Below are 57671 nucleotides of genomic sequence, written 5' to 3'. Positions count from 1 at the left end.
CAGGCGAACAGGTCGCTCGCGGGCCCGACGTCGCCGCCGGAGATCTGCTCGGGCGCCATGTAGGCGGGGCTGCCGATGGCCTGGCTGCTGACGACCGACTGGCTGAGGTCCAGCGCCCGGGCGATGCCGAAGTCGATGACGACCGGTCCCTCGGGCCCGAGCAGCACGTTGCCGGGCTTGAAGTCGCGGTGCACCACGCCGGCCTCGTGGATGGCCATCAGGGCGGTCGCGGTGTTGATCGCCAGCCGCTGCAGGGCGGCCGCCCCGCGCGGCCCGTTGTCGCGTACGGCGTCATGCAGCGACGGCCCGTCCACGAACTCGCTGACGATGTACGGCCTGCCCCCGAGAAACCCGCAGTCGAGGATCTGGGCCGTGCAGAAGGGCGCCACCCGCCTGGCGGTCTCCACCTCGTGCAGGAACCGTTTCCGCTCCCGGTGGTCGGCCATCAGGTGCGGGTGCAGGAGCTTGACCGCCACCGGGCCGCCGTCGCCGCCGCGCCCCAGGTAGACGGTGCCCTGCCCGCCCACCCCGAGTCGCCCTTCCAGGCGGTAGGGTCCCACCGTCCTGGGATCCTCGGCCAACAGGGCCAACACTTCGGCCACCAAGCCTCCAGCCCGTCAGTGGGCCAAGATCGTATCAGAGCAACGCCAAGGTCAGTTAAGTGACGAGTCAGACACTCAGCGCAAAATTTGTTCCACGCGCGAGGCCGGGGTTGCCCATGATTCGGTACAAGGTCCAGATATGCCCGTTGACCAGGCATATCGTCCGGGTCATCGGCGCCCGTCCTGGGCATATGTTGGTTATATCGGCTCTTGGTCGCGTACGGTGACCCACTCGGTGGAGCCGATGCGAGGCATCGATGACCATTGCCACGTTGCGCGCCTCGGCGCAGACGTACGCCGGCGGTCTGCCCGCTGAGGTGACCAGTTTCATCGGGCGTCGGCACGAAGTAGCGGCGATCAAGCGCTTGCTCTCCGAGGCCCGGATGGTCACCCTCACCGGTCCGGGCGGCGTCGGCAAGACCCGGCTGGCCCTGCGCGTCGCCACCGACCTGCGGCGGGCCTTCCCCGACGGAGTCTGGCTGGTCGAACTCGCCGAACTCGACAACCCGGCCCTGCTGCCCCAGGCCACGATCGCCGCGCTGAAGATCCAGAGTCACACCGCCCGGCCACCCCTCCAGGTGCTCACCGAGCACCTGTGCGGGCGGCGGACGCTGGTCGTCCTCGACAACTGCGAGCACGTCCTCGACGAGTCCACCATGATGGCCCAGGCGCTGCTGCGTTGCGCCCCGGACCTGCGCATCCTGGCCACCAGCCGGCAGCCGCTGGGAGCCGTCGGCGAGCAGGCGTTCCCCGTGCCGACGTTGCCGCTGCCGGGCTGCGACTCCCAGCCTGACACGGCGTCCGCCATGTCCGACGCGGTACGGCTCTTCGCCGAGCGAGCCACGGCCGTTCTGCCCGATTTCACCGTCACGAGCGAGAACCAGGACCTGATCGAGCAGATCTGCCGCCGCCTGGACGGTCTGCCGCTCGGCATCGAGCTCGCCGTCGTACGGCTGCGCGTGCTCTCGCTCCACCAGCTGCTCGACCGGCTGGACGATCTGTTCGGGCTGCTCAACACGGGGCCGAGCGCCACGGTGTCCCGCCACCGGACGCTCCGCGCCCTGATCGACTGGAGTCACGGGCTCTGCACCGAGGACGAGCGCCGGCTGTGGGCAAGCCTGTCGGTGTTCACCGGCAGCCTGGATCTGGAGGGGGTCGAAGCGGTCTGCGCCGGGGCCGGCATCGCCCATGACGAGATCCTCGATCTGATGATCGGCCTGGTGGAGAAGTCCGTCCTGATCCGCGAGGAACATCCGTACGGAGTGCGATTCCGGCTGCTGGACACGATCCGGCAGTACGGGCGTGAGCGTCTCGTGGCCTCCGGGCAGGAGCAGGAGCTGAAACGCCGGTATCGCGACTACTACCGGCGGCTCTCGCGTGAGGCGCAGGCGCAGCTGTTCGGCCCGGCGCAGGCGCAACTGCTGACCCGGCTGCGCGTCGAGCACCCCAACCTGCGCACCGCCCTGGAGTACTGCCAGGCCGAGCGCGCCGGGCTCTGCATCGACATGGCGAGCGACCTGCTCGACCACTGGATCACCAGCAGCCACCTGGGCGAAGGCCGCGACTGGCTCGAACAGGGACTCGCGCAGCCCGCCGCCCGGTCCGAGGTCAGGGCCCGGGCGCTGTGGGCATGCGGCTCGCTCGCCATCATCCAGGGCGATCAGGCCTCGGCCGTCGGGTTGCTGGCCAAGAGCAGGACGCTCGGCGAGAAACTCGGGCTGGAACCGGTGCTCGGCTACGTCGCGCTCTACTCCGGAATGGTCGCCATGCACGCGGGAGACACCGAGTCGGCCGTCAAGTCCTTCGAGGAGGCGGTGACCCATCATCGCGCCGGTGGAGACCCGGCGGGCCAGGTCCAGGCGCTGACCTGGCTCTGCCTGGCGCACTCGTTCCTCGGCGGCTCGGACAGCGCCGTCGCCGCCGCCGAGGAGGGCATCGCCATCTGCGACGCCCACGGCGAGGGCTGGCACCGGGCGTACACGATGACGGCGCTCGGCATCGAACGCTGGCGCCAGGGCGACGTGCGGCGCGCGACCGCCTTGGAGCAGGAGAGCCTGCGCGTCTTCCACGCCCTGGACGACTCGGTCGGGGTCGGGCTCACGATCGAGGTGCTGGCCTGGATCGCCGCCGCGCAAGAGGAGTACCCGCGGGCCGGCGCGTTGCTGGGCGTTCTGCGCAACGTCTGGGAGGCGATCGGCACGCCCCTGCTGGGATTCGGCCACCTCGTCCGGTACCACGACGAATGCGAGGACCGTACCCGCCGGGCCCTTGGCGAACCGGCCTTCCAGGCGGCCGTCAAGCGCGGGGCCAGGCGCTCCGCCGACCAGGCGCTCGCGTACGCCCTCATGGAGGAGGCGCCCTCGCGCGGCCCGTCCGGTGAGGAGGACCAGTACACGCCGCTCACCCCGCGGGAGACCGAGATCGCCCAGCTCATCGCCCGGGGGATGCGGAACAAGGAGATCGCGGCGGCGCTGGTGATCGCTCAGCGCACCGTCGAGGGCCACATCGAGCACATTCTGTGCAAACTCGGCTTCAATTCCAGGACCCAGATCGTCGGCTGGGTCGCGGAGCAGGCCCGCCGCACCGGCGAGAGGCCGCCCGGCGGCGAGTGATCATGTCTGTGAAAGACACGATCTGGAGCCCTCCGGACGCCGAGGAGCCGGCGGCGGACCGGCGGCAGGCCGACGCTCCCGGCTTCGTCGGACGACGGCATGAGATCGCCCAGGTCAGGCGGCTCCTGGCCAAGACCCGCCTGCTGACTCTGACCGGCGTGGGCGGGGTCGGCAAGACCCGGCTGGCGCGCCGCGTCAGCGAGATCCTGCCCCGGAGGTACCGGGAGGGCGTCCGGCTGGTGGAGCTGGCCACCATCGACGACGAGGACCTGCTGGCCCCCGCCGTGGCCGCCTCCTTGGGCATCCACGACCGCACGCCGGACCTCGAGGCCCAGCTGATCGAGCACCTGGCGGACAAACAGCTGCTGCTGGTGCTGGACAACTGCGAACATCTGCTCGGAGCGTGCGCCCGGCTGGTGGAGCAGCTGCTGTACGGCACCTCGCGGCTGCAGATCCTGGCCACCAGCCGGCAGTCGCTCGGAGTGTATGGCGAGCGGGTGCTGCCGGTGCCGTCCCTGCCGATCCCGCGGCCCGGCGACCGTACCCGCGACATCGCCCGGCGCGACGCCGTGCGCCTCTTCACGGAGCGGGCGGCGACGATCCGGCCGGGCTTCCACGTCGACGCGGCCAACGCCCGGGCGGTCGCCCGGCTGGCCCGGCGCCTGGACGGGATCCCGCTGGCCATCGAGCTGGCGGCGGTACGGTTGCGGACGACCTCCGTGGAAGACCTCGTGAACGAGCTCGACGAGCGCCTGGACGCGCTGGCCGAGGCCGGCCCCGGCAGGCTGGCACGCCACCAGACCCTGCGGGCGACCATGGAGTGGAGCTTCGGGCTGTGCTCGGCCGGCGAGCGGCGGCTGTGGGAACGGCTGTCGATGTTCCCGGGGGGAGTGGACGTGGAGACCGCCGAAGCGGTCTGCCCCGGGCAGGGACTGGCCCGCGAGGACGTGCTGGATCTGATGATGGGGCTGGTGGACAAGTCCATCCTGGGCGTCGCGGAGCCGCACGGCGCCGGGGCCCGCCACCGCATGCTGGAGACCATCCGCGCGTACGGCCGCGAACAGCTGCCCGCCGCGCACGCGGAGGCGCTGCGCGAGCGGTACATCGAGCACTATCGCCAACTGGTCGAGCAGGTGCGCGTGGACCGGGTGGAGCCGGGCCAGATCGATCGCATGCGGAAGCTGGAGCCGGAGCTGCCCAACGTACGCGTCGCCCTCGACCTCTGCTTCGGCCGGCCCGGCGACGCCGCCGCCGGTCTGGAGATCGCCGCCGAGCTGTGGGCCAACTGGCTCGTCGCCGGTGGTCTCAGCGAAGGCCGGTACTGGCTGAAGCGCGGCCTCGCGCTCGTACCCCGATCGAGCGTCGCCAGAGCGATGGGCCTGTGGGCCGACGGGCTGCTCGCCCACTACCAGGGCGATGCGGCGGCGGCCGACGCGCGGGAGTGCCTGGCGCTCGCTCGTCAGTTGAGCGATGAGAGAGCGCTCGCGTTCGCCGTCCAGCTCGCCGGCGTCGCGGCGTTGTCCGAGGGCGACGTCGAGGGCGGGCTCGCGCTCCTGGAGGAGGCCCGTGCCCGGCACTGGGCGAGAGGCGACGTCCACGCGGTGGGGGTCACCCTGTATGTCGCCGGCCTCTTCGCCGCCACGATGCGTCCGGACCGGGCCGCCGAGTACGGCGAGGAACTCGTGACGTTGTGCGAGAGGCGTAACGCTACGCTCTTCCGCGCGTACGCATTGTACGCGGTCGGCATGGCCCGCTGGGAGCAGGGCGACTTGCAGCAGACCGAGGCCAGGATGCGGGAGGTGGCCGCGTTCTGGGGCGCCGCGAACGACCGGTGGGGCCTTCCGCAGTCCCTGGAGGTGCTGGCCTGGACGGCCGCGGCACGTGGCCGGTACGAGCGGGCCGCCCGGCTGCTGGGAGCCGCCCATGTCCTGTGGGAGGCGGTGGCCGCCTCTCCGGCGCGGATGCGGTACCAGGCGAGATCGCACCAGGAGTGTGCCGAGCGGGCGCGCCGGGAGTTGGGGGCTCAGGCGTTCACGGCGGCCTTCCGGGACGGCACGCGGCTCGGGCTCTCCCGGGCGATCGCGTACGCACTGGAAGAGCCGTGACAAGCCGCTGCCCGCGGCACGCGTGCCCGGGTGATCAGCGGCTGCGTGATCAACGGCTGGGGGATCAACGGCTGGGGGATCAACGGTGCAGGCGAGGCTCAGGGCAGCCGCAGGAGCCGCGGGTGACGAGCGTGGCGGAGAAGATCTTGGTCACCGGCTCCACACCCTCCGACTCGATGGCGCCGACCAGCGTCTCCGTAGCGTGGCGAGCCATCTCGTCTATCGGCTGGCTGATCGTCGAAAGCCCGGGCACCGTGTACGCCGCCTCCCGCGCCCCGTCGAACCCCACCACCGCCACATCCCCGGGCACCCGCAGCCCGAGATCGGCAGCGGCGCGCATCGCGCCGATGGCCTGGCCGTCGATGGAGGCGAACAGGGCCGTGGGACGCGAGGGCGACGACAGCAACCGGAGCGCGGCCTCGTAGCCACCCTCCAGACTCAACTCCCCCTCCTCAACGAGCCCCGCCCCTTTGACAAGCTCGGCCTCCTCGACCAGCCCCGCCTCCGACCCGGCGGCGGCCGCGGCCTCCTGGAGCGCGCGGCGCCAGCCCGCGGCCCTGAGCCGCACGGGGGTGATGTCCAGCGGGCCGCCGACGAAACCGATGCGGCGATGGCCGTGCTCCAGGAGATGTCGGGTGGCCTGATAGCCGCCCTCCTCGTCGTCCACCGCGAGCCGGGAGAAGAACGGCGGCGCCGCGTGGTCGATGGTGACCACCGGAACGCGTCCCCGCATCTCCTCGGCCTGATCGGCCGAGACCGGCACCCTCATCAGCACCAGCCCGTCGACCTGCCGCTCCAGGAACCCCCTGACATAGCCCTCCGCCCGCGCCGGATCCTCGGCGGAGTTGCCGAACAGCACCGAGTAGCCCCGCTGCCAGGCCACCTCCTCGCAGGCCCGGGTGAACTGGCCGAAGAACGGGCTCTTCCCGCCGGCGCTGTCGGAGGCGATCACCCCGATGGTCCATGAGCGCCGCGAGCGCAGCGACCTGGCCACCGCATTGGGGCGGTAACCGAGCTGCTTGATGGCGTCCAGCACACGCTGCCGGGCCGCAGCCGAGACCGGCCGGGGCCCGTTGTTGATCACGTAGCTGACCACGGCGGGCGAGGTGCCCGCCAGCCGCGCCACGTCGTTGCGCGTCACCACTCGCGTCTCACTCCGGCATTCACGAACCCAGCTTATGGGCCGGAACACCCCATACAGGTCTGCGGGTAGGCGGGCGATACCGGCGGCGACCGGCTGAGCGCGAAGGCCACAAGCCGCCGAGCATGGTGATCAAGATGGACCGGCGTTTGCGACGCAGCCGCAGCTCTTCCGGATAGCGCAGCGGGCGGCCTCGGCCATGTCCGCCGAACGGAGAGGTCGGCCTAGGGAGACCGGGTCAGCGAGAGCCCTCCGGGGCGCGGGAGGCGAAGCGCCTGTGGCACGACCACCTCGAAGGGGACGCGGGGCAGCGTTTCCGCGGACGAAACGGGCGGGTGGCGTTCCAGGGGAAGGCCGTCCTGGCGATCGCGCTTGACCGTGCTTGGTCACTCAGTGCGAACAGTCGATAACTTCTAGTTATGACGAGCCGTCGTACGGTGGCGACTGTGTCACCGTACGAGGTTGTGGCAGGTGACACGGCAGGGTTGGAGGAGGCCCTGGCGCGGGTGGTGCGACTGGCCGGCGATCACGTCGGCGCGCTCGACTCCAGCATGCGTTACATGGCGGCCCACGCCTGGGTCGGCGGTGGCGCCGGCCCCTTCACCCAGGCCATGGGTGACCAGCGGGCCCGGCTGCAGCGTGCCTTCGAGGTGGCGGCCGCGCAGGTCGCCGACCGCATCCGAGCCCTCGGCGGGCACGCCGCCCCGCCGTCGCTGTCCACCCCGCTCCCCGCCGCTCCATCTACGCGCGGCGGCTACTCCGGGATGAACGTGGAGGCGATGACCCGCATGGTGGCGGATCTGGAGCGGGTTGGGCACGAACTCCCCGCCGCGGGAGGTGTTCTCTCTGCGGCGCTGGGCTCCGCGGGCGTCAGCGCCGCGCCCGCCCAGCAGGTCGGGGGCGTGGGCGCCTGGGCCGCCGGACAGGTCGTCGACCTGCGCAGACGGCTGACCCTGCTCCAGAGTCGCCCCGATGGAGAGGCGGCCACTGCGGCCGTGCTCGGCTTCGGGCTGTTCGGCGGGTCCGCCCCGGCCCCGGGCACCATCGGCGACGTGATGGCCGCCGCCGCGGCTGGCGACACCTCTGCGCTGGAGAAGATGGTGGCGGCCCAGAACACCGGCAAGGACTCCACCCTCGCCGCCCGGGTCAGCGCCTGGTGGCAGCTGCTCGACCCGGCCGCCCGCCAGCGGCTCATCGAGGCCGCGCCGCAACTGGTCAGCTCGCTCAACGGCGTGCCCGCCGCCACCCGCGACAGCGCGAACCGCGCCTACCTCGCCATACGTAAGGACGCCATCGCCAAGCGGCTGGCGGAGCTCCGGGCCCTGGACGAGTCCCTGGCGAAGGGGATCATCATGGCGGACGCGTGGCGGAGGATGAGCACGCGCCGCGAGATCGAGGAACTGGAGAAGCAGCAGCGGCAGATCGAAGCCGTCACCAAGAGCCTGGCCCTGGGCGGGGTCAACGGCCGCCCGCCCGCGCTCCTGCTCGCCCTCGAACTGGGCGGACTCGGCAAGGCCGCCATCTCCTTCGGCGACCCTGACAAGGCCGACCCGGTGGTCACCTCCGTGCCGGGCACGGGCAGCACCCTGGAGGGGATCGGCGCCGACGTGGCCCGCGCCGGAACCCTCTGGGACCAGGCGAGCCGTTCGGCCCCCCACACGAAGACCGCCTCGATCCTCTGGCTCGGCTACACGGCCCCGCAACTCGACGCCGGGATCCTCCGAGCTGACACCTCCGTCGCCTCACACCATCTCGCCCAGGCCGGAGCCGGTCCGCTGGCCAGCTTCCTGGACGGCCTGCACGCCACCCACCAGGCGGCCGGCACACCCCGGTTCACCGTCCTGGGCCACAGCTACGGCAGCGTGGTAACCGGCATCGCCGCCCAGACGAGGAAGGGGACGTTCGCCGATCAGCTCATCCTCGTGGGCAGCCCGGGGACGATGGCGATGCAGGCGGGCGATCTGGGAGTCAAACAGGTGTGGGTAGGGGAGTCCCCGCAGGACCCGGTAGCCGACCTGGGGCACCTTCCGGTGAGCGGTGGGCGGCACCCCATCTCGGGCGTGCTGCAACCCGCCCTCCCGAATGGCCCAGGCCCCTTCGGCGCCGACCCCAGCAACATCGCCTTCGGCGCTCGGCGTTTCGTTGTCAGCCCTACGCCAGTCTCGGGCTTCCTGGCTTTTACTGGGTATGACATCGGGACGCACTCCGGTTACTGGAACGATGAGTCGGTCTCGCTGAGGAACATGGGATTCATCATCGCTGGTCGATATGACCAGGTGACGAAGCTGCCGACGCCGAAGCAGGTGCCGACTCCGACACCCTTGCCGACACCGTCGCCACCTCCGGCACGTCCTTCTCCTGAGCCCGTGTCCCCGCCGTCGCCCAGTCCGCAGCCGTCGCCGACCCCGCCAGGAGACTAGATGTTCCGCTCCGCCAGGTTGATCATCGCAGCCGCGGTTCTCGTCGCAGGATGCGCGCCCGGTGGAGCTCTAGGAGGAGCGATGAACGAATCGGCCGACAAGCCGACGATCACCAAGGCACAGGCACTGGCCCGCATTGAGCAGCTCATCAACGGCACCGTCGCCATCATGCATCCCAAGCCCGAACTGGAGCTGCACCAGCCCAGTCTCAACGACAGCCTGTGCCTCGACCCGGTCGACGGAGGCTCCGAAGATCGGCTCATCATCAATCGCACGTACTACCTGCGCGGGCTGCCCAAGGGCTCGCTCAAGAAGGTGATCGTCGAGGTGAAGGCGTATTGGCAGAGCCAAGGCCACTACATCGAGGCCCAGTCCGACAACGGCCTGCAACTCTATGGGCGCTCCCGCCCCGACGACTTCTTCATCACCATCGGTTGGACGGAGGGCGACGTGCTTTCCCTGAGCTCCACCTCTACCTGCCTGTGGCCCAACGGCACCCCCGAGCCCTCCTCCACGCCCTGACCCCCCTCAACCCAGGTTCAGGCCGGCCTCGACGTACGGGACGAGCCGGACCGGGCCGAGGAGGCCGTAGGGCTGGCGGGTCAGGCCGCCGTAGACCGTCGGGTCTGCCACCCTGAGTCGGTTGCCGAGGGGGGTGGCTACTTCCACCTGCACTGTGCGGACGCCCCGTCCCAGGTCCACGACCGGGTTGAGCTGGTTCACGGGGTCCAGGCGGCGGCCGTCGGCGAGGATGCGGCAGGTGTCGGTCACCGCGCCGAGATCCAGGTACGCCCCGCCCTCCAGCCGCACATCGGTGGTGTAGACGCCGATGCCGGACGTGTCGGTCAGGTCGGGAATGTCTGACCAGGGGGTGAGCTGGTCGAGAGTCAGTCGGTGCGTGGTCGTGCCCTCCGGACGCCAGTCCTCGACCTCCAGCCGCCACGACGGCAGGGGCACCGGCTCGGGCACCGGACCGAGCACGGTGGTGACGGTGCGGCCGTCGGAGAGCGTGGTGGTGTAGATCCCGGCGCGGGAGGCGCGCACGACCAGTGTGCCCAGGTCGTACCTCACCAGGTCGGCGTCCGTGGCCACGGCGTGAGGTCCCTGCACCGGGCCTGTTCCGAAGAGGCCGGGGCGACCGATGGCCAGCACCGTCGACTCGCCCGGGCGCAGCTTCACCCGTAGCCGGATCCCGTCGGTGTCAGCCGTGTAGAGCGCCAGGCGCTCGGCGCGGCCGGTCCACGGGTTCAGGAGGTACGGGACGCCGTCGCGGGCCGTGCGCGCCAGCGTGACGTCGTGGTCGATGGGCGCCACCGGTGGCTTCGGGTTCTCGGTGTGCTTGCCGTTGCAGAGGTAGTAGTAGTCCACGTCGCCGGCCACCCGGCGGGCTGCGAGGAGGGTGGATGCGGTGGCGTAGCGCATGTCGGGACGCACGCCGAGGGTGGCGAGCGCGACCGGGATCTCCGACTGGTCCGCGACAAGCCGGACGGACGGCTCGGCCAGCAGGTCGGTCAGAACCGCTCGAAGCCGCTCGTTCTCCCCCTCCGCGGCCACCCCCGGCACCGAGGCGGACCGCCACGCGCCGAGGAGTACGACGGGCAGCCCGGCCCGCGCGTACGACAGCAGCCGCCGCGCCACCGCGACCGTCATCGTGCACTCGGAGGCGTAGAAGCGGTCGCCCTCCACGAACAGCGCCTTGTAGGCGGGCCCGGAAGGCGCCAGCCGGCGGCCCGAGACGCGGGCGGACGGCAGGTCGAGCAGGGGTGCGCTGATGAACTGGTGGGTCCACCCGGTGGGGACGCCGCTCGCGGTGAACCAGGCGGCGCCGATGCCGGTCTTGGTGTAGCCGGTCTGGCGTAGGACCGCCACGTCCGCACGTGGCGTACCTTCTCGCAGAATCTGGTGGATTCGAGCGAAATATCCGGAAATATCGCCGATATGCCGCCAGGTGGGCTGGCGCGGACCCCACGACTCGGCATAGCCGACCGTCCCCGAATAGGGGGTGAAGGCGGCGAACCCGGGCCAGGCCGCACCCGGCGCCGTGGCGTAGGAGAAACCGTGCAGGACGGTCTGGTTGAGCCCCGCCGCGTACGCGCCCCCCACCGTGCGCAGCAGCTTCGTCCAGGTCGTCGTGTACGCCCCGCCCGCGTACGCCCCCGCCTCGCACGACAGCACCTCGCGCCCCGCCAGGTCCCGGCCCCCGGCCAGGCAGCGGTAGTCGTCGAGGTTCTTGAAGCCGAGCGACTCACCCTCGGCCACGTCGAGAATGGCCGCGGCGGCGATGGCGTCGGTCTGCAGCCCGTACGGCTGCGCCCGCAGCTCCAGGCCGATCGAATGCGCCCAGTCGCGCAGCATCCCGAAGTGGTGCTCGTTGAACAGCTCGGAGACCGTGTCCCAGTAGTCCTTGCGGGCATGCCTGGTCAGCACGGCGTCGTACGCGAAGACCGGATCCTCCTCCGCCAGCACCACCACCGGCAGGTACGGCGCCAGCGAGTACCCCCGCCGCCGCTCGAACTCCGCGAGCAACCCCGGCGTCCACGGCAGCGCGTCGCTCTCGATCTCGATGGAGTCCTCGAACAGCGCACCGCCCGCCCGCTTCAGCAGCCGCCGCACGGCGGGCGTGAGCAGCGTGGACTCCCAGTAGTCGATCACCGCCCGGGTGCCCGCCCGGCTGAAGTGGTCCACCACGTACGCCTCGGGCACGGTGTGCGGGCCGGACTCGGGACGCTGGCCCGAGCCCCGTTCCCAGTACGCGATCAGCATCCACTCGCCCCCGGCGGGCGCCGTCCAGTCGACGCGCCCGTCGTTCACGGGCACCCGAACCACCGAGGCGGGGTCGAGGCCGGTCTCCTTGCGGGTGGAGTTCGCGGGGTCAAGCCGGGCCGCCTGGACCAGCAGCGGCGTACGCGCGGGATGCCCGGCGACGGCGGGCGGCGGCACCTCGCCCGCGTACGTGGCGCCCCCGGCCACGGCGACCGAGCCGTGCGCCAGCTCCTTGACCGCGGCCGGGTGCTCCGGCGTGATCGTGGGGACGGCGGCCGGCCAGGACGGGCCGATGGTGAGGTCGATGGTCAGGCCGCGCCGGGCCGCCTGGTCGAGCGCGGCCTCGACGGCGGCGTTCCAGGCGGGGGTGCCCCAGCCGTGCCGGGCCGGGTCCAGCACGGACTTGTCGCGGATGCTGTGGTGCACCGCCGCGATCTCCGCCCCGCCGAACCCGGCGTCCGCGAGCACGTCCACCTCCCGCCGGATCTCGGCGGGGTCGACGTGGGCGTCGGGCCACCACCAGCGCACCATCGGCCGCACGGCCCGGCGCGGCCGCGCGAACCACCCAGCGCCCGGATGACCTGAGGCGGAGGCGGGGGAGACGGGGAGGGTGACGGCGAGGGTCGCGGTGGTCGCGGTGAAGAGGAAGCCGCGGCGCGAGAGGTCGTCCATGATGCGTGCGCTCCAGGGGGTGCGGCGCCCGCGCGACGGACGCGGGACGCAGGCTGCTCGGAGGCCCGGGGCGAGGGCCCGGCCGGGCCGGACCCTCGCGATGGCGTCTAGCTCGGGATCGGGTACGGGAACGCGCTCGTCACACCGATCTTGTCGTACTCCATCTTCGAGGTGTCGAAGCCGTCCGCCCAGTTGGCGTTCTTGACCTCGTTGCACTTGTAGGCCTGGTACTTGTCGTCGCTGACCTTGCCCACCTCGACGTTCTCGATCGAGAACCCGCAGCCGCCCGCGTCCATGTGGACGCCGCGCGTGCCGGAGTCCGGCATCTGCCCGGCGGGGTCGTTGATGACGTCGCCGATCACCATCTGCGAGACGTAGTTGTCGATCGGGTGCGGTTCGACGTTGTGCACGCCGTAGGTGTAGAAGGCGCCCATGTCGCCGCTGTCGAGGCCGGTCTCCTCCAGGCGGATGTAGGAGAACCGGTTGTTGCGGGCGTAGTTGTCCTCGTTCTTGATCTCGGGACGGACCTCCAGGCTGATGCCGTAGCGGGCGCTGTGCTTGACGACGATGTTGCTGACCACGTTGTTGCCGGTGCTCATCATCTCGATGCCGGCCGCGTCGCCGGGCACCAGCTCGCCGACGTGGTAGATGTAGTTGTTGGCGAACGTGTGGTGCCCGGTGATGTCGCCCTCGCCGGGATAGCCGCCCTCCACCTTGATGCCGTCGCCGCCGATGTTGTCCAGCAGGCTGTCGGTCACCTTGACGCGCTCGTTGGCGAAGAGCAGGAAGACGCCCGTGTAACCGCTGTCGGACAGGTGCAGCCTGGTCAGGTCGATGTCGCGGGAGTTCGTCACGGTGATCATGCCGAACCGGTTGCGCGGCAGCTCGATCTGCCGGTCGTAGATCGGGTACTTGTGCTCGTATCCCGAGTCGCCGGCGGCGTTCCACCCGTAGCGGTACCAGTCGACGAAGTCGGAGTACTGCAGCGCCAGCCCGTCGAAGGCGAGGTTCTGCACCCGCCGCTCGGGCGAGGACCCGGCCAGCGAGATGAGCGTCTTGACGGTGGGCGCCACGACCTTGTCGATCGAGCCCTTCGGCCAGTAGTAGACCTCGCTGTTGGCGAAGTCGAAGTAGTACTCGCCCGGCTGGTCGAGGAAGCGCAGCGTGTTCTGCAGGAAGTAACGGGAGCCGCTGCGGCTGTTGACGAGGCTGAAGCGGGTGTCGTGGTTGAACGTGAAGAAGTTCTTGCGGAAGTCGGCCCCGCCGAGCGGCACGGTGTCGCTGAACCAGCTCCACGACCCGCCCGACCAGACGACCATCTGGGCGTTCTTGTCGAAGTCGGCGTCCCACTCCTTCGGGACGTCCTTGGGGTCGAAGAAGAGCCAGTTGTGCACGGCCTGGTACTCCGCCTCGGGCAGCACCGAGAACAGGTACGGCGACCAGAGGTCGTCGCTGGTCCTGTTGGGGTAGCGGGCGGTGGTGGCGCGCTTGCCGTCCTCGAAGAGGGTGTAGAAGTTCCGGTCGACCTTGGTCTTGTAGATGTTGTCGTCGTACTTCTGCCAGCCGGTCAGCGGCCTGGCCCCGAGCAGCCTGGCCTTGCCGGGGCCGTCGGCGCTGCGGTAGATGATCTTGTGGCCGTTCTCGCCTGAGTCAGCCTCGGTGAAGGTGATCGTCTTGTCGACCACGTAGTCACCGGTCTTGAGGTTGACCACGATGTCGCAGTTCTGGTGGTACTTCTTCTTGGCCCGGAGCTGGTCGCGGGCCTGCTCGATGGACTTCCACGGGCGCTGGGCGCTGCCGTCGCCGCGGTCGCCGCCTGAGGGGGAGACGAAATAGTCACACGTCTTGGCGGCAGCCGCCGGGGTCGGGGTCGTCAGTCCGCCCAGGAGTAAGACGACCGCGCCCAGGGACCTGAGGATCACTGGCTCTCCTTAACTTCCCGCCACCGCTCGTACTCGGCGCGGGTCTCGGGGGTGAGTGGGTAGTAGTCAGAAAGCGCCCCGCCCTCCTCGATGCGGGCGCGGCTGTAGCGCTCCCACTGCTCGTGGTCGGCGGCGGCTTCGAGCACCGACGTGGCGCGCCGGCGCGGCACGACCACGGCGCCGTCGTCGTCGGCCACGCACAGGTCGCCGGGCAGCGCGAGCGCCCCGCCCACGGCCACCGGCACGTCGTACGCCCACGGGAACAGCTCCGCCTGCGAGGCGTAATGGGGGGTCGCGCCCGTCGTCCAGAGCGGCAGCCCGATGCCGCTCACCCGGGGCAGGTCCCGGATCCGGCCGTCCACGACGATGCCCGCGCCGCCCTTGCGCTTGAAGTAGCGCACCAGCATGTCGCCGAAGCAGCCGGTGTACGCGCTGCCGTACGCCTGCACGAGCAGCACGTCGCCGGGCTCGATCGTCTCCAGCACGGCCCACAGCGCGGTGTGCCGCTCGACGTACTCCTGGCCGAGTCCGGAGGCGATGTCCTCGCGCTGTGGCATGAACTGCAGCGTGCGGACCCGGCCGGCGATCTGCTGCCCCTGCGCGATAGGACGCGGTCCCTCGATGAAGGTCCGCCGGATGCCCTGGGCGTGCAGCTTGGCGCAGGCGGTGGCCGAGCTGATCCGCTTCAGCCCCTCCACGAGGACGGGGTCGGGTCCGGCGGGCAGCTGCCCGCGAACAGGCAGATCCCAGATGGCGTCGTCCATGTAGCTCCTCAGTAGTACTGGTGTGACGGCGTGCGGACGCGCGCGGTCGTGTGCAGGTCGAGCCGGATGCGGCGGCCGGGCGGCAGTTCGACGACGAGGCGCGGCCCGTCCACCGTCACCTCCCGCTCCGACTCGGTGATCGGGGGAGTGGTGTAGGAGCGCGGGTCACCGGGGTAGTCCTCATCCCCCCGGGTGATGACCGCGCGGTCGATGCGGTGCTCGCCGAACGCGCCCGCCTGGAGCACGACTCTTCGGGTGTGGGTGAGGCCGAGGTTGACCAGCTCGACGCGGGTGCCGTCGGGGCGTACCGAGTCGACCAGCGCGGCCACGTCCCGGGGCAGCCCCGGGCGGTGACGGTCGGCGTCGAAGTAGGCCAGCCGGGTGGGCAGCAGCCCGCCGTTGTAGAGCACCTGCGGGGTGCCGGTGACGAGCTGCAGCAGCGCCTCGGTGAGCACGGGGTTGAGCCGCTGCCAGTGGTGCACGTGGATGGCGGACAGGTCCTCGTGGTCGGCGTCGATGAGCGCCATCCGGCGCTGCACCTGCCCGAGCGCGGTGGACAGCATGGCCTCGGGGAAGCCGGGGTTGGCGCCGCGCAGGAACTCCAGCCAGGGCGCCTCGTGCCCGGCCTCCTCCTTGTTCCGGAACGGGCGCACCGTGGCCCAGTCGTATCCGGAGGCGGCTCTCAGCCGGTCGAGCCGCTCGGCGTCCTGCCGTCCGAGCGAGGTGTACCAGAGCCAGACGGGCAGGCCGAGCTGCGGCGGCTGGAAGTCGAACCAGCCCCCGTCGTCGTGCCGGTTCGGCACCAGCATGGTGGGCTTGCCGGCCTCGTCGCCCAGCTCGGCCAGCCAGCGGTCGCTGGTGCTCATCTCCGTCTCGGTCACGCCGGCCTGGACGGCCTTTTCGTACACGATCTCCAGGGGGTCGCGGCCGATGGCGAGCGCGGCTTCGTCGCCGGTCAGCAGGTGGGCGTTGACGGCGGCGATCGCGGCGGCGGCGCCGACGCTGTAGAGGCCGTGCGGCCACTGCCAGCCGTAGGTGCCGCCGTACCAGCGGCCGCCGTGCAACTCGCCGACCTCGCCGGACAGGCCCACGTTGTCGGGCAGGATCCCGCCGTTGGCCGCGGCCCGGCGCTCCCAGGCGCCGATGTAGCGCAGGGCCCAGTCGCGGTAGCGGTCGTCGCCGTCGTACAGCCAGGCGTTGACGGCCAGGCTGGTCGCGGCCAGGTTGACGGCCACGTCGCCGCGGCCGAGGCGCTCGTTCATGGCGGCGCCCATGCGGGCGGCGTTGCTCGGGTCGCCCAGGTCCGCCCACTCCGCGATGCCCGGCAGGTCGCGCAGCGGCAGGCCGTACGGCCGCATGCTGATCAGGTCGGTGTGGTAGGAGGCCCACTCCCACTGCAGGCCGTAGCGGGGGCCGCCGGCGCCGTTGTGCGGGGCGCGGATGATGTCGTGCTCGGCGTCGTAGTTGGCCGAGCCGGGCAGATAGAGATCGGCGAAGCGGCGGGCGCGCTCGCGGAATTGCTCGTCGCGCGGGTCGGCGGCGCAGATGCCGTAGAACAGCAGCAGCGACTCGCCCTGGTGAAACCAGTCATAGCCGCGCTCGAACTCGTCCACCAGGTAGCCCAGCTCGGTGAGCTGCGCGGTCACGCCCTCCCAGTGGTGCTTCGAGGCGTCCAGCAGGTCGTCGGCCCCGCCCAGCTGGTAGAGCGTGGGCCAGTTGAAGAACGCCTCGTAGAAGTCGTCGGCGCCGTCCCGGTCGGCGGCCGGTCCGTGGTAGACGAGCCGGCCGTCGGGGCCGCAGTAGCGGGCGGCGAAGGCCCGCCAGGCCTCGTCGAGGGCGTCGAACAGCCTGCGCTCGAGCACCGCCCAGACCGGTGGCACGCCGAGCGGGACGGTCGCCGTGACAGAGGGACCGTTCGCGGGTCCCGGAGATACTGTCCGCATCTTCACCCTTTCGTTGCTCCGGCGGTCAGGCCGCTGATGATGTGCCGTTGCATGAAGACGAAGAAGACCAGCAGCGGGGCGATGGCCAGCAGCAGTGTCGGGAAGACCACCGTGTAGTCGGTGGAGTACTGGCTGACGGCCGCGTAGACGCCGGTGGTCACGGTGTAGAGGCCGCTGCCGGGGCCCAGGATGATCTGCGGGTTCACGAAGTCGTTCCACACCGAGAAGGTGTTGAGGATGACCATCGTGGCGACCGCGGGCCTCATCAGCGGGAAGACGATCTGCCAGAACGTACGCAGCCTGCCGGCCCCGTCCACGGCCGCCGCCTGGTCGAGCACGGCCGGGATGGTGGCGATGTAGCCGGCGTACAGGAAGATCGAGAACGGTAGCGTTAACACGGTCTCGAACAGCACGAACCCCCGGATGGTGCCCATCAGGCCGAGGGTCTTGAGCACGTACACGACGGGGATGACCAGCACCTGGCCCGGGATGAACGTCCCGGCCAGGAAGAACAGCATCAGCACCCGGAAGCGGCGCTTCGGGCTGCGCGCGATCACGTACGCGGCCGGCGCGGCCAGCACCACCGACAGCACGTTGACCGCCACCACGAACAGCAGCGTGACCGCGTAGCCCTTGACCACGTTGAACTGCGGGTTCGTCAGCGCCCTGCCCAGCGGCTCCAGCGTGAGACCCCCCAGGCCGAACGGATTGGCCAGGATGTCCTGCTGGCCCTTGAACGCGTTGACGGTCAGCACGTACAGGGGGATGAGCATGAAGGCGACGGTCGCCCAGAGGAACGTCCTTCTCACTGGTGGACCGCCAGTTCCCCGCGCCTGCGCAGCCTGGTCACCACGAACGCCAGCGCCGCCGTCACCAGCATGAGCAGCACCGACTGCGCGGAGCCGAAGCCGAGGCGGGCGTCGTGGAAGGAGTTCCACAGGATGAGGTAGGCGACGGTCTGCGTCTGCCCGGCCGGGCCGCCCGCCGTCAGCGACACCACCAGGTCGTACGTCTTGAGCAGCGTCACCAGCGACAGCACGATGTTGACCGTCACGGACGGGCCGAGCGCCGGGAGCGTCACGTTCCTGAACACCTGCCAGCGCGTCGCGCCGTCGATGCGCGCCGCCTCGATCAGGGAGTGCGGCACGGCCTGCAGCCCCGCCAGGTAGAGCACCACGTTGACCCCGAACCCGGCCCACACCAGCACCCCGATCATGGTGACCGTGGCCCACGCCGGGTCCGACAGGAACGGCAGCACCTCGCCGCCCCACTTCGTCACCAGGTTGTTGACCGCGCCGTTGGTGCCGAGGATCGCCGACCAGAGGAAGCCGACCACGAGGGCGCTGAGCACGTGCGGATAGAACAGGACGATCCGGAAGAACGTGTTCGCCTTCGAGGCGCCGTTCACCAGAAGGGCGAAGCCGAGGCCGAGCAGGTTGAGCCCGGCCGTGCCCGCGGCGGCGACCAGCAGGGTGACGAGGGCGGCGCGGCGCAGCTCGGGGTCGTCGAGGAGGTCGAGGTAGTTGGCGGCGCCGACGAAGGCGGGGTCGGCGCTGAAGCCGTCCCAGTCGGTGAGGCTCAGGTAGAGCGCCAGGCCGACCGGGACGATCAGCATCACGGTGTAGAGGACGGTGGCGGGGGCGACCATGATCGTGGTGGCCCACCCGTCACCGCGCCTGGTCTTCGGAAGGGCGGGAGCTTCGGGGATGGCTGGGGGTGCTTCCCGGGTGAGCGTCATTTGCGGCCGGCCAGCCAGCGGTCCACGCCCTCGGCCACTTCCTTGGGCGACTTGCCCACGTACAGGCCCTGGACCTCGGTGTTCCACGCGGCGTTGAAGCCCTTGGGGAGGGTCGCGTCGCCGTACCCCTCGCCCTGCGGGACGCCGGAGGGGGCGCTGTCGAGGATCTGCTGCACCTGCTTCTCCAGCGGGGTGAACTCGCGCTCCACGCCGGCGCGGAAGTTGCCGTCCTGCTTGAGCTGGCTCTTGACCGCCGCCTGGTCGGTGACGAGCCACTGCACGAGCTTGAGGGCCGCGTCCTTGTTCGGGGTGGACTTGAGGATCATGTACGGGGCCGCCATCGTGGCGCCCTGCGGACCCGGGTACGCCTGGCCCTTGTCGACCGGGGCGGGGAAGACGCCGACCTCGAAGTCCTTCGTGGACTTGGCCTCGGCGGCGGTGAACCAGCTGCCCATCACGTACATGGCGGCCTTGCCGGACAGGAACGCGGTCTCGGCGTCGGCGTACTTCGTGCCCAGGGCGTTCTTGTCGACGTAGCCCTTGTCGATCCAGGTGCGGTAGCGCTCCAGGTAGGGCAGCAGCGACTCGCCGGCCTTGAGCTTGTCCGCCTTGACGTCCTGCTGCCAGGTGGGGTGGAGCTGGGCGCGCGACGGTCCGGAGAACTGCAGCAGCTGGAGCCCGGTCAGGAACTCGCCGCCGGTCTGCAGCGGCAGCCACCCGGCCGTCTTGAGCTTGCCCATGGCGGCGTCGAACTCGTCGAGCGTGGCCGGCGGCTTGTCGATCCCGGCCTTGTCGAACGCGCTCTTGTTGTAGAAGACCAGCGACTGCGCCTGCACGCCGACGCCGACCGTGTAGATCTTGCCGCCCAGGCTCGCCTCCTTGGCCAGCGGCGTGTCCTTCGCCCACGGCTGGTCGGTCAGGTCGAGCATCTGCTTGGAGAGCGTCTCGTCCACCGTCAGCGTCTCGACCACGTCGGGCGCGTTGCCCGCCGCGAGCTGCTGCGGCAGCGTGTCGGCCACGCCCTTGCCGGTCGGCGCCTCGACCTTGACGTCGACGCCGGGGTTGGCCTGCTCGAACGGCTTGACCAGGCCGTCCCAGTACGCCTGGGTGAGGTTCGGGGTGATGTTGACCAGCATTCGCACGGTGATCTGGCCGCCCTCGCCCTGCTTGGCCTGCGAGTCGCCGGCGAAGCCACCCCCGCCGCAGCCGGTGAGCAGGAGCAGGCAGCTGAGGGCTGTGGGGGTGAGGAATGGATGGGGGGAACGCATCGCACCTCCAAGGGGGCGAGATCTGCGACGCCTTTTAATGGGTCGATACTCGATTAGCGATTATTTAATACGTTGGTCACATGGCCTCGTCAAGGGGCTATGTGGTGCTACAAATAAGTTTCCAGCGGATGACTGAGTCATAAATACGTTAAGGTGGGGCCGTGGCTGGACGCGATGACGACAAGCGGCTGATGCTGGGCGAGGAGGAGCGCACCGCGCTGCGCGAGTGGGCCGAAGGGTCCTCCGGGGGTCTGGGACTGCGCAGCCGGATCGTGCTCGCCTGCGCGGACGGGCTGCCGCGCAAGGAGATCGCCGACCGGCTCGACGTGAGCCCGGCGACGGTGGCCAAATGGCGGGCGCGCTTCGTGGAGCGCGGGCTCGACGGGCTGGCGGACGCGCCCCGGCCCGGCCGCCCGCGCACCGCGGAGCGGCAGGAGGCCGAGCGCGTGATCGCCGCCGCGGCGGTCGGCACGGCCGTGCCCTCGACCCGTACGATGGCGCGCCAGCTTGGGCTGTCGCAGTCGACGGTGGCCCGGATCTGGCAGGAGCAGCAGATCGCGCCGCCCACGGCCCGGCTGCTGCCCAGGGAGCTCCTGTCCGACCGCGTCTACGCGCTGCTGCGCGGGTGGATCGTCTCGGGGGAGCTGGTGGCTGGGCAGCGGCTGGTGGAAGCGGAGATCGCCCGCCGGGTCGGCACCAGCCAGGCCCCGGCGCGTGAGGCGATCAAGCGGTTGGCGCACGAGGGGCTGGTCATCTCCTATCCCAACCGGGGGAGCTACGTCGCGGAGATCTCGGACGAGCAGGCCCGGGAGGTCCGTGACATCAGGGTGCTGCTGGAGGAGTATGCCGCACGGGGCGCCGCCGCCCGCATCCAGGCCGACACCCTGCGGGAGCTCTCGGCCGACGTGCTGGCGATGCGGCAGGCCGCCCAGGACGGGGACATCGGCGCCTTCCGCGACGCCGACCTGGCCTTCCACCGGCGGGTCTGCGCGGCGTGCGGCAACTCGTTCCTGCTGCGGCTGTGGCGGACCATCGAGTCGAACCTGTGGAGCCTGCACGTGGTGGGCAACCCGCTGTACGACGGGGACTGGACGGCCATGGCGGGCCACCACGACGACCTGGTGGCGGCCCTGGCGTCGGGCGACCCGGACGAGGCGGCCCGCCTCTTCGCCGCCCACGCCCGCGGCGAAGCCTCCCGCACCCGCCCCCGCACCCGCACCTCCCCACCCCCGCCCACCGCCACCGTCTGAGCGGCGCCGCGTCCGGACGGGGTGCGGTGGAGCCCGGCGCCCAGGCAGGGTGCTTGCCCGGGCGGGGCGGGGGCGGGCAGCGGAGGTCAGGGGGACGGGGTGAGGTCGTAGGTGGTGCCTCGGCGGGTGTCGAGGACGACGACGTTCGGCTCCGGGCGGGAGACCGTGACCGGGCGCCCGCCCGACGTCACCGTCACAGGCGCGGCAGTCCGGAGGGTGAGTTCGCGGCCCAGGTCCGAGCGGATCCGCCCCCCGGTCAGCGCGCCCGCGCTCCACGACAGGTCCACCTCGAAGCCGCCCCGCGCCCGGAAGCCCCGGATCGACCCGGCCGGCCAGGCGGCGGGCAGGGCGGGCAGCAGGTGCACCTGGTCCCCGTGGCTCTGCAGCAGCATCTCCGTGATCCCCGACGTCCCGCCGAAGTTGCCGTCGATCTGGAACGGCGGATGCAGGTCGAACATGTTCGGCGCCGTACGGGCGGGCAGCAGCAGGTTCGACAGCCGCTTGTACGCCTCGGCAGCGTCCAGCAGCCGCGCCCAGAAGTTGATCTTCCAGGCGAGCGACCACCCGGCCCCCGCCTCGCCGCGCAGCTCCAGGGTGCGCCGGGCGGCGGCGGCCAGATCGGGCGACAGGCGCGGGTCGATCTGGTGGCCGGGGAAGAGGCCCCACAGGTGCGAGATGTGGCGGCTGCGCGAGAGCGCCGCGTCCCCCCGGTAGTCCTCCTGCCACTCCTGGATCTGCCCCAGGTGGCCGATCTGGTTGGGGACGAGCTTCGACCGGGCGTCCGCGGCCTTGGCGCGCATGTCCGCCTCGACTCCCAGGATCTCCGACGCCTCCGAGAAGGCCCCGAACAGGTCCCGCAGGATCTGCATGTCCATGGTGGGCCCCGCGCAGATGCTGACGTTCTCGCCGCCGTCCTCGTGGTGCCCGACCTCCGGGGAGTGCGACGGGTTCGTCACCAGGTAGCCGCTCCGGGGATCGGTCTGCAGCGTGTCCAGGAAGAACTCCACCGACCCCTTGATCAGCGGGAAGTGCTCGCGCAGGCGCCGTTCGTCCCCCGTGTAGAGGTAGTGCTCCCAGAGCATCAGGCACAGCCATGCGCCGCCGCTGGGCCACACGCCGTAGAAGGCGAAGTCCACGGGCGCCGTCCCGCGCCAGCCGTCGGTGTTGTGGTGCGCCACCCAGCCCTTCGCGCCGTACTGTGCCGCGGCGGTCTTCGCCCCCGTCTCCGCCAGATCCTTGATCAGGTCGAACAGCGGGTCCATGCACTCGACCAGGTTCGCGGGCGCGGCGGGCCAGTAGTTCATCTCGCAGTTGATGTTGATCGTGTACTTCGACTCCCACGCGGGCGTGAGCGAGTCGTTCCAGATGCCCTGCAGGTTGGCGGCGTAGCCGGGCGAGCGGGAGGAGGAGATCAGCAGGTAGCGCCCGAACTGGTAGTACAGGGCGGCCAGCCCCGGGTCGGTGTCGAGCTGCTTGCGCGCGATCCGCTGGTCGGTGGGGAGCGCGGCGGCCTCCGAGGAGCCCAGGTCGATCTCGAGCCGCCCGAAGAGCCGCTGGTAGTCCCGTACGTGCTTGCGCTTCAGCACCTCGTACGGCTGCCCGCACGCACGCGTGAGATGCCGGCCCGCCACCTCGGCCGGGTCGCCGCCGACGTCCTTGTAGCTGCGGTAGCTGGAGCCCATCGAGATCAGCAGTGTGACCTCGTCCGCCCCCTCGACGATCAGCGTGCCGCCGTCGGTGCGGACCGCGCCGCCGCGGGCCTCCGCCCTGGCCAGGGCCCGGAAGCAGACCTCGCCCTTCAGGCCCTGCGTGTCGGTGCTGACCCCGTCAAGGGCGATGGAGTCGCGGCCGGCGGAGGAGGTGGAGGACGCCTGCGGGCTGGTGAAGGCCGCCTGGAACGTCACCGAGCCCGGCTTGTCGGCCGTGTGGCGGACGACGACGACCTGGTCCGGGTTGCTGGCGAACACCTCGCGCGTGTGGCGCACGCCGTCCCGCACGTACGTGACCGTCGTGACGGCCCGGGACAGGTCCAGCTCGCGGCGGTACTCCGTGAACTCAGCCGCGCCCGGGAAGGTCAGCGTGAGGTCACCCAGCACCTGGTACGGCGCCTGCTCGCTGGGCTTGCCGAGGAACTTCTTGTCCGCCAGGTTCTGGGCGGCCTGCCACTTGTCCTCCCAGACCAGCCGCCTGATCTCGGGGAGCGCGGCCAGCGCCTCGGGATTGTCGTAGTCGTGCGGCCCGCCGGCCCAGATGCTGTCCTCGTTGAGCTGCAGGCGCTCGGTGGCCACGCCGCCGAAGACCATGGCCCCGAGCCTCCCGCACCCGACCGGCAGCGCCTCCAGCCAGGCCGCCGCCGGGCGGTCGTACCAGAGCTTCAGCGGGCCGGCGGCCGTGGAGGCGTGCGCGGGGGTGGTCACGAGCAGGGACCCGGCCGCGGCGCCTAAGCCGGTCTTGAGTACGCCTCGTCGTGTGTAGCCGTCGTTGGACACCGTCACTCCTGTTCCAGAACACGGTGGAGGGGGGAGCGCATGGATGCGTACGACCTGTCCGGCTCAGCAGCCGCTCACAGGGACGCCACAAGCGCGGTGAACGTAGGATGTATCTTTACGCGAAGAAGTCATCTGATGTCCATACCTCCCGTAGATCTAGCCGAAAGATAGGAGCTCTGCTAGGTTGCCGATCATGGAGAAACTCGGACGCAGCGGCGTTGGCGTTTCCCGGATCGGCCTCGGCACCGCGCCCCTGGCAGGGCTCTACACCGCGGTCGGCGACGAGCAGGCCGCCGCCACGCTCGACGCCGCCTGGTCCGCGGGCGTCCGCTACTTCGACACCGCCCCCCGCTACGGCTCCGGCCTGGCCGAGAGGAGGCTGGGAAGCTTCCTCGCGGGTGTCGACCGGTCCGAGGCGACGGTGTCCAGCAAGGTCGGCGCGCTGCTCGGCCCCGCCAGGCGTGACTACACCGTGGAGGGCGTCTACGCCTCGCTCGCCGCCAGCCTCGAACGCTCCGGGCTCGACGCGTTCGACATCCTGCTCATCCACGACCCCGACGACCACTGGGAGGAGGCCGTGCGGCACGCCTACCCGGCGCTCGCGCGGCTGCGCGAGCAGGGCGGGGTGCGGGCGATCGGTGTCGGCATGACGCAGGCCGAGATGCTGGTCAAGTTCGTGCGGGAGACCGACGTCGACTGCGTGATGGTGGCCGGCCGCTACAGCCTGCTCGACCGCACGGCGGCCGACGAGCTGCTCCCGCTGTGCGCCGAGCGCGGCACCGGCGTGCTGGTGGCGGGGGTGTTCAACGGCGGCATCCTGGCCGACCCGGGGCCCGGCGCGTACTACGACTACGCCCCGGCGCCCGAGCCCGTGCTGAAGCGGGCGCGCCGCCTGGCCGAGCGCTGCGCCGCGTACGACGTGCCGCTCGCGGCGGCCGCGCTCCAGTTCCCGTTGCGCCACCCGGCCGTGACCGGCATCGTGGTCGGCGCCCGCAGCCCCGAGGAGGTGGCCGAGGACCTCGCCCTGGCCGCCACCCCGATTCCCGAAGCCCTCTGGACCGAGTTGGACTGAGCCATGACCCGCATCGACGCCCACCACCATGTCTGGGACCTCGCCGCCCGCCCGCACGGCTGGCTCGACCCCGAGCCGCTGGCACCTATCCGGCGCACGTTCACCCTCGACGACCTCGCCGGGCCCGCGGCCGCGGCCGGAGTGACCGCGACCGTGCTGGTGCAGGTGCTGCCCGAGCTGGCCGAGACGCGCGAGTTCCTGGCGCTGGCCGCGGAGTCCGACCTGGTCGCGGGCGTCGTCGGCTGGATCGACCTGACCGCGCCCGACGCCGCCGACACCCTGGCGGGCCTGCCGGCCGGGCTGGTGGGCGTCCGCCACGGCGTCCAGTCCGAGCCGGACCCCGACTGGCTCACCCGGCCCGACGTGCGCCGCGGGCTCGCCGCGGTGGCCGCCGCCGGGCTGGCGTACGACCTGCTCACGCTGCCGCACCAGCTCCCCGCCGCCGTCGAGACCGTGACGGCCATGCCCGAGCTCACGTTCGTGCTCGACCACCTGTCCAAGCCGCCGATCGCCACCGGCGAGCTGGAGCCGTGGCGCGGCCGGATCCTGGAGCTGGCCGCCCGCCCGAACGTCTACTGCAAGCTGTCCGGCATGGTCACCGAGGCCGACTGGGCGTCCTGGCAGGTGGCCGACCTGCGGCCGTACGCCGAGACCGTCCTGGAGGCGTTCGGGCCCGAGCGGGTGATGTTCGGCTCCGACTGGCCGGTCTGCCTGCTCGCGGCCGGGTACGACCAGGTCGCACAGGCCGCGGACGACCTGTGCGCCGGGTTGTCGGAAGGCGAGCGGGCCGAGGTCTTCGCCGGTACGGCCCGCCGCGCGTACCGTCTCCATTAGGCCGTCTCCATCAGTGCTGGCTGCACTAGGAGACGCGGAAGGTCGTCTGATACGTCCGCGACTCCTGCGGGCCCAGCCAGATCATGCTGCCGTCCTCCCGCGCCGCCGCGTCGCCCGACACGTGGTGGGTGGACGGCTCCAGGCCGACCGCGTAGTTGCCCGAGCGCAGGTTCAGCCACTCGAAGAAGTACGGGAACTCCTCCGCCCGCCACTCCACGGTGACCTTCATCCCGAGCCGGTCGTTGGCCACCGCCACCCGGTGCAGCCCGTCCGCGCCGGGGTTGAGCGCGTGCTCGTACACCTGCTCCACGAACCCCGGCGCCGGCCCGGGGAAGGTCACGTGGTCGGCCTTCTGCTCGGCCACGCTGTCGCTCTGCCAGAGCGTCTCGCGGATGTCGGCCTCCAGCCGGGCACCCTCGTCGAGCAGCGGCCAGCCCAGGTTGATGTGGTAGAGGAACATGTGCGGCGCCGGCTCGAACCCGGCGTTGGTGACGGTGTCGACCAGCCGGATCTCGTCGCCGCCCAGGTCGGCCTCGATGCGGCGGACCAGGCGCAGGTTCTCGGCGAACACCGCGGCCTGGCGCACCTCGCCCTCGGCCCACAGCACGCAGCGGTCGCCGTCCCAGCGCTCGCCGTACCCGGTGAGCCGGGCCGGGAGGTTGCCCGCGCGGCCGTGCAGCCCGTGCCGCACCGACTGCCGGGGCGGGTAGCGGTAGGTGCCGGCGGGCACCTCACCCCCGAACAGCGTGTGGTCGAGCCCGGCCGTGACGATGAGCCCGGAGAACGAGCGCAGCCAGGACAGCCCGTCCTCGTCGGCGTTCTCGTGCAGCCCGGGGTGGCGGAAGCCGGTGGGGGAGCGCCAGCCGAACGAGCGCCCGGCGTGCTCGGCGTGCCCGATGTCCATGCACCTGTCCACCAGCACGTCGAACGCCAGCCCCGAGCCGGTGCGGAACTCCAGCGTCCTGATGCCCCGCTCGACCCCGTCCCCGAGCGTCACCAGCCGGACCCCGCCGGCCGCGCTCAGGTCCCCGGTCAGCTCGGCCAGCCGCCTGCGGTCCGGCGTCATGCCATCACCCACCCTCCGTTGACTTCGATGGTCTGGCCCGTGACGAACGACGCGTCCGGGCCCGCGAGGAACGACACCACGGCCGCCAGCTCGTCGGGCGTGCCGCGCCGCTGGAGAGACTGCCGCTCCAGGACGAACCGGTTGTACGCCTCGGGGTCCTCGTGGATCTCCTCGGCCGCCGTCGGGAACGCGCCCGGCGAGACGCAGTTGACCCGGATCTCCCGCGGCCCCAGCTCGCGGGCCAGCGCCCTGGTCAGCGCCGCCGCCGCGCCCTTGGTGGCCACGTACGCGGCCAGGTCGGACCAGCCGCCGTGCATGGTGATCGAGGCGATGTTGACGATCGCGCCGCCCGAGGTCATCTGCCCGGCCGCGTGCTGGGCGGCCAGCCAGTAGGCCCGCTGGTTGACCGCGTGCACGTCCTCGTACTCGGCCAGCGGCACCTCCAGGAACGGCCTGGCGGGATAGATCGCCGCGTTGTTGACGAGGATGCCGACCGGGCCGAGCCGCGCGGCCGTCTCGGCGAACGCGGACTCGATCGCGGCCGGGTCGCGCAGGTCCACCTTCAGGTTGAGCGCGCCGTCGAGGGAGCCGGCGTCGAGGTCGAGCGCCGCCACCTGGTGGCCGTCGGCGGCAAGCCGGCGGACGATCGCCCTGCCGAGCGCTCCGGCGGCGCCTGTCACGAGCGCCGTGGTCATGTCTGCCTCCATTCCTTGTGCAGGTCCCTGAGCAGGTCGCGGGGCCGGACGCGGGCGAGCAGCCCGTCGCGGACCAGCGCGGACGACCGCTCCTGCAGGGCGATGTAGCCGGGGAAGCGCGGCCTGATCCAGGCGGCCTCCAGGGTGGCGAGCGTGGGGTCGCCCCGCCAGGCGGAACGGGCCGCGGGCTGCCCGCCGGTGGCCGGGAACAGCTTCGTCTGCACGGGCTCCGACACCAGGCGGCGCAGGTGGGCGCGGACGGCCTCGCGGATCGAGCCGATGCGCCGCCTGGAGACCACGAGCCCGGTGCCGCCGAGCACGCTCCCGGGCGGCTCGCCCGGCCAGGCGGGGGCGTCCGAGAAGGTCAGCGGGTAGGTCACGTAGCCGTACAGAAGGGGGCAGAAGTCCACCCCGCCGGCCGTCATGGTGTCGAGCACGCCGATCGGGTTGAGCAGCGACACGTCGCGGTCGGCCCGCGCGAGCAGCTCCGACATGAGCTCCAGCGCCCGCTCCCCGGCCGCCTCGTCGAGGAAGTCACCCGAGCACAGCGCGCAGAACATGAGGAACGCGTGCGGCCCGCCCAGGCACAGCGCCATCCGCGCGTCCCGCGCGAACTCCGCCATCTCCGGCCACGTCCTCGGCACCTCGATGCCGGGCCCGGCCGCGCTCACCTGGGTGGCGGCGTCGAGCGGCAGCGCCCACTGGCGGCCCTCCAGGTGGTAGCTCTCGTAGCTCCTGCCGACGAACCGCGTCTCCACCGGCTCGTCGAACAGCTCGTCCATCGGCACCAGCGCGTCCATGGCCGCGCCCAGCCCGGGATGGTCGATCACGAGCACGTCGTACGTCTCGCACAGCTTCGCGATCGGCTCCGACTCGAACCCCTCCAGGGGCTGCCGGTCCCACTCGATCGGCTCCGGCACGTCCCCGTAGGGGTTGTCCCCGGCCAGGTCGAGCCGGGTCAGCTCGTCCAGCGGCGCGTACCCCCGGGGATGGTCCCAGGTCAGTCCTCGCATGCCAGCACGCCCTCCGCCACCAGCTCGGCGGTGCGCTCCGGCGGGTAGCCGAGCTCCTCCAGCAGCTCCCTCGTGTGCTCGCCGACCAGCGGCGCGCCGCGGCGCACCCGCGGCGGGGTGGCGCTGAAGCCGTAGGGGAAGCCGGGCGTGGTGACCGTGCCCTCGGTGCGGTGCTCGTACGTGACGAACGAGCCGTTGTGCTTGACCTGCGGGTCCGCCACCAGCTCCGCGTAGCCGTACACCGGGCCCGCCCACAGGTCGTGGCGGGCGCAGATCTCCAGCCACTCGGCCGTCGTCCGCTCCGGCAGCCGCCCGGCGACCATCGCGGTGATCTCGTCGCGCCGGGTGTGGCCGTCGGCGTCGCCGTCCATGGCGGCCAGCTCCGGCAGGTCGAGCGCGACCGCGAGCGCGTCCAGCCTGGGCATCCCGAGCGCGAGGTAGCCGTCCTTGGTGGCGAACACCCCGTACGGCGCGCGGATGTAGGTGTGGCCGTGCGGCTCGTGCCCGCGCCGCTGCGGCACGCCGCCGACCGTGAAGATCGACAGCTCCTGCATCTGCACGGCGACGGCCGCGTCCAGCATGTTGACGCTCACCCGCTGGCCCTCGCCGGTCCGCTCGCGGTGCAGCAGCGCGGCCAGCGCGCCCTCGAAGGCGCTGTAGGCGGTGATGGCGTCGATGGCGTACGTGCCGGCGGGCGCGGGCGGGTCGCCGTCGCGGCCGGTGCTCAGCATGGCGCCGCTCATGGCCTGCAGGAGCAGGTCCTGGCCGGGTCTCGACACGTACGGGCCCGTCTCGCCGTACCCGGACATGGAGACGTACACGATGCCCGGGTTGATGGCGCGGATCGTGTCGTAGTCCATGCCGAGCCGCTCGGCCACGCCGGCGCGGTAGTTCTGCAGGAACACGTCCGCCGTCGCGGCGAGCTTGTGCACGATGGCGCGGCCCTCCTCGGACTTGAGGTTGACGGCGAGGCTGCGCTTGTTGCGGTTGAGGGACAGGAACGAGGCGTTCACCTGGTTCCCCGTCGCCCCGCCCGCCGGGGCGTGCCGCTGCCACTCGCCGGTCACCGGCTCCACCTTGACCACGTCCGCGCCCAGGTCGCCCAGCCGCATGGCGGCCAGCGGGCCCGCCATGGCGATGGACAGGTCGACCACGCGGTAGCCGTCCAGGACGCCCATCAGCGCCCCTCGAAGACGGGCTCGCGGCGCTCGGCGAAGGCGGCCCGGCCCTCGGCCGCGTCCTCCGTGGCGAAGCAGACGGTCTGCAGGTCGCGCTCGTACTGGATGGCCTGGTCGAGCGGCATCGAGTAGGCCGCCTTGAGGTTGGCCTTGGCGGTCTGCGCGGCGATCGGCGGTCGCCTGGCGATCGTCGCGGCCAGTTCGAGAGCCGCCGGCACCAGCTTCTCCTGCGGGAACACGTCGGTGACCAGCCCCCAGCTCTGAGCACGGGCGGCGTCTATGGGGTCGCCGGTGAGCAGCATCGTGGCGGCGTTGCCGGGCCCGACGGAGTGGGCCAGCAGCGCCGACTGGCCGCTGCCGCCGATCCAGCCGAGCTTGATCTCCGGCGCGGCGAACGTCGCCGTCTCGGCCGCCAGGCGGATGTCGCAGGCCATGGCCAGCTCCAGGCCGCCACCGTAGGCGTAGCCGTTGACGGCCGCGATGATCGGCTTGCGCAGCGCGCGGACCGCGTCGCCGTAGTCGCCGCGGTTGCGGAACTCCCACGGCGTGGCGTACTCGTCCAGCTCGCGGATGTCGCTGCCGACGCAGAACGAGCGCTCGCCCGCGCCCGTGAGCACCGCGACCCGGAGGGCGGGGTCGGCGTCCACCCGGCCCAGGCAGGCACGCAGCGCGGCGGCCATGTCAGGGGTGATCGCGTTGAGCTTGGCGGGTCTGTTGAGGGTGACGACGGCCACGGGGCCGTCCACGTCGATGAGGACGTCCAAAGTCAGCTCTTTCTTGCTGGAGATAGCTAGCAGCAGAGGCGTACGTGCTGCTCGGCGTCGGCGCGGGCGACCTCGACCACCTCGCGCATGGCCTCCTCGGCCTTGCGGTGGTGCCGTCGCCTGATCGCCAGCGCCACGCGCTCGTGGCCGGGCAGCGTTTCCTTGTTGTGCGCGACCGAACGGGTGTGCACCTGCCGTACGGAGCGCAGGGCGATGCTGATCATGTCGTAGATGTAGAGCAGCAGGTCGTTGTCCGCCGCGGCGAACACCGCCTTGTGGAAGGCCAGGTCGGCCTCGATGAAGGGTTCGGGGTCGTCGGCTGTGGCGTACAGCGCGGCCAGGGCCTCGTCGATGCGCCGCACCGCGGCCGCGTCCGCCCGCTCGGCCGCCACCCTGGCGGCGCCAGGCTCCAGCGCGACCCGCAGGTCGGCCAGCATCTGGATGTCCCGGGGGCGCGGCTCGGGCTCGAACCGCCAGCTCAGGACATCGGGGTCGAGCAGGTTCCAGGACTCGCGCGGGCGCACCCTGGTGCCCGCGCTCCGCCTGGTCTCCAGCAGGCCCTTGCCGGCCAGGACCTTCACGCCCTCCCGGACCGCGGAGCGGCCGATGCCCAGCTCGCCCACCAGGTCCTCCTCGATCGGGATGGACGTGCCGGGAGCGAGCTCGCCCGTGACGATGCGGGGGCCGAGGGCCTGGACCACCTGGGCGTGCCTGTCCCGCTTGGGATCGATTGCCACGCTCCGGACGCTACCGCTCCCGCCTGATTTTTCATAGCATTTCATCCGATGAAGATGACATTTCATCGGATGAAGTGAGGCTCATGACGAAGAGGCTGGGACTGATCCACACCTCCGCGACCCTGGTCGACGTGTTCGCCAAGCTGTGCGCCGAGCACCTGCCGGGAGTCGAGACCTTCAACATCGTCGACGACAGCCTGATCAAGAACACCATCGCCGCCGGTCGGCTCACCCCGCGGACCGCCCGCCGTGTGGCCGGCCACATCGGCTCCGCGGAGTCGGCCGGGGCCGACCACATCCTGGTGACGTGCTCGTCGATCGGCGCCGCCGTGGAGGCCGCCGAGCCGCTGACGGGCGTGCCGGTGACCCGGGTGGACCGGCCGATGGCCGACCGCGCCGTCGCCCTCGGCCGCCGGATCGGCGTGCTCGCCACCCTGTCCACCACCCTCGAACCCACCGCCGACCTGGTACGCCGTCGCGCGGCCGCCTCGGACAAGGAGGTCTCGCTGACGGCCAGGGTGTGCGAGGGGGCGTTCGAGGCCCTGATGGGCGGGGACGCCGCCACGCACGACGCGCGGGTGGCCGGGGCGCTGGCCGCGCTGGCCGCGGAGGTGGACGTGATCGTCCTGGCCCAGGCGTCGATGGCCCGCGTGGCCGGTACGGTCGAGGCCCCGGTCCCGATCCTCGCCAGCCCGCCGCTCGCCATGGAGCACCTGGCGGCCGTGCTGTGAGCGGCGAGCTCACGGTCGCGACGTACCGGGTGCTCACCCGCCTCCCGCTGGAGCAGGCCGTGAGCGCGATCGCGGGGGAGCAGAGCACCGGCACCTTCGTCAGCGTGCGCGGCGAGACCGACGAGTTACGCGCCCGCCACAGCGCCGTGGTGCTGTCCATCACGGAGACCCCGCCCCTCTCCGAGCCCCTGCCGGGCGCGATCGGGGACGGGCCCCTGACGGCGGCCCTGGTCAGGATCGGCTTCCCGCTGGCGAACACCGGTCCCTCGCTCACGAACCTGCTCCCGGTGGTCGCGGGCAACCTCTACGAGCTGCGCGAGCTGGCCGGGCTCAAGCTGGTGGACCTGGAGCTGCCCGACGCCTTCGGGTCGGCGTACCTGCCGGCGGGGTTCGCCGTCGAGGGCACCCGGCGGCTGGTCGCCCGTCCCGAAGGCGTGCTGATCGGCACCATCGTCAAGCCGAACGTCGGGCTGCGCCCCGCCGACTATGTGGACCTGGTGCGCGAGCTCGGCCTGGCCGGCGCCGACTTCATCAAGGACGACGAGGTGAACGCCGACTGCCCGCCGGCCCCGCTCCCCGAGCGGATCCGCGCGGTGACGGCCGCCCTCGACGAGGTGGAGCGGCGGACCGGGCGGCGGCCGATGTACGCGTTCAACATCAGCGACGAGCCCGACCGGATGCTGCGCAACCACGATCTGGTGGTGGCCGCCGGCGGCACCTGCGTGATGGTCAACCTCAACGTCGTCGGCTTCCCGGCCGTCGCCATGCTGCGCCGGCACGCCAGGGTGCCGATCCACGGTCACGTCACCGGCATCGGGGCGCTGGCCCGCCACCCGGGGCTCGGGATGGGGCACGTGGCGTACCAGAAGCTGGCCCGGCTGGCCGGGGTCGACCAGCTGCACTGCGGCGGGTTCCACAGCAAGTTCTACGTCACGGACGACGAGGTCGCCGCCACGGTGGCGGCGGTCCGGGAGCCGCTGCTCGGCGGCTTCCCCTGCCTGCCGGTGCTGTCGTCCGCCCAGTGGGCGGGCACCGCGCCCGTCGCCCTGGCCCGTACGGGGACCACCGACCTGCTGGTGCTGGCCGGGGGCGGCGTGCTCGGCCACCCGGACGGTCCGGCCGCGGGGATCACCAGCATGCGCCAGGCCTGGGCGGCCTCCGTGGCGGGCGTTCCGCTGGACGAGGTGGACGAGCCGGAGCTGCGCGCGGCGCTGAAGCACTTCGGCGGGGTGATCCGGAAGTGAGGCTGAAAGGGGTGAGGTGGCCGTGACGTCGTTCGCCTTCGTCGCGGACGACTTCACGGGGGCGACCGACGCGTTGTGGCAGTTCAGGCGGTTGGGGTTGACCGGCTCCCTGGTCACCGACGCCGGCCGTCTGGACGACGCGTACGACGTCATCGGGATCGCCACCACCGCCCGGGCTTCCGCGGACCCGGTGCCGGTGGTGCTGCCCGTGCTCAAGGCCGTGGCGGCGCTGCGGCCGCTGGTGATCCAGTACAAGGTCTGCTCGACGTTCGACTCCTCGCCCGCGCACGGGAGCATCGGGGCGGTCATCGCGGCCCTCCACCGTGAAGGGCTGGCGCGGGGCCCGGTCCCGGTGCTCGCCGCCCAGCCGGAGCTGGGGCGTTACACGTGGTTCGCGAACCATTTCGTACGCTCGGGCGCCGAGGTCCACCGGCTCGACCGCTACCCGCCGACGCGCGACCACCCGGTCACCCCCGCCTCGGAGTCGGACCTCCGGATCCGCCTGGCGGAGCAGGGGGCGGGGCGGGTCGGCTGGCTGCCCGCGTCGCCCGCGCCGTCGGAGGAGGCCTATCGGGCGCTGGGGGAGGACGCGGCCTTCGTGGCGGACGCCCAGACCGAGGAGCACGTCCGCGCGCTCGGCCGCCTCCTGCTCGCCGACGCGGGAAGCCGGGACGGGCCGCTGTACTGCGTCGGCTCCGGCGGCCTGAGCCACGCCCTCGCCTCCGCCCGCGTGGCGGCGGCCGGTGCGGGGCGGCGGCGGGAGCCCGAGCCGCTCGGCCCCGCCGCCCCCGTGCTGGTCGTGTCGGGCAGCCGCTCTCCGATCACCGCCCGTCAGATCGACGCGGCCGAGCGGGCGGGGTGGCGCGTGCTGGACGCCTCCAGCGGGCTTCGAGGCGCGACAGGCTCCTTCGCGGGGCTCCTCGCCGAGGTGGCGGAGAGCCTGGGGGAGGGGCGCCACACGATCGTCCAGTCGACCCGCGGCCCGGCCCGGGATCCCGCGGCCATCGGGGACCTCCTGGGGCGGATCGCCTCGGTGGCCGTCCGCGCCGGGCTGGTCGGGCGGCTGGTGGTGGCGGGTGGCGACACCTCGGGCCAGGTCGTGGCCGCGCTCGGCGCCCGCTCCCTGGACGTGGTCGCCGCGCTGGCCCCTGGCGCGCCGGTATGCGTGCTGACCTCGGACGATCCTGCATACGACGGGCTCGAAGTGGCGCTGAAGGGTGGCCAGGTGGGCGGTGACGACTACTTCCTGGCCGTCGCAGCTGAAGGCCCAGGGGAGAAAGGGTAGAATCTGAGTAAGGACAGGGTAGAAGGAGGCGTCGTGAGCTTGAACATCAAAAATCCCGAGGCCGAACGGCTGGCAGCGGAGATCGGCGCGCTCACGGGAGAGAGCAAGACCGCCGCCGTCATCTCCGCCCTGCGCGAGCGGCGCGAGCGTCTGCTTGCCAAGCGTCTGGAGGAAGAAGACGCCACGATGGCGGAAGAACTGCTCGCGCTCGCCGCGAAGATCCGCTCGAGATTGGGTGATGCGGACCTGTCCACCGACTTCCTGTATGACTCCGAGACGGGGCTCCCCGCGTGATCATTGACACCAGCGCGATCGTCGCGATCCTCAAGGGAGAGCCGGATGCCGCCGCCTTTACTGAAGCAATCCGAGATGCCGTGTTGCGCCGCATGTCGGCCGCGACGTATCTGGAGGTAGCCGCCGTGGTCGAGCGTACGCGCGATCCGGCCGCTTCCCGACTCCTGGACGATTTCCTGAGCAGGATGAAGGTCGAAATCATGCCTGTCACAGTGCAGCAGGCACGCATCGCCCGCCGGGCTTACTGGGACTATGGCAGGGGGAGTGGGCACAAAGCTGGGCTGAATTACGGCGACTGCTTCTCCTACGCGCTGGCAAGAGATTGTCATGAGCCACTGCTCTTCAAGGGCGACGACTTCGTTCACACCGACGTCACACCGGTGCTGTGACGACTGCGTGCTCCACGCCGCCGCCCTGACATACCTCGCGTACGACCTACGGAGTACGGACCGCGCCCTGGCACACGCCCACGGGCGCAGCGGGAAACGCCCCTCGCGCCTGATGTACCGAGCCCTCCGCACAGGGCAACGTTGACTCGCAAGGGAACGGCCGCGAGTTGGCGAGGGAGTGGAAGTCATGATGTATCCGGATCTGCAGGGCAAGGTAGCGCTGGTCACCGGCGGCTCCGGGGGGATCGGGCGGGAGACCGCCCGGGTGCTGGCCGAGCAGGGCATGCGGGTCGTCGTGAACGGGCGCGACCCCGCCGCGATCGAGGCGGCCGTGAAGAGCATCGGCGGCGGGGCGCTCGGCGTCGCCGCCGACACCACCGACTTCGCCGCCGTCGAGGAGATGCGGGTGGAGGTCGAGCGCAGGATCGGACCCGTGGACGTGCTGGCGATCTTCGCGGGTGGCGGGACCGGGATCCCGCGGCCGATCGACCAGACGAGCGAGGAGGACTGGCACGCCACCATGCACGCCAACCTCACCTCGACGTTCCTGGTGATCAAGGGCTTCCTGCCGCGCATGAGAGAGCGGCGCAGCGGGTCCATCATCACGATGTCGTCGCTGGCGGCCCGTACCGCGACCTCCGCCTCCGTGGCCTACACGGTGGCCAAGGCCGGGATCATCGCGCTGACCAGGCAACTGGCGCACGAGCTCGGCCCCACCGGCATCCGGGTCAACTCGATCGCGCCTTCGACGATCATGACGGACCGGCTGGCGGAGCGCATGCCGCAGGAGTATCAGGAGCGCATGCTGGCCGAGCACCCGCTCGGACGGCTCGGCACCCCGCTCGACGTCGCGAACGTGACGGCCTTCCTCGCCTCCGACGCCTCGTCCTGGCTCACCGGGCTCACGATCGACGTCGCGGGCGGCAAGTGGATGCCGTGACTATGCGTGTCTATGCCGGGGCGGCGCGGACAGGATGGCGGTGAGCGCAGCGAGCAGTTCCGCCGTGGGGTCCGCGGCCGGTCCCGGGCTGCGCCAGGCCACGAACCCGTCCGGCCGCACCAGTACCGCCCCTCTCGGCCCGAGGCCGTGCCGCGCCGCCGCGCCGTCGGTCTCCAGCCGCCGGGCGGTCACCGGCATGGGCAGCTTGCCCGCCGCCGTCACCCAGTCCTGGCCGTCGTGGCCGGTCAGCAGGACGAAGCGGTCACCGTACAGGTCGATGGTGGATCCCTCGCCGGAGCCGGCGAGCGGGAGGTGCGGAGCCCTGGTGCCGGGCTCTCCGCATAGGCCGGAGACCTCCACCGGCGCGGTCACCCCGCTCGCGCCGCCGATCACCGCCGTCGACCGGTAGCGATGCCCCATCATCACGGTCGAGCGGTCCACCGGCACCTCATCGGTCGCGGGTAGCCGTTCCAGGCGGGACCGGTAGCGCGCGAGCGCCTGCCGCAGGGCGAACTCCGCGACCGGGCGGCGCTCGTCCGCGTACGTGTCGAGCAGCCGCTCCCCGGCGTGACCATGGACGACGGCGGCCAGCTTCCAGGCCAGGTTGTGCGCGTCCTCCACGCCCACGACACCGCCGAATCCCCCGGTCGGCGGCATCAGGTGCGCCGCGTCGCCGATCAGGAACACCCGCCCCTTCCGATAGGCGGCCGCCACGGCCGCGCCGACCTCGAAGCGCAGGACGGTCCTGGCGGTGCCGGGTATCTGCGGCCGGAGCGTCACCCGCGCCTCCGGCAGGCCGGCGGCGGCGCGTACCAGCTCTACGCATTCGTCCTCGTCCGGCTCGGCGCCGTCCGGATCGTCCGTGGTGCCGAAGACCCACCGCTGACCGGTCCGGTCCAGCGCCATCAGGTACGTCCTCGGCCGGGGCCGTTCGAGGAAGGCCATGTGCACGGTACGCCCGGCCAGCGCGGGACGGAGGTCGGCCTCGACCATGAGCGTCAGCAGGCGGAAGAAGTCGACCGGCCCTTCCATCGGGATGCCGAGCCCGTCCCGGATCGAGCTGCGCCCGCCGTCGGCCGCGACGACATATCGGGTCAGGAGCCGATGCCCGGTGCCGTCAAGATCGCGCAGGTGCGCCTCCACCCCGTCCTCGTGCTGGGTGAGGCCGCGTACCTCGGTGCCGAACCTGATCCGCGCGCCGAGCTCACGCGCCCGGGTCCGCAGCAGATCCTCCACCCGGTTCTGATCGATGGGGGTGCCCGAGCAGGGGCTGAAGGCGGTGGTTCGCGCGGCGTCGTCCTGCTGGTCCACGGGGAGGTGCCGGGCGCCGGCCAGCGTCTCCGCGCGGATGGCCACGTATTCCGCGGAGCTCGCGAAATCCACCCGGTTCTCCCGGATCCGGGACTCCAGACCGACCTGCCGGTAGATCTCCATGAGGCGGGGGACCAGGCTGCGCTGCCTGGGGTGGCTCAGCAGGTCGGGGTGGCGCTCGACGAGCGTGCACCGTACGCCGTGCCGGGCCAGGAACAGCGCGCAGGACAGCCCGGTCAGGCCGCCCCCAACGACCAGCACCTCGGTGTCGTGGGACTGGAGCATCGGATGACCCCTCGTTCGTGTTGTTGCCCGGGCCAGGCCGTGGCCTGATCGCGCAGGATCAGGCCACGGTGTGAGTGATCAGTACCAGTACCGCATGGCGCACCTCCTTGACTCGCCGCTGCCGTCCGCCGAGGTCTGGCGGACGGTTCCGAGGCCCGAACGGCGCCCGGCAACCTGGCAGGTGGCCGCGGGACGTCCACGGGGGGCCTCGAGCTCAGAGCCGGGCGATCAGCGTGCCCTTGTCATCGAGCGGGGTCACCTCGTCGGCGACGGCCGAGCCGCCCACGGCGGTCAGGCCGGCCGCGCGCAGGTCGGCGAGCACGTCGGCGGGCCGATGGAGGTGGTAGTCGCATTCCACGGTCTCGGTGGCCACCAGGGTGTCGCGGTGGTAGGTGCGGTAGACGCGCCGCACTCCGGCCAGGTCGGGGCCGAGCGGCCGGACGGCCGACGACAGGGTGTAGCGGCACTCTCCCTGGTGCGCGCCACGCGTCTCACGCTCGGGATGGTCGGGTACGGCCTCGTCCGTCAGCATGTCCATGGCCAGCACGCCACCCGGCGCGAGGTGCTCGGCCAGGCCGGCGAAGAGCGGCCGGCGCGCCTGCGGCGGCACGTCCTGCAGCACGGCGGCCAGGTAGACGTAGTCGAAGCGCCGGTCGAGAGGGAAGTCCGGCGCGGCGCCGGCCAGCACGGTCACCCGGTCCCGCAGGTCCGGCCGCGCGGCCAGCTTGGTCATGAGCACCGCCCGCATCCCGGGGGAGGGCTCCAGGCAGTGCACGCTCGCCGCGCGCCCGGCCACCGCCAGGGTCATCCGGCCGGTACCAGGGCCGATCTCCAGCGCGTGCCCGCCGGGCGGGGCCAGGTCGGCGAAGAAGGAGACCAGCGCGGCCGATCGCGGGCCCACGTGCAGGTGGTCCCAATGCGCTGCCACCACTCCGTACGGGTCGGCGGTGGATGAAACGGTGAGCGCCACTTACCTGTCCTTTTTCATCGTGGCGGGAGCACCCCGGCCTGCTCGGCGCGGCGCAGATAGTCGCCAGTGGTGTTCGCCACGGGGAAGGGCTGGTCCGGCACGTCGACTCCCAGGGCCGCGCAGAGCGGCTCCCAGCCATGCGACGGCTCGACCTCGACGAGCCGTCCGGGCGGCACGGCCGCGCGAACCTCGTCCAGATGGGCCCGGTAGACGCCCATGGCGTGCTCGCGGTCCTCGAACCGCCCGGAGAACGTCCCCTGCCAGACGATCTTCTCGATGACCTGGTCCCGGACGGCCGTCTCCTGGCCGGCGGGCCTGGTGCGGTACAGGGTGCGGCTCATGCTGGCGTACCACGAGGCGGGATCCCGCACGATCAGCAGGACCTTCGCCTCGGGAAAGGCGGCGGCCAGCTCCCGCCAGTAGAATGCCGCCGGCCAGGCGATCGTCGAGGTGAAACCATTGAGCAGCCGTTTCCAGTCGGGTTTTCCGCCGTCGGCGACGCGGAGCCATTCCCGGGCATGCGCGGGGGCGGCGAAAAGCTCTTTCATGTAATGGCAGGGGCCGAATCCGAGGGTCTCCAGCGCTAATCGGACCGAAGAGGTCCCGGTCCGCCCGAACGATGCTCCGACGACCTTCAGCACATAAACCTCCTTCACCGAAGGGCAACGTCGAAACGCTCAATGCTGCGGGCGGTCAGGTTCGGGAAATACGTCGGCGCGCCGAGCGCCCTGATGGTTGGATAACGTTTGGCGAGGACGCGGAGCACCACCCGGGTGAAGATGGCTGTAAAGGGGGAGCCGAGGCAGGACTTCGGGCCCCGGCCGAAGCCGAGATGCGGATTGGGATGCCGGTCCAGCCGCACCGTGTCCGGGTCGGGGAACCGCGCGGGATCCCGGTTCGCCGCGCCGAGGAACAGCGTGACGGCCTGTCCCGCGCGCACCGTGGTCCCGCCCACCTCGGTGTCGCGCACGCACGCGCGGGCGACCGCCTGGATCGGGGAGGCGTAGCGGACCAGCTCGTCCACCGCGCGTGCGGTGTCGGCCTCGCCGAACCGCTCCAGCTCGGTGGCCCGCCGGTGCAGCAGGGCGATCGCCACCAGCCCGAGCAGCTTGCTGCCGGAGCTGTAGCCGCTGAACAGCAGCCCCCGCACGGTGTTGGCGACGATGTCCGGGGCCACGCCGCTGCCGGCCGCCCGCCGCGCGATGGCGCCGACGACCCCGGAGGGCGGCGGATCGGCGAGCCAGCCCTCGACCAGCACGGCCAGCTCTTCCTGCGCGGCCACTACGGGCCGCGCCCGCTCGGGCCACAGCCCGGCGTCCATCCCCGCGACGATGTCCCGGGCAGCCCGGCCGGCCCAGGCCGGATCCGGCATCGGCACGCCCAGGTACGCGGAGGTCGTCGACAGCGCCAGCGGTTCGGCGAATTCCGTGAGGAACTCGAACGACGGGCGGCGCGCGAGACCGGCCAGCAGCTCGGTCGTGTGCTGCGCGATCATCTGCTCCAGGGCCGGGTGGTCCTGCTCGCGCAGCGCCTCCATGAAGAACCGGCGGACCACGGTGTGCTCCGGCGGGTCCAGGGTCAGCATGTTGATCGCCCGCGGCGGCATCGTCTCACCGACGCGGCGCCAGTCGGCGGCGAAGTTCGCACTGTCCTTCAGCACGGAGACGCAATCGTCGTACCGGCTGAAAATCCATGAGTTAAGTCGGTCGTAGAAAAAAGTGGGTCGTTCCCGGCGGAGGATTTCGTACCAGGGATAGGGGTCGGCAAGGAGTTCGGGAGAGGCGAGGGAGATAACGGGGTCGTGGTCAACAATTTCCGACAAGAGGCCCCTCTAACCGGCTGTCCAGCCTAATCAGACTCAAGCTCTCTAGAGAGATGATCCCTCGCGACCGGGGTGCTGTAAAGGGCGTCAACTCGACACAGCACTGCGAATTCTCTCGGTGAGTAAACCGGTGCTCACGGTGACCTTTTCCGGTGCCCCGGGCCGGTTTTTCGCGGGCCGTGGGACGGTGGTGCCCCCTCGCTGACCGGGTGCGACATGCCTTGTACGGGCCTTCGTCGGTGGGGTGCCGGCGGCGGAGGGCCGGGGGAGCACCCGAGTGGGGGTGCGGGGGTGTCGTCAAGGTGGTGTCCGAACTCACTTGACGATGAGATCAACGTGAAGTGGATCACTTTGCGTAGTCGCCAATTTATGTCCGGGTTTCGTGACACAACCCCCCGGATGGAACCCGAAAAATCCGCCTAAATTGGGACGTTTCCGCAGGTCAGATGGGGTGTGGTAAGCGATCGTTCCGGTCATGTCGATCTATTGCGAGTGACCTTACCGTTATGTCGGACGGTTTCTGACTGTTACATCTTTGCTTATATTCTGCGCGTTGATCGCCATCTCGCGGCAAGTGGTTTTTGCACCGCGAGACGGGTTTTCGTTGCGGGGACGCCACTCCGGCCCGGAGGTGCGCGCCCCCCGTCAGCGCGAACGGAGAGTAATGGGCAAGTACCTGCTCCGCAGGTTGGCAATAAATGTGGTCTTGGTCGCCATCGCGGCGAGTCTCGCGTACATGCTCGCGGCCACCACCATGAACCCGCGAGCCGCGTATCAGGCCCGCCAACCTCCCATCGCCGAGTCGGTGATCGACTCCACGCTGGACGCCTACAACATGAACGACAAGGTCCCGGTGCTCGTGCGGTACGGGACCTGGGCGAAGGGCGTCATCACGGGCGACTTCGGCAAGACCTGGAACGGCGGCTCGGTCAATGACGAGATGGGCCGCCGGATCTTCGTCAGCCTCCGGCTGCTGCTCATCGGCACGCTGGTGGGCTTCGCCGTGGGGGTGGCGTTGGGTGCGATCTCGGCGGTGAAGCAGTACAAGTTCAGCGACCGGTTAATAGGCGTCAGCTCTTTCGTGATCATGGCGATTCCGGTGTTCGTGCTGGCCACGGTGCTGGCCATCGCGACGTACAGCCTCAACGACGGGCTCGGGTTCACGCTGATCGAGTACACCGGCGAGTACAACCCGAAGCTGGCGGGCTGGGACCTGTTCCTCAACCGGCTGAACCACCTGATCCTCCCCACGATCTCGCTCAGCCTCGGTTCGATCGCGTTCTACAGCCGCATCCAGCGCAACATGATGCTCGACGTGCTGGGTCAGGACTTCGTCCGCACGGCGATGGCCAAGGGCCTGCGGCGCAGGACCGCGCTCACCAAGCACGCGCTGCGCACCGCGCTGATCCCCTCCGCCACGTACTTCGCCTTCGCGTTCGGCACGATGTTCACCGGTGCCACGTTCACCGAGAAGATCTTCGCCTGGCACGGCATGGGCGCCTGGCTGGTCGAGGCGGTCAACTCGAACGACGTCAACGCCGTCGCCGCGGTGACCTTCTTCACCGCCGTGTGCGTCCTGTTCGCCGCGTTCCTGTCCGACGTGCTGGTCGCGGCCCTCGATCCTCGGGTGCGGGTGAGCTGAGATGCGTTCGAAAGTCGTCCTGCGGCGCCTGTTCCGCAACAAGCAGGCGCGTTACGGCATCGTCGCCCTGTTGCTGCTGGTCGTGCTGGCGTACGTCGGCCCCTACTTCGGCTCGTACGACTGGACGGACAAGGACTTCATGGCCTTCCTGTCGGCTCCCGATGCCGACCACTGGTGGGGCACCACCTCGATCGGCCAGGACATGTACGCGGTCACGCTGCGCGGCATGCAGAAGTCGATCATCATCGGCCTGCTGGTCGCCCTGATCGCCACCGGACTCGCCGCGGTCGTGGGCGCGTTCGCCGGATATTTCGGCGGGTGGATCGACCGGCTGCTCATGTGGTGGGTCGACCTGCTGCTGGTTCTCCCGAGCTTCCTGGTCATCGCGATCGTCTCGCCGAGGCTGAAGGACGCCACCTGGCTGTGGTTCGTGGTGCTGCTCGCCGCGTTCTCCTGGATGATCACCTCCCGGGTGGTGCGGAGCATGACGCTCGCGCTCCGCGAGCGGGAGTACGTCCTGGCCGCCGTCTACATGGGCATCCCGCGCTGGAAGATCATCTTCCGGCACATCGTCCCCAACCTGTCCTCCTTGCTGATCATCGACGCGACGCTCAACGTCAGTGGCGCGATCATCGGCGAGGCGGCGTTGTCCTTCTTCGGCTTCGGCATTCAGCCGCCGGACGTCTCGCTCGGCACCCTGATCGCGGAGGGCTCGCGCAACGCCACCGGTTATCCATGGCTGTTCGTCTTCCCGGCCGGCCTGCTGGTGGCCATGGTGCTCGCCGTGAACCTGATCGGCGACGGCCTGCGTGACGCACTCGACCCGGGGAGCAATTCGTGAGCATCTTGGAGGTCAGGGACCTCACCGTCACCTTCCCCGGCGGCATCGAGGCCGTGCGCGGCGTCAGCTACGAGGTCGAGCGCGGGGAGGTCCTCGGCATCGTCGGCGAGTCCGGCTCCGGCAAGTCCGTGACCTCGCTCGCGGTCATGGGCCTGCTGCCGCGCAACGCCACGGTCAGCGGCTCGGTCAAACTGCACGACCGCGAGCTGCTCGGCATGGGCGAGGACGAGCTGATCAAGGTGCGCGGCAAGGCGATCAGCATGATCTTCCAGGATCCGCTGTCGGCGTTCACGCCCGTCTACACGATCGGCGACCAGATCGCCGAGGCCGTGCGCGTCCACCAGAAGATGGGCAAGGACAAGGCCGCCAAGCGGGCCGTCGAGTTGCTCGACCTGGTCGGCATCCCGAACCCGAACCTGCGGGCCAAGGCGTTCCCGCACGAGTTCTCGGGCGGCATGCGGCAGCGCGCGATGATCGCCATGGCCATCGCCAACGACCCCGACCTGCTGATCTGCGACGAGCCGACGACCGCGCTCGACGTGACCATCCAGGCGCAGGTGCTGGAGGTGCTCAAGACCGCGCAGCGGGAGACGGGCGCCGGCATCGTGATGATCACCCATGACCTGGGCGTCATCGCGGGCATGGCCGACCGGGTGCTGGTCATGTACGCGGGCAAGCCGGTCGAGCAGGGGCCGGTGGACGACATCTACTACCGGCCGCGGATGCCGTACACGATGGGTCTGCTCGCCTCGATCCCCAGGGTCGACGGCGAGGAGGGGCCGCTCGTGCCCATCGAGGGCAACCCGCCCTCGCCGTCGGCGCTGCCGCCCGGCTGCCCCTTCGCGCCGCGCTGCCCGATGAAGGTGGACATGTGCGACGACGAGGAGCCGCCGCTGACCCCCTTCGGCGGCGGTCGCCACGTGGCGTGCATCCGCTCGCACGAGATCGAGCACAAGGGCCTGACCGGGGCCGACGTGTTCCCCGTGCCGGTCATCCCGCCGAGCGACGTGGTACGCGTGCCGCGTGCCGAGCGCGCCACGGTGCTCGAACTCGACGACATGATCAAGCACTATCCGCTGATGAAGGGCGCGGTCTTCAAGCGCCGCGTCGGCACCGTGTTCGCGGTGGACGGCATCAGCTTCGACATCGCCGAGGGTGAGACGCTGGCGCTGGTCGGCGAGTCCGGCTGCGGCAAGACCACCACGCTCCAGCAGATCATGCAGCTCCAGCCGCCGCAGGGCGGGCGGGTCGTGGTGCTCGGCAAGGACAGCGCCAAGATCGACTCTGGGGGGCGCAAGGCGCTCAGGCGCGACCTGCAGATCGTCTTCCAGGACCCGATGGCCGCCCTGGACCCGCGCATGCCGGTCAGCGCCATCATCGCCGAGCCGCTGCGCGCGCACGGCCGGAAGAACGTGGACGCCCGGGTCGCCGAGCTGCTCCAACTGGTCGGGCTGTCGCCGGAGCACGCCGACCGCTATCCCCAGCAGTTCTCCGGCGGCCAGCGCCAGCGCATCGGCATCGCCCGCGCGCTCGCGCTGGAGCCGAAGCTGTTGGTGCTGGACGAGCCGGTGTCGGCGCTCGACGTCTCCATCCAGGCCGGTGTGATCAACCTGCTGGAGGAGCTGAAGAACCGGCTGGGGCTGTCGTACCTGTTCGTGGCCCACGACCTGGCGGTGGTCAGGCACCTGGCCGACCGGGTCGCCGTCATGTACCTCGGCAGGATCGCCGAGATCGGCACGGTCGAGGACGTCTACGACCATCCAGCCCACCCCTACACGCAGGCATTGCTGTCGGCGATCCCGCTGCCGGACCCCGAAATGGAGCGAACCCGGAAGCGGATCCTGCTCGAAGGCGACCTGCCCAGCCCGGCCGACCCGCCATCGGGATGCCGGTTCCGTACTCGCTGCCCCAAGTTCGCCCTGCTCAGCGAGGCGGAGCGACGGCGGTGTGTGGACGAAGAGCCCTCGGTTGCTCGGCTCGCGAACGCTGTGGATCACGGCGCCGCCTGCCACTACGCGGAGGAGATCGAGGTCATCACGGCCTCGGACGATCAGGAGGAAAAGTGAAGGTTCGTTACCGTGCGGCTGCGGGCATCGCGGTCCTGGCCATGGCCGTCGCGGCCTGTGGCGGAGGTGGCGGTGCAGCCAAGAAGCCGAGTGCCGAGCAGTCGCAGCAGGCTCAGCAGCAGATGGCGGAGACCCCGTCGATCACCATCAACCCGGTCGCCTACGACCAGGTCAAGGACGGCGGCACGCTGACCCTCCCCATCGGGCAGTGGCCTACCCAGTGGAACATCAACCACGTCGACGGCAACCAGGCCGACACCGCGGACATGCTCGACCCGCTCATGCCGCAGCTGATGGTGTCCGACGACAAGGCCAACTTCACGCCGAACCCGGACTACGTGACCGACGTGAAGAACGACATGTCGTCGGGCAAGCAGGTCGTGACCTACACGCTCAACGACAAGGCCAACTGGTCGGACGGCACGCCGATCACGTGGAAGGACCTCGAGGCCGCGTGGAAGATCAACAACGGTAAGGACAAGAAGTACAAGCCGGCTTCCACGGACGGCTGGGACAAGATCGAGTCGGTCACCAAGGGTGACTCCGACAAGGTCGCCGTCGTCACCTTCGCCAAGCCGTACCTGGAATGGCAGGGCCTGTTCAACCGGACCACGAACCACCTTCTGCCCGCCTCGCACATGCTCGACGCGGACAAGTACGATAACGACTACAAGCAGAAGATCCCGGTCACCGCGGGTCCGTTCAAGGTCGAGAAGATCGACGAGGGCACCAAGACGCTCACCCTCGTGCGTGACGACAAGTGGTGGGGCAAGAAGACCAAGCTCGACAAGCTCATCTTCCGGACGATCAGCGATCCCTCCGCCGCGGTGAACGCTTTCGCCAACGGCGAGCTCGACGCCACGGACATCGCGGCCGGCGCTCCCGCCGACCTGAAGCGCGCCAAGGAAGTCCCCAACGCGGACATCCGCAAGGCGCTCAGCCCCAACTGGCGGCACATCACGGTCAACAACCAGAGCGCCAACCTGAAGGACAAGTCCGTCCGCCAGGCCGTCGCGTACGCGATCAACCGTGACGTGATCACGCAGTCGGACCTGAAGGACATGGACTGGCCGCTGCAGACGCTCGGCAACCACGTCTTCATGAACAACCACAAGGCCTACGTCGACAACTCCGGCGACATCGGCAAGTACAACCTGGACAAGGCCAAGCAAATGCTGGACGCGGCCGGTTGGAAGCAGGAGGGCGAGTACCGCAAGAAGGACGGCAAGGAGCTGGACCTGACCTTCGTCATCCCGACGGACACTCCCGTCGCGAAGACTGAGGGCGAGCTCACGCAGGCCATGCTCAAGGAGGCCGGGGTCAAGCTCACGGTCCGACCGGTCCCCGTCGACAAGTTCTTCACCGACTACATCATCAAGGGCGACTTCGACCTGGTGCCGTTCACGTGGATCGGCACGCCGCTGCCGCTCGGTGGCCTGCCGCAGATCTACAAGACCGGCTCCGAGAGCAACTTCCCCAAGAGCAACGACCCTGAGCTCGACAAGGCCATCGAGGCCGTGGGGAACGAGACGGACCAGACCAAGGCCTACGAGCTGGCGAACGCCGCCGACAAGATGATCTGGGACCTGGTGCACACCATCCCGCTGTACCAGCGTCCGGAGATCTGGGCCACGAAGAAGACGCTCGCCAACTTCGGCGCTCGCGGCTACAAGTTCTACGACTGGTCGGCGGTCGGCTACACCGGCTGATCCCCGCCCGCACGGAACCCCCGGCCGCTCCTCGGCCGGGGGTTTCCCCATTCGTCCAGAGTCATGGGCGGCCGGCCGCCGTAGCGCTCGATGCTCTCGGTGACCCGGTACAGCGGGTGGTCGCCGGAGCCGATGAGGCGGAAGATCGCCCACAGGTGCGTCAGATGCTCGACCGTGTACGGGTCGCCGTAGACGCCCAGCGCCCGCGCCTCCCACTCCTCGGGCGGCAGATCGGCGTACGAGAGCCCGAGCGCGTCCGCCGCCTCGCCGATCGTCGCCAGCTGCCCCGTCACCAGGCACACCGGGTCGGCGGGTCCGGGGTCGAGCAGCAGCCCGGCGGCGACCCTGGCCACGTCCTCGCCCGCGACCAGCGGGATCCGCGTGTCGCGCGGCCCCAGCGGGAGCGCCAGCGTGCCGCCCGAGGCGGCGACGGACAGGTTCTCGAAGAAGACCGCGGCCCGCAGGTGCACCGCTCCCACCCCGGCCCAGTCGAACACCTGCTCCGCCACCCAGTGCCGGCGCATCCGCGGCGTCAGAGCCCCGGGGGACGCGTCGAGCTGCGACACCTCGACGACACGCGCCACCCCCTCCTCCCTGGCCGCGGCGGCGAACACGCCGGTCGCGTCCAGCAGCCCCGCCGTCACCGGATAGGTGAAGAACGCCCTGCTGATCCCGCGCATGGCGGGCCGCACCGACGTGATCTCCCTGAGGTCGCCGACCACCACCTCGGCCCCGAGCTTGCGCAGCTCCTCGGCCCGGTGGTCGTCGGAGTGCACGAAGGCGCGCACCGCCTCGCCGCGCTCCAGCAGCAGGTTCGTGACGTGCCGGCCGGTCGAGCCCTGCGGGCCGCCGGCCGCGCCCGTGACCAGGATCATCGCTCCTCCTCCTTGTCCGGCTTCTTCGGCAGGGTGAGGGTGAACAGGCCGAGCCGCTCCAGGTCGCGCAGGAACGGCTCCGCCGGGAACGCCTCGGCCGGGCCGTACACGCCGGGACTCCCCGGGTCCGCGGCCAGGCGGACGGCGGCCTCCACCGAGGCCAGCGCGCTCATGCGCCACAGGTCGCGCCCGCTGACCTGCCCGGCCCTGCCGCCGTCCGCGGTGATCACCTGCGCGGCGACCGTGAACGCGGAGCCCGCCCGCGTCTCGGCGTCCGCGTCCTCGCTGCTGAACACCTGCTCCTCCTGGAACGTGTCCGCCGTGAGCTGCGCCTCGACCATTCGCGCGCGTACGTGTCTGGGGACCGTGACGACCTCGGAGAATGGGACGGGGGCGATCATCGTGCGCGGGCCGAGCGGCGGCGGGAACGGGAAGACGGCGTTGCGCGGCTCGACATAGCCGACGTGCTGCTCGCCGTCGGTGTAGGTGATGCGCCGCGTGTCGGCGAACAGCAGCTCGGCGGTCTGCTTCGCCCCCGTGGTCAGCCGCCAGCCGGACACCGCGTAGGCGGCGATCACCCGTTCGACGTCCGTCAGGCCGTCGGCCACGGCGGCGGCGAGCAGATCGCCTGTCCCGCCGTAGAAGCTCATCGCCGTGACCATGGTGATGCCCGCTCTCCTCGCGGGCTCCTGCATCGTGTCGAACATCCACTTCGTGTGGTGCTGCTCCAGGGCGTGGTCCACATAGTGGCAGCCGCCCTCGGCCGCCGCCGTGGCGACGGGCCTGCCGGTGTGCGTGAACGGGCCCGCGCAGTGGATCAGCACGGTCGCCTGCTCCGCGAGCGCGCGTAACGCGGCGGGGTCGTCCAGCGGGGCCTGGTGCACGGGCGCCCCGCCGAGCTCGTCGGACAGGGCCTTGAGTGCTCCGTCGTCGCGACCGGCCAGGATGACCTCCTTGCCGCGGGCGCCGAGCTCCGCCGCGACCAGCCGCCCGGTGTGGCCGGTGGCGCCGTAGACGGCGATGCGCGGTGGGGACGAGGGGGACACGACTCACCTCCATGTTTCATACTGGCGGTACGTAACTGTTCTTCGAAGTTACGTACCGCGAGTATGTAAGTCAATGGGAGCACGATGATCCGCCGTACCCAGGCTGAGCGATCGGACGAGACGACGGGGCGGCTGGTGCGGGCCGCGCGGGAGCTGTTCGGGGCCCATGGTTACGCACTCACGTCGATCGATGCGGTGGCCGCCGAGGCCGGGGTGACCAAGGGGGCGGCCTACCACCACTTCAACGGAAAAGTCGCGCTATTTCGGGCGGCGTTCGTGGGGGAGCAGGAGGAGGTCGCCGCCGCGCTGGAGCGGGCGGCCCTGTCGGAGTCCGACCCGTGGGCGGCGCTGCGGCGCGGCTGCCGCACCTTCCTCGAGCGCTGCCTCGACCCGGGATTCCGGCAGATCGTCCTTCTTGACGCGCCGTCGGTGCTGGGGTGGGAGACGGTCCGCGAGATCGAGTACGCCCACACGCTACGGGTCCTGCTCGCCGGCCTCCACCTGGCCACGGCAGCCGAACAGCCCCCCAACGGCGACGCGGCGAACGGGCGTGCGGCCGACGGCGACACGGCGGTTGGGGGTGCGGCCGACGGCGGCCTCTCCATGCGTGCGCAGCTCGTCTTCGGCGCGTTGTGCGAAGGCGGCATGCTGCTGGCCCGCTCCGCCGACCCGGCGGCCGACCTGCCGCGGCTCGCCGCGGAGGCCGACCGCTTCCTGGCGGCGCTCAGGCCGTGATCAGCCGTGCGAGTCGGTCTGTGCCGCCTTGACGGTCGCCCCCTCAGGGGGGAAGCACGACGGGCCGTTCGGGCCGTCGAAACGGACGGAGTTGAAGAAGTCGCGGAACGGGGTGTAGAAGTTGCCCTTCCCGCCGGCACTGGTCACGGCCGAGCAACCGCCGTAGTTCGCCTCCGAGTAGAGGTGGATGGTCGATCCCGTGCGGTTCCAGTCGGACTTGGCACGGTCGGCCATGTTGAGGGCGGCCAGGTCGGGGGTGTTGCTCTGGATCTGGACGATGTCGCCGGTGCCGTCCAGGCCGGAGAACAGGCAGTAGTAGTTGGTGGGGCAACGGTCATAGCCGTCGGCCGCCTGCGCGGGAACGGCCGTCAGCGCCAGGGCCGCGGCGGCGATCGGTAATGCCAGAATGTGAAGCTTCTTGCCCAACGTTCCTCCATGGGTGAAACTTTCTTTCGGATCGAACATACAGGGCGGGATCTTGTCAGGAAAGAGGTCGAACAACGCCACTGCCCCGCATCGGAGGGAACGGTAGTCAGAGGCGGGCGCCTACGTCGGTGCCGTTCTTGGGGCGGAGGAAGGTGGAGGAGGGGATGGAGCCGTCGGGGCGGCGGGGGCCGGTCAGGGTGGCGGGGTCGGTGCCGGCCAGGGAGCTGTCGTCCCAGGTGCCACCGAGGTCCCAGGAGTTGCCGCTGCCCGACGACGACGAGCCCAGGTCGGCTGCCTTGGCATTGGTGGCGGCCAGGTTGCGGGTGAGGGTGCCGTCGGCGTCGGCGAGGTCGAAGCCGGTCCCGCCGTTGCGCCAGGCCGTGTTGCGGGTCAGCGACAGCGCCCCGGGGTTGGCGTTGTCGATGAACCCGCCCACCGCGTTCCGGAAGGCCATGCTGTTGCTGACGACGTGCGCGGCCGGCAGGTCCTCGTCACCGCCGCCCAGCTTGAAGCCGTTGCCGTCGCCGGTGTAGTCGGGCAGGTTCCAGCGGTTGAAGCCATTGCCGTACGCGACGCTGTTCTCGATGCGGATCGGCGACAGGAACTCCCACGCGTCGAACCCGTCGTCGGAGTTGTTCCACAGCCGGGCCCCGCGCACCACGTTCCCAGAGCCGCTGCCTTCCTTGATGGCCAGGCCGTCGGCGCTCTCGCCGTTCTTGCGCGGGTCGCGGTTGCCGTAGCTGTCGAGGTTCTGGATGAGGTTGTTGCCGGAGGCGGCCTGGATGTGCAGTCCGGACTCGTAGTTGTCGCGGGTGACGAGCCGGTCGAAGACGTTGTTGTTGCAGCCCCGGCAGAAGATCCCGTACGGACCGTTGGCGATCTCCAGCCCGGTGATGCGCCAGTAGGAGGCCTCCATGTGGATGGCTCCGCGCTGCGCGTTGGGGATGCTGCCGCCGACCGGGGCCGGTGTGTTGGGCAGGGCCTCGCCGTCGATCAGGACCCGTTCCGTGCCGTACGCGGCCAGCGTGATGGGGCTGGACGAGGTGCCGCTCTTCATGATCTGGATGTTGGACGTGAGCGCGTACGTGCCGCCGCGTACTGAGATGACCGTGCCGGGCTGGGCGAGGTCGACGGCCCGCTGGATGGTGGCGAGCGGACGGTCGAGGGTGCCCGGGTTGGCGTCGTTCCCGTTGGTGGCGACGTAGAGCGGGGTCGCGGCGGCGGTCGCCGCCAGAGGGGTGATCTTGCCGTAGCCCGCCCCGGCCCGGACCGCCGCCGGGACGTTCTGCGGCGGGTCGACCGTGTAGCCGTAGTACGTGCCTGGCTCGACGACGGCTCCGGCGGTCTCGGGCGTGCCGGAGTTGACGAAGACGTTGTTGCGCTGGACGGCCCGGCCGGGGCCGCTGTCGCCGTATCCGCTCGCCGAGTAGAGCGGGTGCGCCACGTTCTCGAAGTAGTTGCCCTCGACGACGGCTCCGGCGTTCTCGGTGGAGGCCACCCCGTACAGCTCGTTGCCCAGGAAGTAGTTGTTGTAGACGTGCACCGGCTCCCCGAACCTGATGCGCGGATGCCGCTGGCGGCTGTGGTCGAAGAAGTTGTGGTGGATGGTCACCTTGAGGTGGCCGACGTCCGTGCCGGCGGCGCCGTCGGAGTGGCTGATCAGCATGGACTTGTCGGAATGGTCGAAGTGGTTCCAGGAGACGGTGACGTAGTCGGCGCCCCTGACGATGTCCACGGACCCGTCCACCGCGCCGGAGAACGTGTTGTGGTCGATCCAGATGTGGTGGGACTGCTGGCCGATGTTGACCGCGTCGTCCTCGGCGTTCGTGAAGCGGAGGTTGCGCACTATCACGTTGTACGAGCGGTAGAAGTCCAGCCCGCCGCCGGTGATGTGGCCGGTGGTGCCGACGCCGACGATGGTCTTGTTGGGCCGCACCCCCTGCTTGCTGGTGATCGAGATCGTGCCCGACACCTGGATGACCAGGGGTTCGAGGCTGTCGATGTACTCGAGGAACTGCGTGGCGTTCGTGGCGGTGACGGTCCTGCCGCCGGCGCCGCCGGTGGTGCCGTTCTGGCCGAGGGCGTTGACGGCCGCGAAACCGGTCGGTCCGTCGGCGGCGACCGCCTGCGCGGGAACGGCCCGCATCGACGGTACGGCGATCGCGGCCGCCACGAGGACGGCCGTCCAGCGTGGGGCGCGTAACGAGGTGAAGGGCATAGTGCTCTCCGTCTGCCGGGTGCCTCCAAGGGTCGTCGGAAAGCGCTTTCCTTCGGGTATTATCTGCACAACCTCACGGGCGGTAAAGCCGCGATGAAAGTTTCACGCCGCCCCCATCGCCCGGAGGCCGTGGATGAACAGCTCCAGGTGGCGCCGGGCGAGCGCGTGCTTGGCCTCGTCCGGGATCGGCCCGGGGAGGGGGCGGGAGATCCGTACGAGCATGGTCGTGATGTCCATGAACGTGACACCCTCCGGCAGCGTGCCCGCCGCGTGGGCGTCGGAGATCATCCGGCGTATGGTGCGGGCGGACTCCTCGCGCACGGGTGCCAGCAGCGGGTCGTTCGCCGGGTCCACCGCGTCGAGCAGGGCCGGGAGCACGGCTGAGACGCGCAGTTCGAGCGCCGCGCGCAGGTAGCGCGCCAGCGCCTCGAACGGGTCGCGCTCCTCCTCGGCCGCCGCCCTGGCAGCGGCGGCCGTCCTGGTCAGGGCGTCGAGCGCGACCGCGCGGAGCAGGGCGTCGCGGTCGGGGAAGCGGCGGTAGAGCGTGGCGCTGCCGACCCCGGCGCGCCGGGCGATGTCGTCGAGCGGGACGTCGGGGCCGCGTTCGGCGACCATGTCGCGGGCGGCGAGCAGGATCTGCTCCAGGTTGCGCCGCGCGTCGGCCCGCATGGGCTTGGTCATCACACTCACCAGCATATGGGGGAAAACTCCCCGGTTGGGGTTGTGTCGGTCGCCGGTATCTGCCAGATTTAAGTGGGGATATTTTCCCCGGTTAAGAGAGGGGCAGATCATGAGCAGTCAGGAGCAGGTGCTCGACCTCGTTCGCCGCTGGGCGCGGGCCGAGTTCGACGGTGACGCGGACGCCTTCGACGACCTCCTCGGCGACGACTTCGCCGGAATCGGTCCTGTGGGGTTCAAGCTGGACAAACGGCAGTGGGCGGGCCGGCACCGGGGCGACCTGAAGAACCACCACTTCGAGATCCTCGACCCGCAGGTGCGCCTCCATGGCGACACCGCGATCGTGGGCGGCGTGCAGGAGCAGCGGACTTCGGTCAGAGGGCACGAGGTCAACGACTCGTTCCGGCTGACCCTGGTCGCCGTCAAGCAGGGCGAGCGCTGGGTGATCGCCAACATCCAGCTCAGCGGCCCGCTCCAGGACCCGTCCGCGCCGCCGCCGTTCGCCCGTAAGCAGGGGTGAAACTTTCACCTCGTTTGCGCTGCTGGGGGTTGTGGGTGCGGGCTGGGCCCTGGGCGGCGGCACCGGCGTGTTCTAAAGTCATGGGAGCGCTCCCATTATGCGGCCCACAACCTCTGGACGTGCCATGATCAGCAGACAGTGGGCGATCAGGGCGGCCGTGCAGCTGCTCGTCGCCGCCGGACTGGTCGTTCCCCGGGCGTCCGCCGCGGCCGCCCCCTACCAGGACCCCAGCCTCCCCGTGCCCACGCGGGTGGCCGACCTCATGTCCAGGATGACGCTGGACGAGAAGCTCGGCCAGATGACCCAGGCCGAACGCGGCTCGGTCGGCAACTCCGACGTCACCACGTACCGGCTCGGCTCGGTACTGTCGGGCGGCGGCTCCGCGCCGTCGCCCAACACGGCCGCGTCCTGGGCGGACATGTACGACGGATACCAGAACGCGGCCCTGGCCACGCCGCTCCGCATCCCCATCCTCTACGGGGCGGACGCCGTGCACGGCCACAACAACGTCGTCGGCGCCACGATCTTCCCGCACAACATCGGCCTCGGCGCCACCCGGGACCCCGCCCTCGTCGAGCGCATCGGCCGGGCGGTGGCCGAGGAGGTGTCGGGCACCGGCGTCGACTGGGACTTCGCCCCCTGTCTGTGCGTGGCCCGCAACGACCGGTGGGGCCGCACGTACGAGTCGTTCGGCGAGACGCCGGAGCTGCCCTCGTCCATGGCCACGATCGTGACGGGCCTGCAGGGCACCGCGTTGAACGGCCCCGCGTCCGTGCTCGCCACCGCCAAGCACTACGTCGGCGACGGCGGCACCACGGGCGGCGTGGACCAGGGCGACACCCAGCTGTCCGAGGCCGACCTGCGGGCGATCCACCTGCCGCCGTTCAGGGCCGCGGTGGAGCGCGGGGTCGGCTCGGTGATGATCTCGTTCAGCAGCTGGAACGGCTCCAGGCTGCACGGACAGCAGTACCTGATCACCACGGTGCTCAAGGGCGAGCTGGGCTTCTCCGGGTTCGTGGTCTCCGACTGGAACGGCATCGACCAGATCGACGGCGCCCCCGGCACGTCCGCGCTCGACGTGCGCACCGCCGTGAACGCGGGCATCGACATGGTGATGGTCCCCACGGCCTGGCGCCAGTTCATCGACCTGCTGCGGGCCGAGGTCCAGGCCGGCCGGGTGACCACGGCCAGGGTCGACGACGCGGTACGGCGCATCCTCACCAAGAAGTTCGAGCTCGGGCTGTTCGAGAAGCCGCTGACGGACCGCTCGTACACCTCGACCGTGGGCAGCGCCGCGCACCGCGCGCTGGCCCGCGAGGCGGTCGCCAAGTCGCAGGTCGTGCTGAAGAACGCGGGCAACGTGCTGCCGCTCGCCCGCAGCGGCAAGATCTTCGTGGCGGGCCGGAGCGCGGACAACATCGGCTACCAGAGCGGCGGCTGGACGATCTCCTGGCAGGGCTCGTCCGGCAACATCACCCCCGGCACCACCATCCTGCAGGGCATCAGGAACAGCGCGGGCTCCGGCACGACCGTCACCTACAGCCAGGACGGCACCGGCATCGACTCCTCCTACCGCGTCGCCGTCGCGGTGGTCGGCGAGCCGCCGTACGCCGAGGGCCAGGGCGACCGGACCGGCAGCCTGGGCCTGGACGCCGTGGACCTCAACACCATCGCGAACCTGCGCGCGTCCGGCGTCCCGGTCGTCGTGGTGCTGGTCTCGGGCCGCCCCCTCGACGTCGCCTCCCAGCTGTCCGGCTGGAACGCGCTGGTCGCCGCCTGGTTGCCGGGCACCGAGGGGCAGGGCGTGGCGGACGTGCTGTTCGGGACCGTCCAGCCGACCGGCAAGCTGCCGGTGACCTGGATGAGCAGCGCGTCCCAGCAGCCGATCAACTCCGGGGACGGGAAGACGCCGCTGTTCCCGTACGGGTTCGGTCTGACGTACGGGCAGGGGGACTCCACCCCGCCCACCGCGCCAGGCACGCCAGCGGCCTCCGCGGTCACCTCCTCGTCCGCGACCCTGGCCTGGGCCGCCTCCAGTGACGACGTGGGGGTGACCGGGTACGACGTGGTCCGCGTACAGGGCTCGACGGAGACGGCCGTGGCCACGAGCGCGACCGCCTCGGTCACCGTCACGGGGCTGGCGGCGGGCACGTCGTACTCCTTCGCCGTGTACGCCAGGGACGCGGCGGGCAACCGCTCGCCGCGCTCGGGAACGGTGAGCGTGACGACGTCCGGCGGCGGCCAGACGGGCGGCTGCACGGCCGCCGCGACCGTGCAGAGCCAGTGGAGCACCGGGTACGTCATCCAGGTCGCGGTGACCAACACCGGCACCACGTCCCTGACCGGGTGGGGCGTCACGTTCACGCTGCCGCCCGGGCACGCGGTCACCGGGTCGTGGAACGTCACGATGACCACGTCCGGCCAGGCCGTCACCGCCCGCAACGCCGCGCACAACGGCTCGCTCGCGCCGGGGGCGAGCACGTCGTTCGGCTTCCAGGCCAGTCGCCCGAACGGCGACACCCGCCTGCCGTCCGGCTACGCCTGCGGGTGACGGCGGACGCGGTATGTCCGGTTACGCCTGCGGGTGACGGCGGACGCGGTATGTCCGGTTACGCCTGCGGGTGACGGCGGATCGGTAGGTACGGCTACGTCCGGCGGGTGACGGCGGACCCGGTGCGTCCGCCGTCACCCGGGAGAGGTCAGCGGTCGACGTGCAGTTGACCGAACTCGACCTGCGGCGCGCTTCCGGCGAAGTTGCGGTCGACCTCGGCCCGCTCGGCGGCGCTAGGGTTCGCGTTGGTGCAGCTCACGGGCGCGCTCGACCCCGACATCAGGTCGGAGCACAGCCCGGTGCGCCGGTCGGGCAGGCCCAGGATGTGGCCGATCTCGTGGGTGGAGATGCGCAGCGGGTTGTATCCCTGCGTGGTGGCCTGCCGGCCGATCCAGACCGTGCCGCGGCCCAGGCTGGTGGGCAGCGCGCGCGGCCAGCCGTTGTCGGCGTACACGACGAAGTCGGCGGGCGTTCCCTGGACGAGCCGGACGTTGACGACGCTGGAGTTCCAGAGCTGGGCCGCCTGGTTCACCACGGACACGAACTCGGCCGCCCTGCTCGCGTCGTACCTGACGACCCTGACCAGGGCCGCGGCCTGCGCGGGCGCGGTGACGAGCAGGAACGTGAGGCCGAGTAAGAGGGAGAGCGCGAGACGAAGGGGTCTGGGCACGGAGCCTCCTCCGGGAGTTGGGGGTGCCGCCACGGTATGCGCGCCCTCCGCCCCGGGAGAGGTACCAGATTGCCCCTATCGCGGTGATATGGCGGGCGCGCCCTGTCCATCGCGACGCGCAGCCGAATGAAAACTGTCAGTGGTCGAACGCATACTCAGAGCATGCAGGATGAGCCTCTCGAACTCGGCGAGATCGCCACCCCCACCTGGAATGTTCACAACGACAAGATGGCGGAGGTCGGTTTCCTGACCATCGCCAGGCGGCTGCCGTCGCTCGTGGCACAGGCGATGCGCATGGCCTGGGGCGCGAGCCCGCGCGACACCCTGGCCACGATCACGCTCAACCTCCTCGGCGGCGTCTTCACGGCCTTCGGCCTGCTGGCGACCACCGGCGTCCTCAGCGCCCTCTTCAGCGAGGGCCCGACCCCCGACCGCGTGCTGGCCGCGCTGCCCAGCCTCGCCCTGGTCGGCGGCGCGGCCGTGCTGCGCACGACCGTTCAGGCGGGCGCGGGCTGGGCGGAGTCGCGCCTCACCCCCCAGATCACCCGGCTGACGGAGGAGCGCCTGTTCGGGCTGACCAGCCGGGTGGAGCTCGTGGCCTACGACGACCCGGAGTTCCACGACGCCCTCGAACGCGCCAGGGCGCGCGGCGCGGGCGTGGCCGACTGGGTGGTGTCGTCGGCCATCGACGTGGTCACGGCCGCGGTCGGCATCGCGGCCGCGGCCGGGGTGCTCGGCCTGCTCCACCCGGTGCTCCTGCCGCTGCTGCTGCTCGCCGTCCTGCCCGACGCCTGGGCGGCGGTCCGCAGCGCGCGCATGCGCTACGCGACCATGTACGGCCTGATCCCGGCCCGCCGCCGCAAGTGGATCATCGCGGAGCTGCTGGCCGAGCGCGAGGCCGCGGCCGAGGTGCGCTCGTTCACCATGCGCGGCTTCCTGCTGCGCATGTACGACGCGGTGGCCAGGGCCGAGCAGGACGTCCTGCTCCAACTGGCCAGACGCCAGACCTTCGCCCGGCTCGTCGGCGAGGCCCTCGGCGGCCTCGGCACCGCTCTGGTCTACGTCGCCCTCGGCGTGCTCCTGGCGGTGGCCGCGATCCCGCTGGCGGTGGCGGGCACCGCGGTCCTGGCGATCAGATCGGGCCAGAGCTCGCTGAGCAGTTTCCTGTACGCCACCAACAGCCTCTACGAGCAGGGCCTCTACTTCACCGACTTCCTGGAGTTCTGCGAGGACGCCGAGCGCCGCCTGACCGGCCGCCGCCCGGCCGCGGCTCCGATCGGCTTCGACCGCATCACGGCCACGGACATCACCTTCACCTACCCCGGCGCCGAGGCGCCCGCCCTGCGCGAGGTCTCGATCGAGATCAAACGCGGCG

General features: G+C 70.9%; 47 protein-coding genes (1 of these 47 running past the window's edge). 21 read left to right on the top strand and 26 right to left on the bottom strand.

Features of this window, described 5'->3' with window-relative positions; genetic code table 11:
- On the bottom strand, nucleotides 1-602 hold the start of the coding sequence (locus tag ABZX61_RS37760) for a serine/threonine-protein kinase (protein ID WP_355201070.1). 907 nt of this gene lie to the left of the window's left edge; the window shows 602 of its 1509 coding nt (coding positions 1-602); its start codon is at nucleotides 600-602; the stop codon falls past the left edge of the window.
- Between the two features lie 257 nt (nucleotides 603-859).
- On the opposite strand from ABZX61_RS37760, the gene ABZX61_RS37755 reads away from it, so the two are divergent.
- On the top strand, nucleotides 860-3214 hold the full coding sequence (locus ABZX61_RS37755) for a LuxR C-terminal-related transcriptional regulator (RefSeq protein WP_355201068.1): 2355 nt from the start codon (nucleotides 860-862) through the stop codon (nucleotides 3212-3214).
- A gap of 8 nt (nucleotides 3215-3222) precedes the next feature.
- On the top strand, nucleotides 3223-5319 hold the full coding sequence (locus ABZX61_RS37750; protein ID WP_355201066.1) for an AAA family ATPase: 2097 nt from the start codon (nucleotides 3223-3225) through the stop codon (nucleotides 5317-5319).
- 79 nt (nucleotides 5320-5398) lie between these two features.
- Here the strand turns inward: ABZX61_RS37750 and ABZX61_RS37745 are convergent, their stop codons facing one another.
- A complete protein-coding gene (locus ABZX61_RS37745) occupies nucleotides 5399-6460 on the bottom strand; it encodes a LacI family DNA-binding transcriptional regulator (RefSeq protein ID WP_355201064.1) in 1062 nt (353 codons plus the stop codon).
- Nucleotides 6461-6906: 446 nt separating this feature from the next.
- Here ABZX61_RS37745 and ABZX61_RS37740 point away from each other — a divergent pair, with 446 nt between their 5' ends.
- Nucleotides 6907-8880, top strand: a complete 1974-nt coding sequence (locus ABZX61_RS37740; protein WP_355201063.1) for an alpha/beta hydrolase — start codon at nucleotides 6907-6909, stop codon at nucleotides 8878-8880.
- A gap of 81 nt (nucleotides 8881-8961) precedes the next feature.
- Nucleotides 8962-9402, top strand: a complete 441-nt coding sequence (locus ABZX61_RS37735; RefSeq protein ID WP_355201061.1) for a hypothetical protein — start codon at nucleotides 8962-8964, stop codon at nucleotides 9400-9402.
- 6 nt (nucleotides 9403-9408) lie between these two features.
- On the opposite strand, the gene ABZX61_RS37730 is transcribed toward ABZX61_RS37735, so the two are convergent.
- The 7 genes from ABZX61_RS37730 to ABZX61_RS37700 form a co-directional block, all read right to left on the bottom strand.
- The gene (locus ABZX61_RS37730) at nucleotides 9409-12315 is read right to left on the bottom strand and encodes a glycosyl hydrolase (protein ID WP_355201059.1); all 2907 of its coding nucleotides are present in this window, start codon (nucleotides 12313-12315) and stop codon (nucleotides 9409-9411) included.
- A gap of 107 nt (nucleotides 12316-12422) precedes the next feature.
- Complete coding sequence (locus ABZX61_RS37725; RefSeq protein WP_355201057.1) at nucleotides 12423-14237, bottom strand: right-handed parallel beta-helix repeat-containing protein; 1815 nt, start codon at nucleotides 14235-14237, stop codon at nucleotides 12423-12425.
- A complete protein-coding gene (locus tag ABZX61_RS37720) occupies nucleotides 14234-15001 on the bottom strand; it encodes a hypothetical protein (RefSeq protein WP_350733800.1) in 768 nt (255 codons plus the stop codon). The genes ABZX61_RS37725 and ABZX61_RS37720 overlap by 4 nt, the downstream gene beginning before the upstream one ends.
- Nucleotides 15002-15009: 8 nt before the next feature.
- Complete coding sequence (locus ABZX61_RS37715) at nucleotides 15010-16944, bottom strand: hypothetical protein (protein ID WP_355201055.1); 1935 nt, start codon at nucleotides 16942-16944, stop codon at nucleotides 15010-15012.
- 2 nt (nucleotides 16945-16946) lie between these two features.
- Nucleotides 16947-17717 carry a carbohydrate ABC transporter permease gene (locus tag ABZX61_RS37710; RefSeq protein WP_355201053.1) on the bottom strand — a complete coding sequence of 257 codons (771 nt, stop codon included), beginning with the start codon at nucleotides 17715-17717 and terminating at the stop codon, nucleotides 16947-16949.
- A 32-nt stretch (nucleotides 17718-17749) separates the two neighbouring features.
- Nucleotides 17750-18682 carry a sugar ABC transporter permease gene (locus ABZX61_RS37705; RefSeq protein ID WP_350733796.1) on the bottom strand — a complete coding sequence of 311 codons (933 nt, stop codon included), beginning with the start codon at nucleotides 18680-18682 and terminating at the stop codon, nucleotides 17750-17752.
- A complete protein-coding gene (locus ABZX61_RS37700; RefSeq protein ID WP_355201051.1) occupies nucleotides 18679-19950 on the bottom strand; it encodes an extracellular solute-binding protein in 1272 nt (423 codons plus the stop codon). Before ABZX61_RS37700 ends, ABZX61_RS37705 begins: the two co-directional genes overlap by 4 nt.
- A 161-nt stretch (nucleotides 19951-20111) precedes the next feature.
- On the opposite strand from ABZX61_RS37700, the gene ABZX61_RS37695 reads away from it, so the two are divergent.
- Complete coding sequence (locus ABZX61_RS37695) at nucleotides 20112-21200, top strand: FCD domain-containing protein (RefSeq protein WP_350733793.1); 1089 nt, start codon at nucleotides 20112-20114, stop codon at nucleotides 21198-21200.
- Nucleotides 21201-21286: 86 nt separating this feature from the next.
- Here the strand turns inward: ABZX61_RS37695 and ABZX61_RS37690 are convergent, their stop codons facing one another.
- Nucleotides 21287-23689 carry a glycoside hydrolase N-terminal domain-containing protein gene (locus ABZX61_RS37690; protein WP_355201048.1) on the bottom strand — a complete coding sequence of 801 codons (2403 nt, stop codon included), beginning with the start codon at nucleotides 23687-23689 and terminating at the stop codon, nucleotides 21287-21289.
- 193 nt (nucleotides 23690-23882) lie between these two features.
- Here ABZX61_RS37690 and ABZX61_RS37685 point away from each other — a divergent pair, with 193 nt between their 5' ends.
- A complete protein-coding gene (locus tag ABZX61_RS37685) occupies nucleotides 23883-24761 on the top strand; it encodes an aldo/keto reductase (RefSeq protein ID WP_350733790.1) in 879 nt (292 codons plus the stop codon).
- Between the two features lie 3 nt (nucleotides 24762-24764).
- Nucleotides 24765-25595: an amidohydrolase family protein gene (locus ABZX61_RS37680; protein WP_355201046.1), complete on the top strand. Its 831-nt coding sequence runs from the start codon at nucleotides 24765-24767 to the stop codon at nucleotides 25593-25595.
- Between the two features lie 25 nt (nucleotides 25596-25620).
- Here ABZX61_RS37680 and ABZX61_RS37675 read toward each other — a convergent pair whose 3' ends face one another.
- From ABZX61_RS37675 to ABZX61_RS37650, 6 genes are read right to left on the bottom strand one after another with little or no spacing between them, the layout of a single operon-like run.
- Nucleotides 25621-26661 (bottom strand): aldose 1-epimerase family protein, encoded by a 1041-nt coding sequence (locus ABZX61_RS37675; protein ID WP_355201044.1) that lies wholly within the window; start codon nucleotides 26659-26661, stop codon nucleotides 25621-25623.
- Nucleotides 26658-27356 (bottom strand): SDR family oxidoreductase, encoded by a 699-nt coding sequence (locus ABZX61_RS37670; RefSeq protein WP_350733786.1) that lies wholly within the window; start codon nucleotides 27354-27356, stop codon nucleotides 26658-26660. The genes ABZX61_RS37675 and ABZX61_RS37670 overlap by 4 nt, the downstream gene beginning before the upstream one ends.
- On the bottom strand, nucleotides 27353-28369 hold the full coding sequence (locus ABZX61_RS37665; protein ID WP_355201041.1) for a hypothetical protein: 1017 nt from the start codon (nucleotides 28367-28369) through the stop codon (nucleotides 27353-27355). Before ABZX61_RS37665 ends, ABZX61_RS37670 begins: the two co-directional genes overlap by 4 nt.
- Nucleotides 28357-29547: a CoA transferase gene (locus tag ABZX61_RS37660; protein ID WP_355201039.1), complete on the bottom strand. Its 1191-nt coding sequence runs from the start codon at nucleotides 29545-29547 to the stop codon at nucleotides 28357-28359. Before ABZX61_RS37660 ends, ABZX61_RS37665 begins: the two co-directional genes overlap by 13 nt.
- Nucleotides 29547-30311, bottom strand: a complete 765-nt coding sequence (locus ABZX61_RS37655) for an enoyl-CoA hydratase/isomerase family protein (protein ID WP_355201037.1) — start codon at nucleotides 30309-30311, stop codon at nucleotides 29547-29549. Before ABZX61_RS37655 ends, ABZX61_RS37660 begins: the two co-directional genes overlap by 1 nt.
- Nucleotides 30312-30337: 26 nt before the next feature.
- Nucleotides 30338-31048 (bottom strand): FadR/GntR family transcriptional regulator, encoded by a 711-nt coding sequence (locus ABZX61_RS37650; protein WP_355201035.1) that lies wholly within the window; start codon nucleotides 31046-31048, stop codon nucleotides 30338-30340.
- A gap of 83 nt (nucleotides 31049-31131) precedes the next feature.
- Between ABZX61_RS37650 and ABZX61_RS37645 the strand changes: the two genes are divergently transcribed.
- The 6 genes from ABZX61_RS37645 (at nucleotide 31132) to ABZX61_RS37620 (ending at nucleotide 35931) form a co-directional block, all read left to right on the top strand.
- On the top strand, nucleotides 31132-31779 hold the full coding sequence (locus ABZX61_RS37645; RefSeq protein ID WP_355201034.1) for an aspartate/glutamate racemase family protein: 648 nt from the start codon (nucleotides 31132-31134) through the stop codon (nucleotides 31777-31779).
- Complete coding sequence (locus tag ABZX61_RS37640) at nucleotides 31776-33023, top strand: RuBisCO large subunit C-terminal-like domain-containing protein (protein ID WP_355201033.1); 1248 nt, start codon at nucleotides 31776-31778, stop codon at nucleotides 33021-33023. Before ABZX61_RS37645 ends, ABZX61_RS37640 begins: the two co-directional genes overlap by 4 nt.
- A gap of 22 nt (nucleotides 33024-33045) precedes the next feature.
- Nucleotides 33046-34308 carry a four-carbon acid sugar kinase family protein gene (locus ABZX61_RS37635; protein ID WP_355201031.1) on the top strand — a complete coding sequence of 421 codons (1263 nt, stop codon included), beginning with the start codon at nucleotides 33046-33048 and terminating at the stop codon, nucleotides 34306-34308.
- 33 nt (nucleotides 34309-34341) lie between these two features.
- Nucleotides 34342-34602 (top strand): type II toxin-antitoxin system VapB family antitoxin, encoded by a 261-nt coding sequence (locus ABZX61_RS37630; protein WP_350733771.1) that lies wholly within the window; start codon nucleotides 34342-34344, stop codon nucleotides 34600-34602.
- Nucleotides 34599-34991 carry a type II toxin-antitoxin system VapC family toxin gene (locus ABZX61_RS37625; protein WP_355201028.1) on the top strand — a complete coding sequence of 131 codons (393 nt, stop codon included), beginning with the start codon at nucleotides 34599-34601 and terminating at the stop codon, nucleotides 34989-34991. The genes ABZX61_RS37630 and ABZX61_RS37625 overlap by 4 nt, the downstream gene beginning before the upstream one ends.
- Before the next feature lie 187 nt (nucleotides 34992-35178).
- The gene (locus ABZX61_RS37620; protein WP_355201026.1) at nucleotides 35179-35931 is read left to right on the top strand and encodes an SDR family NAD(P)-dependent oxidoreductase; all 753 of its coding nucleotides are present in this window, start codon (nucleotides 35179-35181) and stop codon (nucleotides 35929-35931) included.
- Here the strand turns inward: ABZX61_RS37620 and ABZX61_RS37615 are convergent, their stop codons facing one another.
- From ABZX61_RS37615 to ABZX61_RS37600, 4 genes are all read right to left on the bottom strand, one after another.
- Entirely contained in the window at nucleotides 35932-37527 is a 1596-nt protein-coding gene (locus tag ABZX61_RS37615) for an FAD-dependent oxidoreductase (RefSeq protein WP_355201024.1), read from the bottom strand.
- 214 nt (nucleotides 37528-37741) lie between these two features.
- Nucleotides 37742-38497 (bottom strand): methyltransferase domain-containing protein, encoded by a 756-nt coding sequence (locus ABZX61_RS37610; RefSeq protein WP_355201022.1) that lies wholly within the window; start codon nucleotides 38495-38497, stop codon nucleotides 37742-37744.
- A gap of 14 nt (nucleotides 38498-38511) precedes the next feature.
- Nucleotides 38512-39138 (bottom strand): sulfotransferase family protein, encoded by a 627-nt coding sequence (locus ABZX61_RS37605; RefSeq protein WP_355201020.1) that lies wholly within the window; start codon nucleotides 39136-39138, stop codon nucleotides 38512-38514.
- 11 nt (nucleotides 39139-39149) lie between these two features.
- Complete coding sequence (locus ABZX61_RS37600; protein WP_355201019.1) at nucleotides 39150-40157, bottom strand: cytochrome P450; 1008 nt, start codon at nucleotides 40155-40157, stop codon at nucleotides 39150-39152.
- 826 nt (nucleotides 40158-40983) lie between these two features.
- Between ABZX61_RS37600 and ABZX61_RS37595 the strand changes: the two genes are divergently transcribed.
- From ABZX61_RS37595 to ABZX61_RS37580, 4 genes are read left to right on the top strand one after another with little or no spacing between them, the layout of a single operon-like run.
- Nucleotides 40984-41961, top strand: a complete 978-nt coding sequence (locus ABZX61_RS37595; RefSeq protein WP_350733761.1) for an ABC transporter permease — start codon at nucleotides 40984-40986, stop codon at nucleotides 41959-41961.
- Between the two features lies 1 nt (nucleotide 41962).
- Nucleotides 41963-42802: an ABC transporter permease gene (locus ABZX61_RS37590; RefSeq protein WP_355201018.1), complete on the top strand. Its 840-nt coding sequence runs from the start codon at nucleotides 41963-41965 to the stop codon at nucleotides 42800-42802.
- Nucleotides 42799-44868, top strand: coding sequence for an ABC transporter ATP-binding protein (locus ABZX61_RS37585; RefSeq protein WP_355201016.1), 2070 nt, complete (start codon nucleotides 42799-42801; stop codon nucleotides 44866-44868). Before ABZX61_RS37590 ends, ABZX61_RS37585 begins: the two co-directional genes overlap by 4 nt.
- Nucleotides 44865-46577, top strand: a complete 1713-nt coding sequence (locus ABZX61_RS37580; protein WP_355201014.1) for an ABC transporter family substrate-binding protein — start codon at nucleotides 44865-44867, stop codon at nucleotides 46575-46577. The genes ABZX61_RS37585 and ABZX61_RS37580 overlap by 4 nt, the downstream gene beginning before the upstream one ends.
- On the opposite strand, the gene ABZX61_RS37575 is transcribed toward ABZX61_RS37580, so the two are convergent.
- Together ABZX61_RS37575 and ABZX61_RS37570 are read right to left on the bottom strand one after the other, a co-directional pair.
- A complete protein-coding gene (locus ABZX61_RS37575) occupies nucleotides 46565-47452 on the bottom strand; it encodes an NAD(P)H-binding protein (protein ID WP_355201012.1) in 888 nt (295 codons plus the stop codon). The two genes, ABZX61_RS37580 and ABZX61_RS37575, sit on opposite strands and share 13 nt — an antisense overlap.
- Complete coding sequence (locus ABZX61_RS37570; protein ID WP_355201010.1) at nucleotides 47449-48498, bottom strand: saccharopine dehydrogenase NADP-binding domain-containing protein; 1050 nt, start codon at nucleotides 48496-48498, stop codon at nucleotides 47449-47451. Before ABZX61_RS37570 ends, ABZX61_RS37575 begins: the two co-directional genes overlap by 4 nt.
- An 84-nt stretch (nucleotides 48499-48582) precedes the next feature.
- Between ABZX61_RS37570 and ABZX61_RS37565 the strand changes: the two genes are divergently transcribed.
- The gene (locus ABZX61_RS37565) at nucleotides 48583-49233 is read left to right on the top strand and encodes a TetR family transcriptional regulator (protein ID WP_355201008.1); all 651 of its coding nucleotides are present in this window, start codon (nucleotides 48583-48585) and stop codon (nucleotides 49231-49233) included.
- Here the strand turns inward: ABZX61_RS37565 and ABZX61_RS37560 are convergent, their stop codons facing one another.
- The 3 genes from ABZX61_RS37560 to ABZX61_RS37550 all read right to left on the bottom strand — a co-directional run bounded on the left by ABZX61_RS37560 (nucleotide 49234) and on the right by ABZX61_RS37550 (nucleotide 52558).
- Nucleotides 49234-49659: a peptidase inhibitor family I36 protein gene (locus ABZX61_RS37560; RefSeq protein ID WP_350733751.1), complete on the bottom strand. Its 426-nt coding sequence runs from the start codon at nucleotides 49657-49659 to the stop codon at nucleotides 49234-49236.
- Nucleotides 49660-49765: 106 nt separating this feature from the next.
- Entirely contained in the window at nucleotides 49766-51877 is a 2112-nt protein-coding gene (locus tag ABZX61_RS37555) for a right-handed parallel beta-helix repeat-containing protein (RefSeq protein ID WP_355201007.1), read from the bottom strand.
- Between the two features lie 102 nt (nucleotides 51878-51979).
- Nucleotides 51980-52558: a helix-turn-helix domain-containing protein gene (locus ABZX61_RS37550; protein WP_350734009.1), complete on the bottom strand. Its 579-nt coding sequence runs from the start codon at nucleotides 52556-52558 to the stop codon at nucleotides 51980-51982.
- Nucleotides 52559-52667: 109 nt separating this feature from the next.
- Between ABZX61_RS37550 and ABZX61_RS37545 the strand changes: the two genes are divergently transcribed.
- Both ABZX61_RS37545 and ABZX61_RS37540 read left to right on the top strand, forming a co-directional pair.
- Nucleotides 52668-53075, top strand: coding sequence for a nuclear transport factor 2 family protein (locus ABZX61_RS37545; protein ID WP_355201006.1), 408 nt, complete (start codon nucleotides 52668-52670; stop codon nucleotides 53073-53075).
- A 124-nt stretch (nucleotides 53076-53199) separates the two neighbouring features.
- Nucleotides 53200-55626, top strand: coding sequence for a glycoside hydrolase family 3 N-terminal domain-containing protein (locus ABZX61_RS37540; RefSeq protein WP_355201004.1), 2427 nt, complete (start codon nucleotides 53200-53202; stop codon nucleotides 55624-55626).
- Between the two features lie 148 nt (nucleotides 55627-55774).
- On the opposite strand, the gene ABZX61_RS37535 is transcribed toward ABZX61_RS37540, so the two are convergent.
- A complete protein-coding gene (locus ABZX61_RS37535; protein WP_350733745.1) occupies nucleotides 55775-56296 on the bottom strand; it encodes a snapalysin family zinc-dependent metalloprotease in 522 nt (173 codons plus the stop codon).
- Between the two features lie 162 nt (nucleotides 56297-56458).
- Between ABZX61_RS37535 and ABZX61_RS37530 the strand changes: the two genes are divergently transcribed.
- Nucleotides 56459-57671, top strand: a 1213-nt coding sequence (locus tag ABZX61_RS37530) for an ABC transporter ATP-binding protein (RefSeq protein WP_355201003.1), incomplete at its 3' end; no start/stop codon positions are given.

It is taken from the genome of Nonomuraea sp. NPDC003709, assembly GCF_040610775.1.
Lineage (GTDB): Bacteria > Actinomycetota > Actinomycetes > Streptosporangiales > Streptosporangiaceae > Nonomuraea > Nonomuraea angiospora_A.
The sequence above is the reverse complement of the archived record's forward strand: the minus strand, read 5'-3'. Positions and strand labels throughout refer to the sequence as shown.

Bases quoted from the DNA above. Each gene is read 5' to 3' on its own strand.
- ABZX61_RS37755 (WP_355201068.1), top strand. From the start codon at position 860: ATGACCATTGCCACGTTGCGCGCCTCGGCGCAGACGTACGCCGGCGGT.
- ABZX61_RS37735 (WP_355201061.1), top strand. From the start codon at position 8,962: ATGAACGAATCGGCCGACAAGCCGACGATCACCAAGGCACAGGCACTG.
- ABZX61_RS37730 (WP_355201059.1), bottom strand. From the start codon at position 12,315: ATGGACGACCTCTCGCGCCGCGGCTTCCTCTTCACCGCGACCACCGCG.
- ABZX61_RS37720 (WP_350733800.1), bottom strand. From the start codon at position 15,001: ATGGACGACGCCATCTGGGATCTGCCTGTTCGCGGGCAGCTGCCCGCC.
- ABZX61_RS37715 (WP_355201055.1), bottom strand. From the start codon at position 16,944: ATGCGGACAGTATCTCCGGGACCCGCGAACGGTCCCTCTGTCACGGCG.
- ABZX61_RS37710 (WP_355201053.1), bottom strand. From the start codon at position 17,717: ATGCTCATCCCCCTGTACGTGCTGACCGTCAACGCGTTCAAGGGCCAG.
- ABZX61_RS37705 (WP_350733796.1), bottom strand. From the start codon at position 18,682: ATGACGCTCACCCGGGAAGCACCCCCAGCCATCCCCGAAGCTCCCGCC.
- ABZX61_RS37700 (WP_355201051.1), bottom strand. From the start codon at position 19,950: ATGCGTTCCCCCCATCCATTCCTCACCCCCACAGCCCTCAGCTGCCTG.
- ABZX61_RS37685 (WP_350733790.1), top strand. From the start codon at position 23,883: ATGGAGAAACTCGGACGCAGCGGCGTTGGCGTTTCCCGGATCGGCCTC.
- ABZX61_RS37680 (WP_355201046.1), top strand. From the start codon at position 24,765: ATGACCCGCATCGACGCCCACCACCATGTCTGGGACCTCGCCGCCCGC.
- ABZX61_RS37675 (WP_355201044.1), bottom strand. From the start codon at position 26,661: ATGACGCCGGACCGCAGGCGGCTGGCCGAGCTGACCGGGGACCTGAGC.
- ABZX61_RS37670 (WP_350733786.1), bottom strand. From the start codon at position 27,356: ATGACCACGGCGCTCGTGACAGGCGCCGCCGGAGCGCTCGGCAGGGCG.
- ABZX61_RS37665 (WP_355201041.1), bottom strand. From the start codon at position 28,369: ATGCGAGGACTGACCTGGGACCATCCCCGGGGGTACGCGCCGCTGGAC.
- ABZX61_RS37660 (WP_355201039.1), bottom strand. From the start codon at position 29,547: ATGGGCGTCCTGGACGGCTACCGCGTGGTCGACCTGTCCATCGCCATG.
- ABZX61_RS37645 (WP_355201034.1), top strand. From the start codon at position 31,132: ATGACGAAGAGGCTGGGACTGATCCACACCTCCGCGACCCTGGTCGAC.
- ABZX61_RS37620 (WP_355201026.1), top strand. From the start codon at position 35,179: ATGATGTATCCGGATCTGCAGGGCAAGGTAGCGCTGGTCACCGGCGGC.
- ABZX61_RS37615 (WP_355201024.1), bottom strand. From the start codon at position 37,527: ATGCTCCAGTCCCACGACACCGAGGTGCTGGTCGTTGGGGGCGGCCTG.
- ABZX61_RS37595 (WP_350733761.1), top strand. From the start codon at position 40,984: ATGGGCAAGTACCTGCTCCGCAGGTTGGCAATAAATGTGGTCTTGGTC.
- ABZX61_RS37590 (WP_355201018.1), top strand. From the start codon at position 41,963: ATGCGTTCGAAAGTCGTCCTGCGGCGCCTGTTCCGCAACAAGCAGGCG.
- ABZX61_RS37575 (WP_355201012.1), bottom strand. From the start codon at position 47,452: ATGATCCTGGTCACGGGCGCGGCCGGCGGCCCGCAGGGCTCGACCGGC.
- ABZX61_RS37565 (WP_355201008.1), top strand. From the start codon at position 48,583: ATGATCCGCCGTACCCAGGCTGAGCGATCGGACGAGACGACGGGGCGG.
- ABZX61_RS37555 (WP_355201007.1), bottom strand. From the start codon at position 51,877: ATGCCCTTCACCTCGTTACGCGCCCCACGCTGGACGGCCGTCCTCGTG.
- ABZX61_RS37550 (WP_350734009.1), bottom strand. From the start codon at position 52,558: ATGACCAAGCCCATGCGGGCCGACGCGCGGCGCAACCTGGAGCAGATC.
- ABZX61_RS37545 (WP_355201006.1), top strand. From the start codon at position 52,668: ATGAGCAGTCAGGAGCAGGTGCTCGACCTCGTTCGCCGCTGGGCGCGG.
- ABZX61_RS37540 (WP_355201004.1), top strand. From the start codon at position 53,200: ATGATCAGCAGACAGTGGGCGATCAGGGCGGCCGTGCAGCTGCTCGTC.